The organism is Streptomyces sp. NPDC002734 (assembly GCF_040295685.1).
GTDB lineage: Bacteria > Actinomycetota > Actinomycetes > Streptomycetales > Streptomycetaceae > Streptomyces.
Genome location: NZ_JBEOVU010000046.1, coordinates 1 through 49,425 on the forward strand (window position 1 = coordinate 1; position 49,425 = coordinate 49,425).

Genomic DNA, 49,425 nt, shown 5'->3' on the forward strand with positions numbered 1-49,425 from the left:
GCGCCTGAGCGCGCGTCCCGTCGTGAGCGTGCCATGAGCGCTCCTGTGCGTGCGTCGTGAGCGCGAGAAACGCGCGAAGGCCCGGCCCCCGCGGCCGGGCCTTCGCGCGTCCGCGTACGCCCTGACCTCCGTCGCCCGCATGCCCTGACCGCCGTCGTCCGCGCGACCTGCCAGAATTGCCGCGCAACCTCGAGGCTTCAGAAGGCGGTACGGGATCGTGACGACACCCCTGGCAGCGTCCATCGAAGGCAGGATCGCCGAGGAACTCGGCGTACGGGAGCGGCAGGTCCAGGCCGCGGTGGATCTCCTGGACGGCGGGTCGACGGTGCCGTTCGTCGCCCGTTACCGCAAGGAGGCGACCGACGGGCTGGACGACGCCCAGCTGCGCACCCTGGAGGAGCGGCTGCGGTACCTGCGGGAGCTGGAGGAGCGCCGCACCGCCGTGCTTGAGTCGGTGCGCGAGCAGGGCAAGCTCACCGAGGAGCTGGAGGCCCGCATCCGGGAGGCCGAGACCAAGGCCCGCCTGGAGGACATCTACCTGCCGTTCAAGCCGAAGCGGCGGACCAAGGCGCAGATCGCCCGCGAGGCCGGGCTGGAGCCGCTGGCCGAGGGACTGCTCACCGACCCGTCGGTGGAGCCGCTCGCCGCCGCGGCCGCGTTCGTCGACGCGGACAAGGGCGTCGCCGATCCGCAGGCCGCGCTGGACGGCGCCCGGGCGATCCTCACCGAGCGGTTCTCCGAGGACGCCGACCTGATCGGCGAGCTGCGCGAGCGGATGTGGACGCGGGGCCGGCTGGTCTCGAAGGTGCGGGACGGCAAGGAGGAGGCCGGCGCGAAGTTCTCCGACTACTTCGACTTCGCCGAGCCGTTCGCCGAGCTGCCCTCGCACCGGGTGCTGGCGCTGCTGCGCGGCGAGAAGGAGGAGGTCCTCGACCTCGTCCTGGAGCCCGAGGAGCCGGTGGAGGGCCCTTCGTCCTTCGAGGGGATCGTCGCCCACCGCTTCGGCGTCGCCGACCGCGGCCGTCCGGGCGACAAGTGGCTGAAGGACACCGTGCGCTGGGCCTGGCGGACCCGGATCCTGGTGCACCTGGGCATCGACCTGCGGCTGCGGCTGCGCACCGGCGCCGAGGACGAGGCGGTGCGGGTGTTCGCCGCCAACCTGCGCGACCTGCTGCTGGCCGCGCCGGCCGGCACCCGCGCCACGCTCGGCCTGGACCCGGGGTTCCGCACCGGCGTCAAGGTGGCGGTGGTGGACTCCACGGGCAAGGTCGTCGCGACCGACGTGGTCCACCCGCACGTGCCCGCCAACCGGTGGGACGAGGCGATCGCCAAGCTGGCCCGGCTGGCGAAGCAGCACGCCGTCGAGCTGATCGCCATCGGCAACGGCACGGCGTCCCGGGAGACCGACAAGCTCGCCGGCGACCTGATCGCCCGGCACCCGGAGCTGAACCTGACCAAGGTGATGGTCTCGGAGGCGGGCGCCTCGGTGTACTCGGCCTCCGCCTTCGCCTCGCAGGAGCTGCCCGAGATGGACGTGTCGCTGCGCGGCGCGGTCTCCATCGCGCGGCGGCTGCAGGACCCGCTGGCCGAGCTGGTGAAGATCGACCCCCGGTCGATCGGCGTCGGCCAGTACCAGCACGACCTGTCCGAGGTGAAGCTGTCCCGTTCGCTGGACGCGGTGGTCGAGGACTGCGTGAACGGCGTCGGTGTGGACGTCAACACGGCTTCCACCCCGCTGCTCGCCCGGGTCTCGGGCATCTCCTCCTCGCTCGCGGACAACATCGTCCGCCACCGTGACGAGAACGGTCCGTTCCGTTCGCGCGCGGAGCTGAAGAAGGTGGCGCGGCTCGGGCCCAAGGCGTACGAGCAGTGCGCGGGCTTCCTGCGGATCCGCGGCGACGACCCGCTGGACGCCTCCAGCGTCCACCCGGAGGCGTACCCGGTGGTGCGCCGGATGGTGAAGGCGACGGGGCAGGAGGTGGCCTCGCTGGTCGGCAACACCTCGGTGCTGCGCTCGCTGCGCCCCGAGCAGTTCGTGGACGACACCTTCGGTCTGCCGACGGTGACCGACATCCTGAAGGAGCTGGAGAAGCCCGGTCGCGACCCGCGGCCCGCCTTCCGCACCGCCAGCTTCAAGGACGGCGTCGAGAAGATCTCCGACCTGGAGCCGGGGATGATCCTGGAGGGCGTGGTCACCAACGTGGCCGCCTTCGGCGCCTTCGTCGACGTCGGCGTGCACCAGGACGGCCTGGTGCACGTCTCGGCGATGTCGCGCACCTTCGTCAAGGACCCGAGGGACGTGGTGAAGCCGGGTGACATCGTCCGGGTGAAGGTGCTGGACGTCGACATCCCGCGCAAGCGGATCTCGCTGACGCTGCGTTTGGAGGACGAGAAGACCGCGGAGCATCCGGCCCGCGGCGAGCGGCAGCAGCAGCGCGGCGGGCAGCGTCCGCCGCAGCAGCGCCGGCCGATGGAGGGCCGGGGCGGCGGCGGGGACGGCCGCCGCGCCCAGCCGCCCGCCGACAGCGCGATGGCGGACGCCCTGCGCCGGGCCGGCCTGCTCTGACCCCACCGCCGGGTGACCCCCACCGCGCCCTCCAACGCCGCCGGGTGCGAGCGACGAGGCGGGGCGGCCCCGGCCGGGTGAGGCCGAGGGGCCGGGGCTGCGCTGTTTCCGCCCCGGCCCGGTGTCAGTGCGGGACGGCCGCGACGCGGACCTCGCCCGAGGTGCGGGCGACCAGGAAGGCGTCGCCCCGGACCACGCCGGGGTCCAGCGGGAGCCGGTGGCTGCCACGGGACAGCACGTCGTCGAAGGCGATGTGTTCGTGGGTGCGGCGGAGCCGGTCCATGCGGTAGACGGTGAGGCCCACACGGCAGTCGGAGCTGACCTCGACCACCGCCTCGCGCTCGGTCGCCCGCAGCGCGGCCAGCCGGCGCCGGTCCTCCGGGCGCCGGTCCAGGGCCTCCTCGGTCTGCGCCACCAGCAGCGGGATCACCGGGGCGAGGCCGTCGACGTACGCCACCTCGGCCCCCGCCCGCCGGAACGCGGCACGCACCTCGTGCCGCCGCTCCTCCCCCACCGCGCGTCCGAACGCCACCACCCCGTAGGCACGCAGTTCCTCCGGCGGCACCTCGGCCGGGTCGTCGCCGATGTCGGCCCCTATACCGATGGACCGCAGGGCGGCGGCGAGCTTGTTGAGCACGGCGGCCCGCGCGCCGATCAGCAGCACCCGGCGGCCCCGCGCCCCGGTGCCGCGGGCGGACTCCAGGAGGCCGGTGAGGGCCTCGCAGTACTCGGCCCCGCGGAAACGGAAGGGGCCGAGACCGTGGTAGCCGTTGAGCCGCAGGTCGGGGTGGTCGTCGCTCTGCCAGGCGAAGTCGCGCCACACGTAGTCCTCGCCGTCCCGCTCGATGACCGCGGTGACCGCCCCGCAGGCGAGGTCGGCGCACTCGGGGCAGCCGTAGACGAGGTACCGCCCGCCCGGCAGCGGGGCCGGCGCCTCCAGCAGCAGCGCGCGCACCTGCTCGGCGAAGATGACCGGCGGCACGTCGGCGGCGAGCGGGGAGACCGCGTCCAGGTCCGCGAGGCGGAAGAGCAGCGGACGCCCGTCGACGACGAAGTCGGTGAAGTCCCGGTGGGTGACGTGCGCCCCGCCGGCGAGGACCGCGCCCGCGCGGGTCGCGGGGGCGAGGGCGAAGGACGCGTGCGTCGCGTGCTCGGCAGCCATGGTCCGAGTATTCCCACAGTGCGGGCGCCCTGTTCCCGGTCCCTGGCATTCCGTTACGGTCCGCGGATGGAACGGGATCGACACGGTGAAGTGATCGTCGTCGGCGGCGGCGTCATCGGCCTGACCACGGCCGTGGTGCTGGCGGAGAGCGGCCGTCGGGTGAGGCTGTGGGACCGGGGCTCCGCGCTGCCGGCCGCCTCGGAGGTGGCGGGCGGCCTGTGGTGGCCGTACCGGATCGAGCCCGAGGAGCGGGTCGGCGACTGGTCGCTGGTCTCCTACGAGGTGTACGCCGCGCTGGCCGCCCGGCCGGAGGAGACCGGGGTGCGCATGGTGGCGGGCGTCCACGGCGGCGCCTTCCTCGGCGAGCTCGGCCCCTGGGCCGCGCGGGTTCCCGGGCTGCGGGAGGCGACGCCCGGGGAATGTCCCGGTGGCGGGCTGTGGGCGCGGGTGCCGCTGATCGACATGCGGGTCCATCTGCCCTGGCTGCGGGAACGTTTCCGCACAGCGGGCGGGGTGCTGGAGCGGCGCGAGGCGCGCTCACTGGACGAGCCGGCCGCCGAGGCGCCGGTGGTGGTGAACGCGACCGGGCTCGGGGCGCGGGAGCTGGTGCCGGACGGCTCGGTCCATCCCGTCCGGGGGCAGCTGGTCGTCGTGGAGAACCCGGGGGTGGACACCTGGCTGACCTCGGTCGCCGACGACCGGAAGGGCTCCACGTACTTCCTGCCGCAGCCCGGGCGGCTGCTGCTCGGGGGCACGGCGGAGGTGGGCGACTGGTCCACCGAGCCGGATCCGGCGACCGCCGAGGCGATCGTGGCGAGGTGCGCGGCGGTGCGGCCGGAGATAGCGGGGGCGCGGGTGCTGGAGCACCGGGTCGGGCTGCGGCCCGCGCGGCCATCGGTGCGCCTGGAGCGGGAGACCCGCGCCGGGGGGCGTGTGCTGGTGCACAACTACGGACACGGCGGCGCCGGTGTCACCGTCGCCTGGGGCTGCGCCCACGAGGCGGCGGCCCTGGCGGGGTGACGTGGCGTGGCGGGGGCCGGGACGGCCACCGCTCGCGGACCTCACGACTCCCCGGCGCCGGTTCCGGCGCCGGGGAGTCGTCCTCGGTGGCGGCGTGGGTCGTCCTCGGTGGCGGCGTGGTCGGGCAGGCGGGCGGCGGGCGGCGGGCGGCGGGCGGCGGGCGGGGTCAGCCTTCCAGCAGGGAGTGTCCGAGGGGCGTGAGGCTGTGCAGGACCGCCGTCCCGGTGCGGACGGTGTCGACCAGCCCCGCCGCCCGCAGGACCGCCGCGTGCCCACTGGCCGCCGCGAGCGAGACGCAGGCGCGCTCGGCGAGCGCCGTCGTGGTGGCCGGGGACCGCAGCAGCCCGAGCACGTGGGCCCGGGTGCGGCCGAGCAGCGCCGCGAGCGCCTCCGGCCGGCCGTCGTCGTCGGCGGCGATGCCGTCGGCCCCGTCGTGCAGGGGATAGACCAGGACGGTCGGCGCCTCGGGGCGGTACATCACCATCGGCCCGGTCGTGAACCACGACGGCAGGAGCAGCAGCCCTCGCCCGCAGAGGGGAACGTCGTACGTCGACGGCGAGGGCAGGTGCAGCGTCGGCGGCTGCCACCGCCAGGTCGTGCCCAGCGTCGTCAGCAGGGCGTCGACACCGCCGCGGAGCAGCATCTCCGACCGCAGCGCGCGGTCGGCGAGGGTGTCGCGACGGATCCGGGGCCAGAGCGGCTCGACGTGCGTCTCGAAGTAGCGGCGGGTGTCCTCGCGCAGGGCGCGGGTCGCCGCCGACGGGCCCTGCGCGAGCCGGCGCGCCCAGCGGCCGGGCCGGTCCGGACCGCTGTGCCGGCCGGAGGGGTCCGGGACACCGAGGTCGAGCGCCAGCCGCTCCGGGGGCGTCGACGCGGCCGCGTCCAGGCCCTCCGCGAAGTCGTGCGCCGCGGGCTGGAGCAGGAAGTCGGGTAGGAACCCGTCCTCGGCGACCAGTTCCGCGAGCACACCGGCCCGGGCGGCGGCGCCCGGACGCAGGGACCGGTGCCACTCCCGGGCGGCGGACCGCGGACGGTGCGCGGGCACGGGCCCTCGTCCCACGCCTCCCCGGGCCCCGAGGCGCAGGCTGAGCCGCACGCTCAGGGCGGTTTCGGACAGGGCGTTGGCGGCCGGGGCCAGCGTGATCCGGCGCAGGTCGTCGGCGGTGAAGTGAAGACGGATCATGCCGGCCGATTATCCGCCCGGCGGAGCCTTTCACCCAGGGGTGAAAGGCCGTGCGTTCCGCGCGCGAACCCCGCACGCTCCTCCCGTCCGGCTCCTTTCCCGCCGCCGGACCTGGTTCCGCTGCTCGCCCGCCACCGCGCGCCGAGCCGATGTCCCGTTCCCACCGCCACATCCCCGGAGGTCACGCCGATGCGCCGCGTCCCCGCCCGAACAGCCTGCCTCGCAGCCGCGCTCCTGATCGCGACCCTCGCCGGCGCGCCCGCCCCGGCCGTCGCACGGGACCTGCCGGACACCTACGTCGTCTCCCGGGAGGACGGCGTCCTGCCCGAGGGGATCACCGTCACCCCGAACGGCACGATGCTCGTCTCGTCCGACGGCCTGGGCACCCTGTACCGGGGCCGCGTCGGCGACCCGGACCTGAAGCCGTTCCCGGCGCGCGGACTGGAGGGACGCTCCAGCACCCTGGGCGTCCACACCGACCGGCGCGGCCGTGTCCTGTCCGTCGGGGGCGCGACCTTGACGGTCCACGACCGTCACGGACGGCTCCTCGCCAGCCGTACCGCACAGGCGGGACCGCTCGGCGCCCCCCGCCTCAACGACCTGGCCGTGACGAAGGACGCGGTGTACGTGACCGACTGGGACAACCCCGTCATCCACCGTGCGGAGATCCGGGGCTCCACGCTGGGCCCCCTCGAACCCTGGCTGGACATCCGCTCCGCGTTCCCGCAGTTCCCGGCCCGCTACTGGCTCCTGAACGGCATCGTGGCCGACGGGTCCGGCTCCACGCTCCTCGTGGCCTCGAACGGCACCGAGGCCGTGTGGCGGGTCGACACCGACGACAAGGAGGTCGCCCCGCTCGACCTCGGGGACCAGTCCTTCGGCGCCGACGGCATGGTGCTGCGCGGCCGGACGCTCTACGCCGTACTCAACTACGGCGCCCCGCACGGCGTCTACATCGCCCGCCTCGACGCCGAGCTGCGGACGGGCACGGTGACCCACCGCCTCACCGACGGGGCGCTCGACCTGCCCACCACACTCGCGGTGCACGGCTGCCGTCTCTACGTGGTGAACAGCCAGAACGACGAGCCGCCGGGCCACCCCCCGTACACCGTGACGGCCCTCGCCGACCCCACCTGCGGCGTGACCCCCTGACCCTGGGTCCTCGGTGACGGCCGGACGCCCGGGCCCCGCGCATCGCCGCGGGGCCCGGGCCGTGCGAGCGGTGTCAGATCGGGGAGTCGTCGGCCATCGTGGAGCCCGAGGCGGGGCCGTTGCCCTGGGCGGGTCGCACCTGCAGCTCGAAGTCGCCGTCGAACTTCCGGTAGCCGGTGACCACCGCGTCCTCGAGCGCCTCGCTGGCCGCCTCCTCCCGCAGCATCAGCGGGTCGCGCCGAAGGTCCCGCATCAGCGCCCAGCAGATCCCGATCATCACCAGCACGAAGGGGGCCGCGGCGAGGATGGTCAGGTTCTGCAGCCCTGTGAGCGCGTCCCCCTTGCCGCTGCCGACGAGCAGCATGATCGCGGCCACCGCGCCGGTGACCACGCCCCAGAAGACCACCAGCGGCTTCTGCGGCTCCAGCGCGCCGCGCTGCGACAACGTGCCCATCACGATCGAGGCGGCGTCCGCGCCGGAGACGAAGAAGATCGCGACCAGGATCATCACCAGCAGCGAGGTGGCCGTGGCGATCGGGTACTCCCGCAGCACCGCGAAGAGCCGCCCCTCGACCGTGGACGCGTCGCCGAGCATGTCACGGGACTGGAGCTGCATGGCGGAGCCGCCGAAGATGGCGAACCAGATCAGGCTGACCGTGCTGGGGACCAGGATGACGCCGCCGATGAACTGACGGATGGTGCGGCCGCGGCTGATGCGGGCGATGAACATGCCGACGAAGGGCGTCCAGGAGATCCACCACGCCCAGTAGAAGACCGTCCAGCTGGACAGCCACTCGTCGACGGTCGCTCCCCCGCTGATCTCGGTGCGCCCGGCCAGCTCCGGCAGGTCGCCCAGGTAGGCGAAGAGCGAGGTGGGCACCAGGTCGAGGATCACGATGGTGGGGCCGGCCACGAAGACGAAGACGGCGAGCACCAGCGCCAGCACCATGTTGGTGTTGGAGAGCCACTGGATGCCCCGTTCGACGCCGGAGACGGCGGACAGGACGAAGGCCAGGGTCAGCACGGCGATGATGGAGACGAGCAGCCCGGTGCCGGCCTTCTCCAGCCAGCCGACCTCCTGCATGCCGGAGCCGATCTGCAGGGTGCCGAGGCCGAGCGAGGCGGCGGAGCCGAACACCGTGGCGACGATGGCCAGGATGTCGATGACCCGGCCGACGGCCCCCTCGGCGTGCCGGCGTCCGATGAGCGGGGTGAAGACCGAGCTGATGGTCTGCCGGCGCTTCTTGCGGAAGGTGCTGTAGGCGATGCCGAGGCCCACCACCGCGTAGATGGCCCACGGGTGCAGGGTCCAGTGGAAGAGGGTGGTCGCCATGGCGGTCGACATGCGCTCGCCGACGCTGCCGGGCCGGGTGCCGGGCGGGGCGTCGACGAAGTGGGCCAGCGGTTCGCTGACGCCCCAGAACATCAGGCCGATGCCCATGCCGGCGCTGAACATCATGGCGATCCAGGAGACCGTGCGGAACTCCGGCTTCTCGTGCTCCGAGCCCAGGTGGATGCGCCCGTAGCGGCTGATCGCCAGCCAGAGGGCGAAGATCACGAAGCAGGAGGCGGCCAGCACGAAGGCCCAGCCGCAGTTGTGGATCAGCTCGCCGAGGAGCGTCCCGGAGACGTCCTCCAGGGAGTCCGTGCCGAACGCGCCCCACAGGACGAAGGAGAGGGTCAGCGCCGCGGTCACCCCGAAGACCACCCAGTCGGTGCCCTGGTGCTGAGGACCGGGCAGGCCGGCCTCGGTGCCGGGCAGGGAGCCCTTGTGGTGGTGTTGCGAGGGGTCGGGAACGTCTTGCGACACTGCGGCACCTTTCGCCGAGCGGATCTTGGTCTGGTTCCGCTACGCAGCTACCACGTATCCCGCGTTTCTCACCCGCGTAATCCTGGTGTCGCTCCCCGTGTGCGGCCGGGCGGGGCGTCCCGGCCGCACGCGGCGCGGGTCAGCCCCGCTTCGGGGCCGGCGCCCCGGCGTCCTCCGGACGGGTGACGCGGCGGCGGACGGCGAACCAGCCGGCCACCAGCGCGGCGGCGATGGCCGGGATCAGCAGCAGCGTCCTGCGCCCGACCTCGGGATCGCCCCACATCAGGGCGAGCACGGCGAGCAGGAAGGCGATGGTGACGATCTCCGTCACCGGGCTGCCCCACAGCCGGAAGGCGGGCCGGGTCAGCAGTCCGGCCCTGGCCCGGCGGACGAACACCAGGTGGCAGACCATGATGATCACCCAGGTGCTGATGATGCCCAGCGAGGCCACGTTGAGCACGATCTCGAAGGCCTGCCCCGGCATCAGGAAGTTGAGGCCCACGCCCAGCACGCAGACCGCACCGGTGAGCAGGATGCCGCCGTAGGGCACCTGGTTGCGGTTCATCACGCCGGTGAACCGCGGCGCGGAGCCGGCCGCCGCCATGGAGCGCAGGATGCGGCCGGTGGAGTACAGGCCCGAGTTCAGCGAGGACATCGCGGCGGTCAGCACCACCAGGTTCATCACGTCGCCGGCCGCGGGCACGCCGATGCGGGAGAGCACGGTGACGAACGGGCTCTCGTCGCCGGAGTAGGCCGAGCCGGGCAGCAGCAGCGCGAGCAGCACCACGGAGCCGACGTAGAAGAGGCCGACCCGCCACATGATCGAGTTCACCGCGCGCGGGACGACCTTGCGGGGCTCCGCCGTCTCGCCGGCGGCCGTCCCGACCAGTTCCAGGGAGGCGTAGGCGAAGACCACGCCCTGCATCACCAGGACGACGGGCAGGACGCCGTGCGGGAGTAGTCCGCCGTTGTCGGTGATCACCGAGAGGCCGGGGGTGGTACCGCCGACGTCGTGCCCGGCGACCAGCAGGAAGATGCCGACCAGCATGAACACGACCAGGGTCGCGACCTTGACGATGGCGAACCAGAACTCCATCTCGCCGAAGTACTTCACCGAGATCAGGTTCGCGGTGAGCACCACCGCGAGCGCGGCCAGGGCCAGCACCCACTGCGGGATGTCGGAGAACAGGCTCCAGTAGTGCGTGTAGAGCGCCACCGCGGTGATGTCGGCGATACCGGTCGTGGACCAGTTGACGAAGTACATCCAGCCGGCGACGTAGGCGCCCTTCTCGCCGAGGAACTCCCGCGCGTAGGAGACGAAGGAGCCCGAGGAGGGGCGGTAGACGACGAGTTCGCCGAGCGCCCGCACCACGAAGAAGGCGAAGACGCCGCAGACCAGGTAGGCCAGGGCGAGGGCGGGGCCGGCGCTCTCCAGGCGGCCGCCGGCGCCGAGGAAGAGACCGGTGCCGATCGCCCCGCCGATGGCGATCATGTTGATGTGCCGGGCCTTGAGGTCCTTGCTGTAACCGGCGTCCCCGGCGTCCGCGGGGGGTTCGGCGCCCGGGCCGGTGGCCGCCGGGCCGTCGAGGGGCTTCGTGACCGTGGCGGTCGCGACGTCCTTGCTCACGCGTGTTCCACTCTGTTGCTCCCCGGTGCGCTGGTGGCGCGGGGGTCGGACGGTACACGGCCCGCCACCGGCGCTTTTGGCGTCCTACGGGTGCGGGCCGGGAGTGAATCTCTCATTCCGCATGACGATGCGCAGTGGCGGAGTTCACATCGCGTCTTTCGCAGTGGTGGTGAGACAGCAATACTGTTGCGCATGAGGACCGACACCCAGGGGCCCACGCTCACGGTCGACGAGCTGGCCGCGCGCGCCGGCGTGACGGTCCGGACCGTGCGCTTCTACAGCACGCGCGGGCTGCTGCCGCCGCCCGAGATCGGCCCCCGGCGGGTCGGCCGGTACGGACCGGAGCATCTGGCGCGCCTGGCGCTGATCGAGGAGCTGCAGCGGCAGGGCATGACGCTGGCCGGCATCGAACGTCACCTGCGCGGGCTCCCGGACGACGTGACCGCCCACGACCTGGCCCTGGAGCGGGCCGTGGTGGCCTCCTGGGCCCCGGAGAACGCCGAGACACTGGACCGCGCGGGCCTGGAGCGCCTGGCCGGGCGCCCGCTGGACGACCAGGACCTCGAGCGGCTGGCCCAGCTGGACGTGGTGGACCGCCAGGGCGAGGACGCCTTCCGGGTGGACACCGGTCTGCTGCGCCTGTGCGTGGAGGTGCTGGACATGCCGTTCGCCCAGGAGACGCTGCTGGAGGCGCGCGCGGTGCTCACCGAGCACTCCCGGTCCGCCGCCCAGGCGCTGTCCGGGCTGCTGCGCGAGGCGTCGGCCGAGCAGGACGCCGAGTCGGTGCGGTCGCTGTCGGCGCACATGCAGCCGCTGGTGGTGCAGGCGCTGCTGACCGCCTTCCAGCGGTCGCTGCGCCAGGAACTGCTGAGCTGGCTCGGCGGCCGGCCCTGAGGGCGGGGCCGGCCGCCGGCACGGGGGTCAGCGGGCGTCGGTGAAGACCTCGCCCTTCTCCGCCTTCTCGACCAGCAGCGCGGGCGGCTGGAACCGGTCGCCGTACTTCTCCGCCAGCTCGCGGGCCCGGGCCACGAAGCCCGGCAGGCCGCCCGGGTAGCCGTTGACGTACTGGAGCACGCCGCCGGTCCAGGCCGGGAAGCCGATGCCCATGATGGAGCCGATGTTGGCGTCGGCCACCGAGGTGAGGACGCCCTCCTCGATCAGCTTCACGGTGTCCAGGGCCTCGGAGAACAGCATCCGCTCCTGCATGTCCTCGAACGGGATGCGGTGGCCCGGCTCGGTGAAGTGCTCGCGCAGGCCCGGCCACAGGCCGGCCCGCTTGCCGTCCACGTAGTCGTAGAAGCCGGCGCCGCCGCTGCGGCCGGTGCGGCCGAACTCGTCGACCATCCGGTCCACCACGGCCTCGGCCGGGTGGGAGACCCAGGTGCCGCCTGCCGCCTCGACCGCCTCCCTGGTCTCCTTGCGGATCTTGCGCGGCAGGGTGAGGGTCAGCTCGTCCATCAGGTTGAGCACCTTGGCGGGGTAGCCGGCCTGGGCGGCCGCCTGCTCCACGGAGGCGGGCTCGATGCCCTCGCCGACCATGGCGACGCCCTCGTTGATGAAGTGGCCGATGACGCGGGAGGTGAAGAAGCCGCGGGAGTCGTTGACCACGATCGGCGTCTTGCGGATCTGGCGGACCAGGTCGAAGGCCCGGGCGAGCGCCTCGTCGCCGGTGCGGGCGCCCTTGATGATCTCCACCAGCGGCATCTTGTCGACCGGGGAGAAGAAGTGCAGGCCGATGAAGTCGGTCTGGCGCTCGACGCCCTCGGCGAGCTCGGTGATGGGGAGGGTGGAGGTGTTGGAGCACAGCAGCGCGTCGGGGGCGACGACGTCCTGGATCTCCTGGAACACCTTGTGCTTGAGGCCGGTGTCCTCGAAGACCGCCTCGATCACCGCGTCGCAGCCGGCCAGGTCCTGGACGTCGGCGGTCGGGGTGATGCGGGCCAGCAGGGCGTCGGCCTTCTCCTGGGTGGTGCGGCCGCGGGAGACGGCCTTGGCGCACAGCGTCTCGGAGTAGGCCTTGCCCTTGGCGGCGGCCTCGGCGGAGACGTCCTTGAGGACGACCTCGATGCCGGCCATGGCACAGGAGTAGGCGATGCCGGCGCCCATCATGCCCGCGCCGAGCACGGCGACCTTGGTGACCTTGCGCGGCTCGATCCCCTGGGGGCGGTTGGCGCCGGAGTTGACGGCCTGAAGGTCGAAGAAGAACGCCTGCGTCATGTTCTTGGCGGTCTGTCCCGCGGCGAGCTCCGCGAAGTAGCGGGACTCGATCACCTGGGCGGTCTCGAAGTCGACCTGGGAGCCCTCGATCGCGGCGGCCAGGATGGCGCGCGGGGCCGGGTAGGGGGCGCCGTTGGTCTGCTTGCGCAGGTTGGCCGCGAAGGCCGGCAGGTTGGCGGCGAACTTCGGGTTCGACGGGGAACCGCCGGGGATGCGGTAGCCCGGCAGGTCCCAGGGCTGGGCGGACTCGGCGTGGGCGTCGATGAAGGCGCGGGCCCGGGCGGTCATCTCCTCCGGGGTGTCCACCACCTCGTCGACCAGGCCGTTGTCCAGGGCGCGGCGCGGGCTGTACTGGGTGCCCTGGAGCAGCACCTTGAGCAGGGCGTCGGTGATGCCGAGCTTGCGGACGGTGCGCACGACGCCGCCGCCGCCCGGCAGCAGGCCCAGGGTCACCTCGGGCAGGCCGATCTTGGAGCCGGGGGCGTCGAGGGCGACCCGGTGGTGGCAGGTGAGGGCGATCTCGTAGCCGCCGCCGAGGGCGGCGCCGTTGATCGCGGCGACGACCGGCTTGCCGAGGGTCTCGATGCGGCGCAGGTCGCGCTTCATCTCCAGGCCGCCCTCGAAGAGGTCGTGGGCGGTCTCCGGGGTGACCTTGATGAGCTCGCGCAGGTCGCCGCCGGCGAAGAAGGTCTTCTTGGCGGAGGTGACGACGACGCCGCGGATCGAGTCCTTCTCGGCCTCAAGGCGGTCGGCGACGGCGTGCAGCGCCTCGCGGAACGCCTGGTTCATGGTGTTGGCGGACTGGCCGGGGGTGTCCAGGACGAGCGTGACGACGCCGGTCTCGTCCTTCTCCCAGCGGATGGCGGTGCTGTCGGTCATGACGGGGGTCTCTCCGTTGGATTCGTGAGGTCTCGTGGTTCCGCCGGGCTGTGTCAGAGGCGTTCGACGACGGTGGCGATGCCCATGCCGCCGCCGACGCAGAGGGTGGCCAGGCCGTAGCGCTTGTCCTGCCGCTCCAGTTCGTCGATCAGGGTGCCGAGGATCATCGCGCCGGTCGCGCCGAGCGGGTGGCCGAGTGCGATGGCGCCGCCGTTGACGTTGACCTTGTCCAGGGAGAGCCCCATGTCCTTGACGTAGCGCAGGACGACGGCGGCGAAGGCCTCGTTGATCTCGACCAGGTCGATGTCGTCGATGGTCAGGCCGGCCTTGGCGAGCGCCTTGCGGGAGGCGGGGGCGGGGCCGGTGAGCATGATGGTGGGCTCGGAACCGGAGACGGCGACCGAGACGATGCGGGCACGCGGGGTGAGGCCGTAGCGCTCGCCGGTCTCCTTGTTGCCGACGGCGACCAGGGCGGCGCCGTCGACGATGCCGGAGGAGTTGCCCGCGTGGTGGACGTGGTCGATGGCCTCGACCCAGTGGTACTTCTGCAGGGCGACGGCGTCGAAGCCGCCCATGTCGCCGATCGCGGCGAAGGAGGGCTTCAGCTTCGCGAGGGAGTCGGCGGTGGTGCCGGGGCGCATGAACTCGTCGTGGTCCAGCACGGTGAAGCCGTTGCGGTCCTTGACCGGGACGACGGACCGCTTGAAGCGGCCCTCCTTCCAGGCGGTGGCGGCCCGCTCCTGGGAGAGCGCCGCGTACTCGTCGCACTCGCGGCGGGAGAAGCCCTCCAGGGTGGCGATCAGGTCGGCGCTGATGCCCTGGGGGACGAAGTCGGTCTCCAGGCTGGTCATCGGGTCCATCGCCCAGGCGCCGCCGTCCGAGCCCAGCGGGACGCGGGACATGGACTCCACGCCGCCCGCCAGGACCAGGTCCTCCCAGCCGGAGCGGACCTTCATGGCCGCCATGTTGACGGCCTCGAGACCGGAGGCGCAGAAGCGGTTCTCCTGCACGCCGGCGACGGTGTCGGGCAGGCCCGCGGCGATGGCGGCGGTGCGGGCGATGTCGGAGCCCTGGTCGCCGATGGGGCTGACCACGCCGAGCACGATGTCGTCGACGGCGGCCGGGTCGAGGTCGGGGAAACGGGCGCGGATCTCGTGAATCAGTCCGACCACGAGATCGATCGGCTTGGTGCCGTGCAGGGCCCCGTTGGCCTTGCCGCGCCCGCGGGGGGTGCGGATCGCGTCGTAGACGTACGCTTCGGTGCTCACTGGTCAGCCTTTCGCAGGGGTGCGGAGTGGTCGTCGTCGGGTGCGGCGGGGCGGTCGTGGTCGGGGGCGCGGCGGTCGTCGGCGCGGTCGCCCGCGGCGCGGTCCTCGGCGGCACCGGCGTCGGCGGCGCGGTCCTCGTCAGCGCCGGCGTCGGCGTGGTCGTCGCGGGAGCCGGCCAGAAGGGCGGGCAGGTCCCAGTCGCGGGCCACCTCCTCGGCGCCGGATCCGGCGCGCACTGGGCCTGTCCGCACGCTCCCCGGGGTGAGGGAGAAGCGCGGGGCGGGCGCCGGCTGGACGATGCCGGAGTGCTCGACGAAGGTCGACCGGGCGGCGAGGTGCGGGTGGTGCGGGGCCTCGCGCAGCGAGAGGACCGGGGCCACGCAGGCGTCGGACCCCTCGAAGACGGCCGCCCACTCGTCGCGGTCGCGGGTCGCGAAGCGCGCGGCGACGGCCTCCCGCAGGGCGGGCCAGCGGGACAGGTCGACGTGCGCGTCCCGGAACTCCGGCAGGCCCAGCAGGTCGAGGAACCGGGCGTAGAACTGCGGTTCCAGGGCGCCGACCGCGATGTGCCCCCCGTCCGCGCAGGCGTACACGCCGTAGTAGGGGCAGCCGCCGTCGAGCAGGTTGGCGCCGCGCCGGTCCTGCCACTGCCCGCCGGCGAGCATGCCGTGGATCAGCGCCGACAGGTGGGCCGCGCCGTCGACGATGGCGGCGTCGACCACCTGTCCGGCTCCGGTGGCGCGGGCGTGGTGCAGGGCCGCGAGCACGCCGGTGACCAGGTAGAGGGAGCCGCCGGCGAAGTCCCCGAGCAGGTTCACCGGGACGACCGGGGGCCGGCCGGCCTCGCCGATCATGCCGAGGACGCCGGTGGGGGCGAGGTAGGAGATGTCGTGGCCGGCCCGGTCGGCGAGCGGGCCGTCCTGCCCCCAGCCGGTCATCCGTCCGTACACCAGGCGCGGATTGCGGGCGTGGCACGCCTCGGGGCCCACTCCGAGGCGTTCGGCGACCCCGGGGCGGTAGCCCTCGATCAGGATGTCGGCGCGTTCGGCCAGATCGAGGACGCGCTCGGCGCCGTCGGGCGACTTGAGGTCGAGCACCACCGACCGCTTGTTGCGGTTCGTGACGTCGTACCGGGGGTCGGGGGCGACGGCGATGCCACCGGGCCGGTCGACCCGGACCACGTCGGCGCCGAGGTCGCCCAGCAACATGGCGGCGAACGGGCCGGGGCCGATGCCCGCCAGTTCCAGCACGCGCACACCGTCCAGCGGTCCTCGCGGACCGCCCGCCCCGGGGCCGTCTCCCGGGCTTCGTGGCGTGTTCGCCACCGTCATCGGAGCCCCCACTGTTCGCGGCGCGCGGTCCCGGTGCGACCCCGGCCTGCATGTGACACAACTGATGTAACACCGGTGATGCTACGAAGGTGGGGAGCACCGCACAAGAGCCTGGAAAGCAAGCGCTCAGTCGGATGCCGGTCGGCAGTGGTTCCTGGAGGCGGTCACGGCCGCGCCAGGGCCTCCTTGAGCGCCTCGCGGCACAGGGCGTCGGCGTGCCGGGTGGTCTCGGGCAGGCGGTAGCGGGGGGTCAGCGCCAGGGTGTGGGCGCAGGCGTTGTCCAGGGAGATCCGGTGGCCGGCCGAGACGAAGACCGGCTTCACGCCCGCGCGGGTGCGCAGCGCCCGGCCGACCTCCTCCCCGTCCTGGAGCAGCGGGGTGTGGTCGCCGCGGCCCGGGCCGGGCGGGTCTGCGGTGAGGACGAAGGGGTTCTTGGCGACGCCGACGGCGGGCAGTCCGGTGAGCACCCCCACGTGACAGGCGAGGCCGAAGCGCCGGGGGTGGGCGAGGCCGTAGCCGTCGCAGACCACCAGGCCGGGCGGGCCGGGGAGGGCTTCCAGGGCGGCCAGCACGGCGGGCACCTCGCGGAAGGCGAGCAGCCCGGGGACGTAGGGGAAGGCGACCGGCCCGACGGCGACGGCGCGGCCGGTCACCTCGAGGGTGGCCGCGTCCAGGGTGACCGCGGCGGCCGCGACCACCCCGCGCCCGTCGTCGTAGGCCACGTCGACGCCGGTGACGGGGCCGGTTCCCGGGGGTGGGCCCTCCTCGCCGAGGAGGAGCCGCGCGCGCAGCTCCTCCTGGACCGCCAGGGCGGCCTCCTCGGTGGTGGGCCAGCCCTCGGGAACTCGTGCGGTGGCCGCGGTGACGGCCTGGGTGTCGGTCACGGCCGAAGAGACTACGGCCCCTCGGCGGTCACTTGCCCAGGGCCTTGCGGAGCTGCTCCTTGTTCATGTCGGAGCGGCCCTGGACGTTCTTCTTCCGCGCCTCCTGGTAGAGCTGGTCGTACGTCGGGCCCTGCGAGCCGCTGCCGGAGCGCTGTCCGCCCCGTTTGCCGGACGACATGTCCTCGGTGGAGGTGCGGCTCGCGGTCCTCGACTCGCCGGAGCGGGCGCGTTCCTTGTTGACCGTGCGTGCGGCGATCTCCTCGGCGCGGTCGGTGGAGGCGCCGCGGGACTTCTCGCTCTCCTTGATGTGCTCGTACTGCCTCTCCCGCTTGGGGCTGGAACCACGGGGCATGGTCGCGCACTCCTTCATGTCGGCATGTCGGGAATCTTCGGAGACAGGTCGGATACCCATGTTCCGTACGGTCATGGAGGGGCGCCATGCGGCGGCGACCGGACGGCGCGACGGCGCAGGGCGCATGGGAACGCCGATGCGGGGGACGAGTCCTGGAGATGCCGTGGGGGAATGGTGGCGGGGGGAATGGCCTCGGTGACGCAGGTCACGTGGCGGGGGTGTACGGATTTCCGCCGTCCGGCCTCTGTTCCATTGCGCGGGTCCGACCAGCCCGGCGTCCGGTCAGTCGACTTCCAGGGGAGCAGCCGTCTTGTCCACCGTCATCGAGCACCCGGTACAGGCCCGTCTCGTCGCCGCGGTTCCGCGGATGACGGTGATCCCGTCGACGCTGCACTACGACACCGACGATCCGTTCGCGGTGCGGATGACCTTCCCCGGCCCGGCCACCCTGGAGGGCGTGGAGGTGTGCTGGACGTTCGCCCGGGAGCTGCTGACCGAGGGGCTGCGTGACGCGCACGGCCTGGGGGACGTGCGGGTGCTGCCCTACGCGGAGGGGCGTACGGCGCTGGAGTTCCACTCCCCCGAGGGCGCCGCGGTGGTGCACGTGGCGACCGACGAGCTGCGCCAGTTCCTCGCCGTCTCCGCCGCGGTGGTGCCGTTCGGCTGCGAGCACCTGCACCTGGACCTCGACGAGGACCTGGCCGAGCTGATGCGCGACGTGCTCTGAGGGGCCCGGCGGAAAACGACTCGCCCCGCGTCGGGCGGTGTGGTTACCCTGGTGGTGCTTCTGCTGCCGTCGATCGGAGAAGGACGTTGCTCGTCTGAGGTCTTGAGACACCGCGCCGCACCCCCGCGTACCCCGGGGCTGGTCGCGTCGCGTGTGCGACCTCGGACGTCATGAGCCGTCCTCCGCCTGCAGGGCCTTTTTCTTTCCCGGCCTCGGCACGGTGTCTCGATACGCGATCACCCGACCGCATCACACCACCGCGAGGCCACGTGTCGACCACCTCCGCACCTTCCGTCACCGCCGCGTCCCTGTCCTTCGCCTGGCCGGACGGCACCCCGGTCCTGGAGGAGCTGGACGTCTCCTTCACCGCCGGCCGCACAGGACTGGTCGGCGTCAACGGCGCCGGGAAGTCCACCCTGCTCAAGCTGATCGCCGGGGAACTCACCCCGACCGACGGGTTCCTCCGGGTGACCGGCGAGCTCGGCTACCTCCCGCAGAACGTCACGCTCGACACCTCGCTCCGCGTCGACCAGGCGCTGGGCATCGAGGCCAAGCGGGCCGCGCTGCACGCCATCGAGTCCGGCGACGTCTCCGAGGAGCACTTCGAGACCGTCGGCGACGACTGGGACGTCGAGGAGCGCGCCCTGGCCACCCTGGGCGAACTCGGCCTGGGTCACCTGGGCCTGGACCGTGCCGTCGGCGAGCTGTCCGGCGGCGAGTCGGTGCTGCTGCGGCTCACCGCGCTGCTGCTGCGCCGCCCCGACGTGCTGCTGCTGGACGAGCCCACCAACAACCTGGACGTCTTCGCGCGCCGCCGGCTCTACGACACCGTGGCGGGCTGGGGCGGCAGTTCCCGCGTCGTGGTCATGGTCAGTCACGACCGCGAACTGCTGGAGCTGGCCGACCGGATCGCCGATCTGCGCGCGGGCGAGGTCACCTGGTACGGCGGCAATCTCACCGACTACGAGGAGGCGCTGGCCGCCGAGCAGGAGGCCGCCCAGCGCACGGTGCGCGCCGCCGAGGCGGACGTGCGCCGCCAGAAGCGTGAACTGGTCGAGGCGCAGACCAAGTTGGCCAAGCGCAAGAAGTACGGCCAGAAGATGAACGAGCAGAAGCGCGAGCCCAAGATCGTGATGGGGCTGCGCAAGAACGCGGCCGAGCAGTCGGCCGGCAAGCACCGGGCGATGCACCAGGAACGCCTCGCCGGGGCCCGGGAGCGGCTGGACGAGGCGGAGCTCGCCCTGCGCGAGGACGACGAGATCCGCGTCGACCTTCCCGCCACGGCCGTCCCGCCGGGCCGGACCGTGTTCACCCTGGAGGACCTGCGGGTGGTCCACGGGGCGTCGCTGGACGGCGTGTTCGAGGTGCGGGGGCCCGAGCGCGTCGCCCTGGTCGGCCGCAACGGTTCCGGCAAGACCACGCTGTTGCGGACCCTGGCGGGCGAGCTGGCGCCGGTGGAGGGGGCGGCGGTCACGCACGTGCCGGCCCGCTTCCTGCCGCAGCGGCTCGACATCCTCGACGAGGAGCTGTCGGTCGCGGGCAACGTGGCGCGGTTCGCGCCCGGCGCCACCGTCAACGAGGTGCGGGCGCGGCTCGCCCGGTTCCTGTTCCGCGGGGCGCGGGCGGAGCAGCCGGCCGGGTCGCTGTCCGGCGGCGAGCGCTTCCGGGCGGCGCTGGCCGCGCTGATGCTGGCGGAGCCGGCGCCGCAGCTGCTGATGCTCGACGAGCCCACCAACAACCTGGACATGGCGAGCGTGCGGCAGCTGACCCGGGCGCTGGAGGGGTACCGGGGGGCGCTGCTGGTGGCCAGTCACGACCTGCCGTTCCTCGACTCGATCGGCGTCACCCGGTGGCTGATGGCCGACGGCGAGCTGACCGAGGTCACCCGGGAGGACCTGGAGCGGCCGTGACTCCACGGTCGGCGGGGGTGCGCGGTGCACACTCGGCGGTACCCGCGGCGCGCGCCGCGCGCCGCGCACCCCCGACGATCGTGAGGCAACGATGCTGACCACCGCCTTCGTCCCCGGCTCCCCCAACTGGGTCGATCTGGGGACGCCCGACATCAACGTGGCGATGACCTTCTACGGTGGCCTCTTCGGCTGGCAGTTCGGCTCGGCCGGCCCGGACGCCGGGGGCTACGGGTTCTTCACCTCGGGCGGCCGGACGGTGGCGGGCGGCATGGAGACCCGTGACGCCTCCGGCGCGTGGACGGTCTACTTCGGCTCCGACGACGTGGACGCCACCGCGCGGGCGGTCCGCGGGGCCAAGGGGTCCGTGCTGATGGAGCCGGACGACGTCATGGACAAGGGCCGGATGGCGATCTTCGCCGACCCGATGGGTGCGTCCTTCGGCGTGTGGCGCCCGGGGACGCTGACCGGGCTCGAGGTCACCGGCGAGGCCGGGGCCCTGTGCTGGGTGGAGCTGCACACAACGGACGTGGCGGGGGCCGCGGGCTTCTACCACTCGACGCTCGGCTGGGAGACCTCCTCCGTCTCCTTCCCGGGCGGCGTCTACACCGCGGTCAACCCGGCGGGCGCCGAGGAGGACGCGGCGTTCGGCGGCGTGGTCGGCTCGGCGGACGACCCGGCGGAGGGCGGCACGCACTGGCTGCCGTACTTCGCGGTGACGGACGTCGACGGGGTGACCGGCCGCGCCCGTGAACGGGGCGGCTCGGTGCACCTGGGCCCCGTCGACGTCGAGGGCGTCGGGCGGATGGCCCGCCTCGCCGACCCGCACGGCGCCCGCTTCGCGGTCCTGCGCCCGGAGCCGCCGCGGGGGTGAGCGGGGGCGCCTCGGCTCCGGCGCCGTCCGCCGACGACGCCTCGGCCGGGCGGCTGCCGCGCCTGCCATGCCTGCCGCGCCTGCGGGCGGCTGGGCCGCCAGGGGGCGGCACGGGCGGGCGCAGGGGCGGTGCCTCCGCGGCGAGCGGCTCGCCCCACCGTGCACCAGCCGACGGCCAGGTACCGCTGCCAGGTGCGGCCAGGGCAAAGGCAGCCGGGCCGGCAGCGAACGGGCAGGCAGCGAACGGCGGGCCCTCGGCGGCCGGCAGGCCCCGCTCAGGCCTTCCTGGCCCGGCTGGGCTGCACCCGCTTCGGCTCCCCGGGCATCTTCGGGTGGTCGGGCGGGTACGGCAGGTCGCCGAGCCCGTGCTCGGCCTCGTCGCGCCGCGCCAGTTCCAGCAGCGGCTCCAGGGAGAAGGCGTGGTCCTCCATGTCCGCGTGCACGTCGCCCACCTCGGCGAACCGGGCGGCCATGGTCCGGATGTCGAAGTCCTCGGGCCGGGCCTCGCCCACCTCCTCCCAGCGCAGCGGCGCCGAGACGGGGGCGTGCGGCCGGGGCCGGACGGAGTAGGCGGAGGCGATGGTCCGGTCGCGCGCGGTCTGGTTGTAGTCGACGAAGATCTTCTCGCCGCGCTCCTCCTTCCACCACCGGGTGGTGACCTGCTCCGGCATCCGCCGCTCCAGCTCCCGCCCGGCGGCGATCGCCGCGCGCCGCACCTCGGTGAAGGTCCACCGCGGCTCGATCGGCACGAACACGTGGATGCCGCGGCCTCCGGAGGTCTTGGGCCAGCCGCGCACCCCGTACTCCTCGAGGACCTGCCGCAGTTCGTGGGCCGCGGCGACCGCGTCGGCGTACCCGGTGCCGGGCTGCGGGTCGAGGTCCAGGCGCAGCTCGTCCGGCCGGTCGACGTCGGTCCTGCGGACCGGCCAGGGGTGGAAGGTCAGGGTGTTGAACTGCACGGCCCAGATCACCGCGGCGATCTCGGTGGGGCACATCTCGTCGGCGCTGCGGCCGCTGGGAAAGGTGATGTGGGCGGTGGGGATCCAGTCGGGGTGGTTCTTGGGGACGCGCTTCTGGAAGAACCACTCCCCCTCGACGCCGTCCGGGAAGCGCTGGAGGGTGGTGGGCCGCTCGCGCAGCGCCCGCACCACGCCCGGCCCGACGGCGAGGTAGTACTCGGCCACGTCCCGCTTGGTCCAGCCCCGCTCCGGGAAGAGCACCTTGTCCGGGTGGGACAGGCGCACCTTGCGTCCTCCGGCGTCCAGTTCCACGGCGTCGTCACCCATGTGTGCCACGGTAGGCGTGCCCCGGGCGGCCCGCACACGCAGAATCGCTGCATGGACCTGCCGGTGATGCCGCCCGTGAAGCCGATGCTCGCCAAGTCGGTGGCGAAGATCCCCGAGGGGATGCACTACGAGGCCAAGTGGGACGGCTTCCGCGCGATCGTGTTCCGCGACGGCGAGGAGGTGGAACTCGCCAGTCGCACCACCAAGCCGCTCACCCGCTACTTCCCGGAGCTGGTGACCGCGCTCCGGGAGCGGCTGCCCGAGCGGTGCGTGGTGGACGGGGAGATCGTGATCGCCCGCGGCGGGCGGCTGGACTTCGACGCGCTGACCGAGCGCATCCATCCGGCGGACTCCCGGGTCCGCACCCTGGCGGAGCGCACCCCGGCCTCGTTCGTCGCCTTCGACCTGTTGGCGCTGGACGACGAGTCCCTGACCGGCCGTCCCCTCACGGACCGCCGCGCCCTGCTGGAGCGGATGCTGCGCGATGTCTCCCCGCCGGTGCACCTGGCCCCCGCCACCGGGGACGTCGAGGTGGCACGGCGGTGGTTCGAGCAGTTCGAGGGGGCGGGTCTCGACGGGGTGGTGGCCAAGCCGCCGACGCTGCGCTACCTGCCGGACGAGCGCGCCATGTTCAAGATCAAGCACGAACGGACCGCGGACGTGGTGGTGGCCGGCTACCGGCTGCACAAGAGCGGTCCGGTGGTGGGCTCCCTGCTGCTCGGACTCCACGACGACCAGGGGGTGCTTCAGCACGTGGGGGTGTGCGCCGCGTTCACCATGAAGCGCCGGGCGGAGCTGGTGGAGGAGCTGGAGCCGCTGCGGCTGGACGACGTCTCCGGGCACCCCTGGGCGGCGTGGGGGGACGCGGCCGCGCACGAGAGCGCCCGGCTGCCGGGGGCGCCGAGCCGCTGGTCGGGCAAGAAGGACCTCTCGTGGGTGCCGCTGCGCCCCGATCTGGTCGTCGAGGTGGCCTACGACCACATGGAGAACGGGGCGCGGTTCCGGCACACCGCGCGTTTCCGCCGGTGGAGGCCGGACCGCACCCCGGAGAGCTGCACCTTCTCCCAGCTGGAGGAGCCGGTGCGCTACGACCTCGCGGAGGTGCTGGGCGTCAGGGGTTGATCACGACCTTGACGGCGCCGTCCCGCTTCTTCTGGAACATGTCGTACGCCTCCGGCACCGCGGAGAGCGGGACGTGGTGGGTGGCGAAGTCGTCGACGCCCAGCGGGTCCTCGTCGGTGAGCAGCGGCAGGATGTCGTCGGTCCAGCGCCGGACGTTGGCCTGGCCCATCCGCAGCTGGATCTGCTTGTCGAAGAGGGTGAGCATCGGCATCGGGTCGGCCATGCCGCCGTAGACGCCGGAGAGCGAGATGGTCCCGCCGCGCCGCACCAGTTCGATGGCGGTGTACAGGGCCGCGAGCCGGTCGATGCTGAAGCGTTCGGCGAGCGGGCCGCTGATCTTGTTGGGCAGCAGCGCGGTGGCGTTCTGCGCGAGGCGGGCGACGGCGCTGCCGTGTGCCTCGGTGCCCACCGCGTCCACCACCGAGTCGGGGCCGCGGCCTCCGGTGACGTCGCGGATCGCGGCGACCAGTTCCTTCTCGCTGTCGAAGTCGCGCAGGTCGAAGGTCTCCACCCCGCGCTCGCGGGCGCGGCGCAGGCGGTCGCCGACCAGGTCGACGCCGATGACGCGCTCCGCGCCCTGGTGCAGGGCGATGCGGCAGGCCATGTCGCCGATCGGTCCGAGGCCGAGGACGGCGAGGGTGCCGCCCTTGGGGACGGAGGCGTACTGGACGGCCTGCCAGGCGGTGGGCAGGACGTCGGAGAGGTAGAGGAACCGGTCGTCCGCCGGGCCCTCGGGCACCTTGATGGGTCCGAAGTGGGCCTGCGGCACGCGCAGGTACTCGGCCTGCGCGCCGGGGACGGCGCCGTAGAGGCGGGTGTAGCCGAAGAGCTGCGCGCCGATGCCCTCGCCGGTCACCTGCGTGGTCTCGCACTGGGTGTAGAGGCCCTGGCCGCACATCCAGCAGCTGCCGCAGGAGATCTGGAAGGGCACCACCACGCGGTCCCCCGGCATCAGGTTCGTGACCCCCGATCCGACCTCCTCGACGATGCCCATCGGCTCGTGGCCGAGGATGTCACCGGGGGTCATGAACGGGGTGAGGACCTCGTAGAGGTGGAGGTCGGAGCCGCACAGTCCGGACGAGGTGATCCGGATGATCGCGTCCGTGGGTTCCTCGATGCTCGGATCGGGGACGGTCTCCACCCGGACGTCCCGCTTGCCCTGCCAGGTCACTGCCTTCATCGCGTCGGACTCCCTGCTTCCGCATGCTCCTGTCCGTGCGACGGGTACCCGGACGGCCTACGCGAAACCGGCCGAACCGGCACGGTTCGTCCGCCGGAGGTGCGGTGGAGGGCGCGGAAGGGTAGGGCACCACGGACCGGTGCACCCTGAGAGACCGACGGATCGGCGGGCGGTAGGCAGTGGGCGTGGGACTGCGGAAGTGGCGGCGGCAGCAGGTGGGGGCACGGGTACGACCGCGGTCGGGGTCGCGATCGGGGCGGCGCGGCGGACCGGGTGGCCGCGCCGTCGGGGCGAGAGCGGTGCTCACGGCCGCGATCACCGCTCTCGCCCTGACGGGCGGATGCACCACCCCGGGCGGCCAGGACGACGCCGACCCCTCCCCCACTCCCAAAGCGGCCTCCGGCGTACTGGCCGTCAAGATCGACAACGTGCTCCCGGCGAGACCCCAGACCGGACTGGCGCAGGCCGACGTGATCTACACGGAGCAGGTCGAGGCAGGCCTCAGCCGGCTGATGGCCCTCTACTCCACCACCTTCCCCACGGCGGTGGGCCCGGTGCGCAGCGCCCGGGAGACCGATCTTCGGCTGCTGCGCGAGTTCGACGAGCCGGTGCTCGCCTACTCCGGCTCGCAGAGCCGGCTGCGGCCGCTCATCGAGGCCGCGCCGCTGCGGGCGGAGACCCCGGGGCGGCACCCGGAGGCCTGGTACCGGGGCGACGACCATCCCGCCCCGCACAACCTCTACCTGCGGCCCGGGCGCCTGGTGAAGTCGCCCGCCGGTGCGGCGGCGCTGGCCGCGGCGGGCTTCCACGAGGGCCCGGCCCCGGCGGGCGGCACGAGGGAGGAACGGCGGACGGTGCGCTTCCCTTCGGCCCGGTTCACCTTCACCTGGTCCGCGGACCGGCACGGCTGGCTGGTGGAGACCGACGGCCGTCCCACCACCGACGGAGGACGGCAACTGGCCCCGCCGACCGTGGTCGTCCAGTACGTGACGGTGCGCCAATCCGGTTTCCGGGACCGCGGGGGCAACACCACGCCGTTCAGCGAGACGGTGGGCTCCGGCAGCGCCGACCTGCTGCGGGACGGGAAGGTCTGGCCGGTGCGCTGGCAGCGGCCGACCGCGGCCGACGGCACCCGTTTCACCACCGAGGACGGCGCCGCGGTGCACACGGCGGACGGCCAGGTGTGGGTGGTGCTGGCCGAGCGGTGAGGGCCTGACTGGCGCGGCCGGGGCCGGGCGCGGCGGCCCGGCGGTGGGCCGACCCCGGGCCGCCGGCGGTGGCCACGACCGGCCGCCGGCGGCCCGGGGAGTTCACCGGGACGGGACGGGTCAGCGCAGCAGGCGGGTGGGCACCGCGTCCGCCATCGCCTTGTAGCCGGCCGGGTTGAGGTGCAGGTGGTCGCCGGTGTCGTAGGCGGGCAGCAGCTTGGTGGGCGCCTGCGGGTCGCGGACGGCGCGGTCGAGGTCGACCACCGCGTCGAACACGCCGCTGTGGCGGATCCATTCGTTGACGCGCTGCCTGGCCCGCTCGCGGTGGCCGTCCGGGTCGTCGTACGCCTCGTTGCCGCCGATGGGCGTGAGGGTGGCGCCGTACACGGCGATCCCCTTGGCGTGGGCGCGCTCGACGATCTGGCGGTACGCGGCGATCAGGTCGTCCGCGGTGGCGCGCTGGGCCGCCTCCGTGGCCTCCGCGGTGCCCAGGTCGTTGACGCCTTCGAAGACCAGCGCCCACTTCACCCCGGTGCGCGCCAGGAGGTCGCGGTCCAGGCGGGCGAGCACGTTGGGGCCGAGTCCGTCGTGCAGGACGCGGTTGCCGCCCGCCGCCTCGTTGAGGACGGCCACGTCGTCGGTGGCGGGGGAACGCAGCAGCCGCTTGTGGAGCTGGTCGGGCCAGCGGTCGTTGCCGTTGGTGGTGGAGCCGCGGCCGTCGCTGAGCGAGTCGCCGATCACCACGAGTCCGGCGGCGCGCGGCTCGTCGGTCCAGGTCTCCGCGCCGCTCAGGAAGTACCAGTGGTCGGTGCGGGTGGCGCCGGGCAGGTCGGCGTCGGTGGTGTGGTCGCCCTTGACGAGGTGCGAGGAGGTGCGGGAGCCCGGGTGGGAGGTCACCGACGAGGAGGCCTGTCCGTCGGCCAGGTACACCGTGACGGTCAGGTTGGTCCCGGCCGGCACCTTCATGTCCACGGGGTCGGAGACCGTCTGGGCGCCCATCGGCACCACGGTCGAGTTCCGTCCGCCGAAGGTGACCTGCCGGGAGGATCCGGGCTCGATCCCCGGGACGCCCGCGGCGCCGTCGGCCGGGAGGGCTACGGAGACTCGGGTCAGGGGGAGTTCGGCCCCGCCGAACGCGTTGGAGAAGCGCAGGCGGAGCTTGTCGCCGGCCACGGTCGTGCGGATGGTCTGGCGCAGGGTGCTGTCGTCCAGGACCGACTCGCCGTCCGTGAAGGGCGCGGGCGGCATGTTGTGCGGCTCGGTGAGCTGCGGCATGGACGCCCAGGTGTCCACCCAGTGGGCGCCGCCCGGGCCGATGCCGGGGGTGCGGCCGCCGGCCTGGCTCTCGCCGGGCGCGCCGGTGGCGGTGGCCGTGACGGTCACCACGACGGCGACGGATGCCACCACGGCGGTGCGCAGCAGGGACCCGGCGCGCTCGTGCACGCGCAGCCGGGAGACGGCCCGGCTGCGTCTGTCGCGGAAGGGGGTCGAGGACGACATGGGGGGCTCCCTCAGGATGCGCGACTGCGCGCCCCGCGCCCGGTGCCGGTGCGACGCGGGAACGCCTGGTTCGAAACTTTCGAGAATTACGCGAAAGTTTCCGCGAGGGAAGCTACGGAGCGCGGTGATGAGCGTCAACACCTGGGACGGAATTGGCCGTTGATGCGCGGGAGACATGTCCGGAACGCCCCGGTGGCCGCGTCGGACGCACCTTGGAGCACACGGCGTCGGCGGGCATCATGGCCGCATGACCGATCTTCCGGAGGACCGGCCCGGCCGGTCGCTGACCGCCGTCGACCCCGACGCCCTGCTGGCGCTGGCCGCAGGTCATCACTTCCGCGCGGTGCGCCCACTGGGCAGCCGTGCGGTCGCCGGGCACCTCGTGAAGCCCTATGCGATCGAGGCGCCGGGCCGGACCGTGACGTCCCACCACGCGGACGCCGCGCTGCGGGTCGCCTCCGATCACCTGGCGTCGGCCGGGCTGCGGGGTTCCCTCGGGCTCTGCGTCCTGCTCGTCCACGCCGGCGGCGACGGCGACTACGTCCTGGTGCACACCTGGATCGAGGGCTACATGTCCGACCTCGCGGTGTTCACCGGTCCGGCCGGCGACGCGACCCGGCTCCGGCCCGGCCGCACGGGCCTCGCCCCGTGCGTGTGGGAGGCGGCGGTCCTGGCCCACGAACGCGATGCCGTCACGCGGCACGTCCTGGACGGCCGCGGCACGGTCGAGGAGCGGCTCGCGGCCTGGGCCGACGACGTGCTGGAGGGCGACGTCCGGTGACCGGCACGGGCGTCCGGTGACCGGCACGGGCGTCCGGTGAGCGGCACAGCGGCGCGCCGCCTCGGCGCGCGGATCCCGTCGGCGGGGGGTTGCGGCCGGGACGTGGGCGACACCAGGATCGCCGCATGATCAAGGGCGTGATGTTCGACTTCTCCGGGACCCTCGCCTGTGGTTCCTCTCCTACGAATGCGGCGTGAAGAAGCCCGATTCCCGCATCTTCGCGATGGCGTGCGACGAGCCCGAAGTGGCGCCCGGCGATGCCCTCATGGTGGGGGACGAGCCGCACGCGGACACCGGGGCCGCCGCGCTGGGGTGCCGCGTCCATCTGGTCGACCCGCTGCCCGTCGACCGGCGCCCGGGCGCACTGGCCGAGGTGCTCCGACTGCTGTGACGTGACGGCCGGCCCGTGTCACGTGACGCGAGGGCGACCACCGGTCGCCGGCTAAGGTCGCGGCGGCCCCTGGACCGGCTGCCGGAGTTCCTCGGCAGCCTCCGAGACGCGGCGGATGAGGTCGACGAAGACGCCCTGTTCCTCGGAGCTCAGGGGGGCGAGGAGCACCTGGTTCATCCGGGCCGCGCGGAGCGTGAGCCGACGGTGGACACGCACGCCCTCCTCGGTCAGGCGCAGCAGGTAGCGGCGCCCGTCCTGGGGATCGCGGACCTTGTCCAGCAGCTCGCGCCGGATGAGCCGCCCGACCACCTCGGCGACCGTGGAGCGGTCCAGCGAGACCCGCTCCCCCACCGTGCGCTGGTCGAGGCCGGGCTCGGCCGTGACGGCGTTCATGACGGCGAACTGGGGTGAGGTTGTCTCCTCGGACACCATCGCGTTCCACAGCAGGGTGTGGGCCTGCTGCAGCCGCCGGGCGAGGTGCCCGGGATGGGTGGTGAGGTCCACCGCGGCCATACTCTCTCCCGAGGTACGAGGTGATCGGTACACGGAAGGATACCTGGCGATCCACTCTTCCGGCCTGCTGCGGACGGCCCCCGCCACGCCCCTGATTGTGCAGGTGGCAGGGTTGTCCCTTGACGCCTGGGCGGAGCTGATGAAAACGTGGAGCGGCCCCGAGGAATTAGTCAGTGCTCTGATTAATCGACCTCCCGGGGTCACGACTGCGGCGGGCGTGGTCCGAAGGGGAGTGCCGGCCTCTTCGGCCCGCGCCCCGCCCTCACGCAGGCCGGTCCACGAAGGCCCGCCCGACCGAAGGAGGTCGCCGCCACCATGGCCCTCACCCAGCACGACATCGACGCGGAGATCACCGCCGAGCGCGAGGCCTACGAGCAGCGCGTCGCCGGCGGGGCTCCGGTGGAGCACCACCCCGACCGCGGCTATGCCCCGTACCGCTCCTCGGTGCTGCGTCATCCCCGGCAGCCGCCGGTGAACATCGACGTCACCAAGGACCCCGAGCTGGTCGAGCTCTCCTCCCCCGCCTGGGGCGAGCGGGACATCACGGAGACCGACAACGACCTCACCCGTCAGCACCGCGGCGAGCCGATCGGTGAGCGCATCACCGTCGAGGGCCGTCTGCTCGACCGTGACGGCCGCCCGGTCCGCGGCCAGCTGGTCGAGATCTGGCAGGCCAACTCGGCCGGCCGCTACGCCCATCAGCGCGAGCAGCACGACGCCCCGCTGGACCCCCACTTCACCGGCGCCGGCCGCACCCTCACCGACGGCGACGGCTTCTACCGGTTCACGACGATCCAGCCGGGCCCCTACCCGTGGCGCAACCACACCAACGCCTGGCGCCCCGCGCACATCCACTTCTCGGTGTTCGGCCGGTCGTTCACCCAGCGCCTGGTCACCCAGATGTACTTCCCGAACGACCCGCTGTTCCCCTACGACCCGATCCTGCAGTCGGTCACCGACGACGCGGCGCGGCAGCGGCTGATCGCGACCTACGACCACGACCTGTCGGTGCCGGAGTTCTCCCTCGGCTACCGCTGGGACATCGTGCTCGACGGCCCGAGCGCCACCTGGATGGAAGAAGGACGCTGACCGCCATGACGACGATCGACCCCAGCCGCCCCGAGACGGTGCTGCCCACCCCGTCCCACACGGTCGGCCCGTTCTACGGCTACGCCCTGCCCTTCCCCGGCGGCCCCGAGGTCGCCCCGCTGGGCCACCCCGACACGGTCACCGTCCACGGCTACGTGTACGACGGCGAGGGCTCTCCGCTGCCGGACGCGCTCGTGGAGATCTGGGGCCCCGGCCCCGACGGCTCGGTGCCCGCGGCCACCGGCTCGATGCGCCGTGATCCGGCCTCGGGCGGCTTCGCCGGCCGCAACGGCCTGGAGTTCACCGGCTTCGGCCGCATCCAGACGGACGCCGACGGCCACTGGGTGGCCCGCACGCTGCGTCCCGGCGCGCGCGGCGGCAACGCGCCGTACATCGCCGTCTGCGTGTTCGCCCGCGGCCTGCTGATGCACCTGTTCACCCGGATCTACCTGCCGGGCGACGACGCCGCGCTGGCCGCCGACCAGGTGCTCCGGCAGGTGGCCGAGGACCGGCGCCGCACGCTGATCGCCACCGAGCAGTCGTCCGCGACGTACCGTTTCGACATCCACCTGCAGGGCGAGAACGAAACGGTCTTCCTGGAGTTCCAGTGACATCGCCGTCCCACCTCCCACAGTCCGAGGCCGGTCTGCTCTCCCCCGGGCGCGCCGGCTCCCCGGTGGCCGGGGCCACCGGCGACACCGCCTTCCTGGCGGCGCTGCTGGACGCCGAGGCCGCGCTGACCCGCGCCCAGGCCTCGCTGGGCCTGGCGCCCGCCGAGGCCGCCGCCGCGGTGACCGACGCCGCCGTCCCGGACCGCTTCGACCTGCTCTCGCTGGCCCGGCGGGCCGCGGCCGGCGGCAACCCGGTGATCCCCCTGGCGGCCGACCTCACGGCGGCCGTCGGCGCGGCGCACGGCCCGTACGTCCACCGGGGAGCCACCAGCCAGGACATCATGGACACCGCCACCATGCTGGTGGCCGCCCGCACCCTGGACCTGGTCCTGGCCGACCTGGACCGCACCGGGGGCGCGCTGGCCCGGCTGGCCGCCGCACACCGTGACACGCCGATGCCGGGGCGGACCCTGACCCAGCACGCGGTGCCCACCACCTTCGGACTGAAGGCCGCCGGGTGGCGCTGTCTGGTGCTGGACGCCCGGGACCGGCTGCGCGCCGTCCGTGGCGCACTGCCGGTCCAACTGGGCGGTGCGGCGGGCACCTTGGCGGCGTTCGGCGCCTACGGGGCGGACGACCCGCTGCCGCTGGTGGCCGCCTACGCCCGGGAGCTGGGGCTCGTGGAGCCGTCACTGCCCTGGCACACGCTGCGCACCCCGGTCGCCGATCTCGCCGGGGCGCTGGCGTTCACCGCCGGGGCCCTGGGCAAGCTGGCCGCCGACGTCCTGACGCTGGCCCGTACCGAGATCGCGGAGCTCGCCGAGGCGAGCGGCGGCGGGTCCTCCGCCATGCCGCACAAGGCGAACCCGGTCCGCTCCACCCTGATCGCCGCCGCGGCCCGCCGCGCCCCCCAGCTGGCGGCGACGCTGTTCGGCTCGATGGCCGCCGAGGACGAACGCCCGGCGGGCGCCTGGCACGCCGAGTGGGAGCCGCTGCGGGATCTGCTGCGGGCGGCGGGCTCGGCGGCCGAGCAGGCCGCCGAACTCACCGAGGGGCTGCGGGTGGACGCCGCGGCGATGCGCGCCCACCTGGGGGCGACCCACGGCCTGATCGTCTCCGAGCGGCTCTCCGTGGCACTCGCGCCGGTGCTGGGACGTGCCCGGGCCAAGGAACTGCTCACCGCCGCCGCACGCCGCGCCTACGCGGAAGGGCTGCCGCTGCTCGAGGCGCTGCGGGCGGAGCCGGACCTCGAAGGCGTCGACCTGGAGTCGCTCACCGACCCCACCGACTACACGGGCAGCGCCGCCGCCCTCACCGACCGCGCACTGGAGCGACGTTGACGAAGAAGACACTGAACCACCGCGCCGAGGGCCCCACTTCGGCCGATCCGCTGCTGCTGGGTCCCTCGCTGGGCACCTCGCTGGCCCTGTGGGACGCGCTCGCGCCCGAACTGGCCGTCAACCACCGGGTGATCCGCTTCGACCTGCCCGGGCACGGCGGCTCCCCGGCCGGGCTGATCGGCCCCGGAGCGACGGTGGGCGACATCGCCGGCCTGGTGCTGGAGCTCGCCGACGAGCTGGGCCTGGAGCGGTTCGCCTATGCCGGCGTGTCGTTGGGCGGCGCGGTCGGGCTGCATCTGGCGGTGCACCATCCGGAGCGCGTCTCCTCGCTGGCCGTGATCTGCTCCTCGGCGCACTTCAACGGGGCGCGGCCCTGGGAGGAACGCGCGGCGGCGGTCCGGGCGGGTGGTCCCGCCACGATGCGGGAACTGGCGGGCTCGGCCGACGCGCGCTGGTTCACTCCGGGCTTCACGGTGGAGCGGCTGGTGGACGACCACCGCGCGGCCGACCCGGACTCCTACGCGGCGTGCTGCGACGCGCTGGCCGCCTTCGACCTGCGCGGGCGTCTCGCCGAGGTCCGCACGCCCACGTTGCTGGTCGCGGGCCGTGAGGACCCGGCGACCCCGCCGGCCCATCTGCGGGAGATCGCGGACGCGGTCCCCGGGGCGTCGCTGACCGAGATCCCCGGCGCCTCGCACCTGCCGCCGGCACAGCGGCCCGAGGCCGTGCTGGCCGCGCTGCGGGGGCACTTCACGGGCTTCGCGGAGCGGGGTGTCGCGGTGCGCCGGGAGGTGCTGGGCGACGCCCACGTGGACCGGGCGCAGGCCCGGCAGACGCCGTTCACCGCGCGGTTCCAGGACTTCATATCCCGCTACGCCTGGGGCGAGATCTGGACCGATCCCACGCTGACTCGCCGCGAGCGGTCACTGGTGACGCTGACCGCCCTGGTGGCGCACGGTCACCTGGACGAGCTGGCGATGCACGTGCGGGCGGCCCGGCGCAACGGGCTGTCCGCCGACGAGATCGGCGCGGTCCTGCTCCAGGCCGGCGTGTACCTGGGCGTTCCGGCCGCCAACTCCGCCTTCGCGGTGGCCCAGCGGGTCCTGGCGGAGGACGGCGACATCTGACGGCCCGGGGTGCGGCGCGGCCCACCGCCGCCACGCCCCGGCGTCCGCCGCCCGGTTCCCGCGCCTCGAACGCCCGCGTGCCGACGCTCCGGCGGCCGCCGCCCGGGTGTCCGCGCTCCGCACGTCCGGGTGCCCGGGACCACGTACGCCCGGGTGCCGGTCCTCCGGCGTCCGCCGCCCGGGTGCCCACGCCTCATACGCCGGGGGCCGGTGCTCCGACGGCCGCCGCCCGGGTGCCCGCGCTCCGTACGTTCGGGTGCCCTGGACCCCGTACGCCCCGGGCTCGGACCGGGCCCGCGGGCGGGAGCCGCAGCGGGTCAGTCGGAGGCGCCCAGCCTGCGCAGGGCCCGGCGGGCCCGGTCCGCCACCGCGTCGGCGCCGCAGGCCTCCGCCAGGTCCAGGCCGCGGCGGAGTTCGGCGACGGACTCCGCCAGCTCCCCGTACTCCACGCGTGCCGCGGCGTGTTCGTACTGGCACGGGGAGTCCTCGAGCGTCTTGGCCGCCCGCCCTGCCAGTTCGAGGGCGCGGTGCCTGGGCGCGAGGGCGGCCTCGCAGCGCAGCGCCTCGCCGATCGCCGTCCAGGTGCCCGATCTCTCCGCGCCGGCTCGCACCGTCGCCGCCAGCTCGGCGGCCCGGGCGGGGTCCCGGTCTGCGAGTGCCCTGGCCAGGTCCGCCGCCCAGGGGGCGACCAGGTGGTTGCGGTGCCCGCGTTCGGCGGCCGTCCGGCCGGCCGCCTCCAGTTCCTCGATGCCCTCCTCGGTGCGGCCCACCGCGAGGAGCAGCCGGCCGCGGATCGAGCGGGCGTCGGGCAGCAGGATCGTCGAGGGGTAGGGCGCCCCGAACTCGTAGCGCTCGGCGACCTCCATCGCCTCCTCGGGGCGGCCACGGGCGATCAGGGTGTCGACCAGGTTGCAGAACGCGGTCCAGTGCAGCGGCAGCCGGCGTCCCACCCGGTCGGCGAGCCGCAGCGACTCGCGCAGGGTGGTCTCCGCCTCCCGCAGGCGGCCGCGGCGGCGCAGCGCGAGACCGAGGTATCCGTAGGAGAGCGAGACGTGGCCGCCGCTCCAGCCGGCCGTCTCGTACTCGCGGACCGCCTCGGCGAAGAGCGCCTCGGCGCGGTCGAGGCGGTCGGTGTAGGCGTAGATGGCGGCGATCATCAGCGGGAGCTCGAAGCCCCAGCCGCTGTCCGTCCAGCCGACCCCGGGGGCGAGCCGGCCGTTGACCAGGGCGCGGTCGCAGATGGCGACGACCTCGTCGGCGTCGCCGCCGCGCATCATGACGTCGAAGCCGTGCACGATCAGCAGGGCGCGCTCGGCGTTGTCCCGGCCGGTGCAGGCGGAGGCGAGTTCGGTCAGGTGCCGGGAGCGGTCGGGCGAGTCGGCCTCGGCGGCGTGGATGCCCTCCCACAGGAACTGGCAGGCCTTCAGCCGCAGCCTGGCCGGTCCGTGTTCGTGCCGTGCGGCCTCCGCGCGCACGGTGCGGATCGCCTCGCCGACCTGGTCGTTGTGGAGCAGCGCCTGGGAGAGCCGGACCACGGCGTCGACGCGGTCGCAGACGTCCAGCCCCGGCAGGGCGAGCGCGTCGCGCAGGTGGCCGATGGTGACGGCGGGCGCGGTGAGCAGAGTGGCGCAGCCCAGTTCGTAGAGCACCCGGGGGTGGGCCTCCGGGCGCGGCGGTTCCCTCAGGGCGCGTTCCAGGCAGGCCCGGGCGGCGGCCGGGGCGCCGACGGCGAGGTGCGCGCGGGCCGCCTCACGCAGCTGCTCGACGACCTCCTCGTCGTCGTCGGGGTGGACCTGCAGCAGGTGCCGGGAGGCGGCCGCGGCGCCGCGGCCGGAGTCGGTGACGACCCGGGCGGCGATGCCGTGCATGGCGGTGCGCAGGCTGTCGGGTATCGAGTTGTAGACGGCGGACTCGATGAGCGGGTGGGTGAACTCCAGCTCTCCGGCGGCGGGCTGCCGGCCGAGCGGGTCGGGGGCGGTGAGGATGCGGGCCTCGCACAGGATCCCGGCGCAGCGCACGGCCACCGCCGGGCGCAGCGTGGCGAGTTCGGCCACCAGGTCGACGGTGATGCCGGCGCCGAGGATGGCGGCGGCCCAGGCGAAGCGGGTGGCCTCGATGCCCAGTTTGTCCAGGCGGGAGACGAGACCGCCGCCGCGGGCGGCGCGGTTGAGGTCGCGCAGTTCGTGGGCGGAGGACTCGACGGGTTCCATCTCCGCGTCGCGGACCTTGGCGAGCAGCTCGACGGTCTCGTACGGGTTTCCCCCGGTGACCGCCCAGACCTCGCGGCAGAACGGGTCGTCGGCGTGCCGTCCGACGGTGTCGCGGGTGAGGCCGGCGGTGGCGTCGGGGGTGAGGGTGCGCAGGGAGGTGACCGCGCCCGCGGCGTCGACGACGCGCTGGAGGTACTCGGCGCGTTCCCCGCTGATCTCGCCGGGGCGGCTGGTCACCAGGACCAGGACGGAGGTGTCCTCCAGGCGCACGCACAGCTCGGCGAGCCACCGCAGGGTCTCCAGGTCGGCCCAGTGCGCGTCGTCGACGAGCAGGACCAGGGGGTACTCGCGGCGCGCGAGGCGGCGCACGACCCGTACCAGGCCGTCGCAGACGGAGCCGGGGTCCGGGTTGCGGCCGCCGGGCTCGATGATGCCGAGGGCGGGGCCCGCGATGTCGAACCAGTCGCCGAGGTACTCGCGGGCCTCCTCGGGGAGCAGGGCGAGCAGCGCGGGCTGAAGGAGCTGGCGCACCACGTTGTACGGGACCGAGCGGAGGGTCTCCCCGGCGCGCGCCGACCAGACGGTGCAGCCGCGGAGCTCGGCGATGCGGTGGGCCTCGCCCAGCAGGGCGGTCTTGCCGAGGCCCGCCTCGCCGCGCAGGACGAGGAAGCGGCCCGCGGGGGCGTGCCCGGTGCACAGGCTGTCGACGGCCCGCTCGATCGCGGCGACCTCTTCGTCACGTTCCCAGAGCAAGGCCGAACCGGGCCGTTCCTCGGTCACTTCCGTTCCCTCCCCAGGTCACCCGGACGACGTGCGCCTGGTGAGCCTAGCCCGCCGCGGGCCTGGGCACACGCTCCGCTCCGCGGGACGTGTCGCGGGACACGCCGCACGGCGGGCGACTTCAACCCCGTTGCACCGGGGCGGCGTTGGGAGCGCCAGTGGTTCTTCGGCGACCCTCCCGCGACACCTTCACCGTTGCCCCATACCTTTGACGCATGACGCAGGCTATTCCTCCCGGGTGGTACCCGGATCCCGGGCACACGACCGACGGCCCCAGCGGCGTGCGGTGGTGGGACGGCGGCGCGTGGACGCAGCACACGCTGCCGGCCGGCGCCCCCGTCCCGCCGGGCCCGCCCTCGGCCGGCTCCTCCGCGCAGGCGATCGCCGCGCATCCCACCCTGGCCGGGGGCGACCTCTCGGCGCCGGGGCAACCGGCGTTCCCCGCCTACCCGGCGTACCCGGCGTACGGCGTCCAGCCGCCGCCCCGGAAGCGGCGCGGGGCGCTGGTGGCCGGGATCGTGGCCGCGGTCGTGGTGGTGGCGGGCGGCGCGGTCGGGGGCGTCCTGCTGCTCGACCGCGGTGACGACCGGGCCGGACCGCAGCCGCGGGAGACGCGCGCGCAGGACGGCGCGCCGGGTGAGGAGGAGGCGCCCGGGAGCCCGGAGAAGATCACCGAGGGGCCGGTGCCGGACCCGGCGAACGGCATCAGCCTTCCGCTGCCGGACGGCTGGACGGGTTCGGCGCACGAGGCGGGCGCACAGGTGGGGGCCGACAAGACGTATCCCTGCCCGGGCACCCCGTCCAAGGACTGCACGCCGGGCGGCGCCTACTCGCTGCCCGCCGAGGGCCTGGGGTTGCAGGGCACCGCCGAGGCGGTGGCCCGCGCGGACATCGCCGCCAACATGGAGGACTCCTACGGCGGTGACACCTACGGGTCGATCACCTCGCACAAGGAGCTCGACGCCGGCCCGGTGACGGTCGCCGGGCAGAAGGGCTACCGGGTCCGCTGGTCGGCGGTGACCGAGGAGGGCGCGGACGGCGTCGTCGAGTCCCTGGCCTTCCCGTCCCCGGCGGACCCGGAGCGGATGGTCCTGGTGCGGTTCGGCATCGACGCGGGTCAGGACCTCTCGGTGATCGAGGAGATCACCGAGGGCATCGAGAAGTCCGAGCTGGGGGCCGCGCCGGGGTCCGGCGAGGAGGTCTGACAGCACTCCGGAAGGCCGGTTCCGCGCGCCCACGGCGGCGCCGAACCGGCCTTCCGGCATGCCCGGAGGCCACCGGACGGTGTCGAACCGGCCCGCGCCGCGGCCGTGTTCCCCGGTGGGACCGGGCGGCGGCCGAAGTGTCAACAATTCTGTCAGCCGGTCGATTGACCGGGGGCGGCCCGCGATCTACCGTCACGCAGCGAGCGCGCCCCACCGCGCGGCAGAACCCTGAATCGCACCCGCCTCCTCCCCTCTCCCCCGTCCTTGGAGTAGCCATGCGTCGCCTGCTCGCCGGTGTAGCCACCGGCGCCCTCCTGCTCACCGCGACGGCCTGCGGCTCGTCCGGCGACTCCTCGACGGACAAGGGCTCCTCGTCGGACAAGGGCTCCTCGGCCGGCGGCGTCACCACCGTCAAGGTCGGCATCATCCCGATCGTGGACGTCGCGCCCCTCTACCTGGGGCAGGAGAAGGGCATCTTCAAGAAGCACGGGCTCAAGCTCGAGTTGACGCCGGCGCAGGGCGGCGCGGCCATCGTGCCCGGCGTGGTCAGCGACCAGTTCCAGTTCGGCTTCTCCAACATGGCCTCGCTGATGATCGCCCAGTCCAACGGCGTCCCGGTGAAGGCCGTGGTCAACGGCGTCGCCACCACCGGCGTGAAGGGCAAGGACTTCGGCGCCCTGGTGGTGAAGGAGGACAGCGGCATCACGTCCGCCAAGGGGCTCGAGGGCAGGAAGGTCGCGGTCAACACCCTGAAGAACATCAACGACACCACCGTGCGCGAGTCGGTGCGTGAGGCGGGCGGCGACCCCTCCACGGTGAGGTTCGTCGAGATCGCCTTCGACCGGATGCCGGCCGCCCTGGACTCCGGGGAGATCGACGGCGCGATGGCCGTGGAGCCCGCGCTGAGCACGGCGAAGAGCCAGGGCGCCAAGGAGGTCTCCTCCTCCTACGTGGACGTGTCGGACAAGCTGACCGTCGCCATGTACTTCACCTCCGCGCAGTACGCGCAGCAGAACCCGAAGGTGGTGGAGAAGTTCACGGCGGCCACCAAGGAGGCGCTGGCCTACGCCGACGGCCACCCGGACGAGGTGCGCGACGTCCTGACCACGTACACGAAGATCCCGCCGAAGCTGCTGCCCGAGCTGACCCTGCCGAAGTGGCCGGCCGACGCCGACCGGGCCTCCATCGAGACCCTGCGCGACCTCGGTGAGAAGGACGAGCTGTACACGAAGACCCCGGACCTGGACGCGCTGCTGCCGTGAAGCACGTCGATCTCGTTCTCGGCGCGGCCGGGCTAGCGGCCTTCCTCGCCCTCGGCGAGGCGGTGCCTCGGCTCGGCATCGTCGAGGAACCCGCAGGGCGACTGAGGGCACGGGGTCCGGCGGGCCGGGTCAGTCGTCGGAGGCGGCGCTGTGGACCAGGGAGAGGTGTCCGCGCCCCCGCGGCGGGCGACGGGCCGCGACGGCGGCGGTCTCGCGCGCCGGGTCCGGTTCGGCCTCAGGATGGGGGCCGGGATCGGGGCCGGGCTCGGGCAGCACCAGCGTCATCCGCTCGTACCCCAGCTCCGACAGGGCGGCGGGCGTCTCGACCACCAGGCGGCACTCGCGCACCGTCCGTCCTGCCCCGGGACCCAGCAACGGGCGCAGCGAGCCGTCGTGTTCGCGCGCGGCGCGCTCACCCACCGCGTGCACCCAGTGCGGCAGCCCCTGCCGGTAGGCGGCCTCCATCAGCGGGTCCTCGGCGATCTCCCGGCGGACGGCCTGGAGCACCGGGTCGTCCGCGAAGCGCTCGACGAGGAAGGCGAACCGGGCCAGCGCCGGCAGGCACCACCGGACCTCCCGGTCGGCGAGCACCAGGGACGCGTCGGGGTGGAAGAGGACGAACCGCAGGAAGTTGTCGTGCGGCATCGCGGTGGGATGCGGCCCCACGGCGCGGAAGAGTTCGGTGAACGCCTCGTTGGCGAGCACCACGTCCCAGCGCCGGTCGAGCAGCACCGAGGGGAACGACACGCCCTCCAGGAGTGCGGCGTAGTCCCTCAGGTAGTCCTCGTCGGGCCCCGGCCGCGGTTGCGGGCGCCGGCCTCCTGCCCGAGCTGTCATCGGGAGGTTCCCCCTCTCGGCTCCGGCCCCATCGGCGGCCCCGATCCTCGCCGCCTCAAGGCACGCGTGTCAACCATTGTGGCATTTCAGGGGTGTTGGCGACGGGATCCGGCCACAGTTGTGGCGGAACCTGGAGGGTCGCACGGTCCCCCGCTAGTCTCACCGGGTCCGGACGGACAGGACGCGGGAGTGACTGCGGTGGCTGGTGACATGGAGAACCGGGGCGCCGGGCAGGCCGCCCCGCTGCGGGCCGTGGCCGCCCGGGTCTCCTCGCTGGCCGACCGGCTGGGCGTGCCGCGCGAGGAGGTCTTCGACGTCTCGCGGCTGTCGGCGGCCTCCGGTGTTCCCGAGGGCGCCGTCAAGGCCCTGCTGAACGGCCGGCCCGGCGGCGAGCGCGACGTGCAGACGCGGTTCCTTCAGCGGCTCGACCTGCTGCGCCGCACCCGGCTGAGGCCGGACGGCCGCCGCTACACCCAGCGGGAGATCGCCGACGGGGCCGGTATGTCGCGCCAGCAGGCCGGCGCCCTGCTCAACGGCGACCGGCGGCCCACCATGGAGCACTGCGACGCCCTGCAACGCTTCTTCGGCGTGCACGCCGGGTTCCTGACCGCGGAGGACCCGGAGGCGTTGACCGGTGCGCTGCAGCGCACCGAGCGCGAACTGCTGCGCCGGCTGGCCGACCGCGAGGCGCGGCCGCCCTCCCCGGACCCGGCGGCCGGCTCCGTCCCCGCCCGGTCGCACGCCGGGACGGACGTCGCCGAGGACGCGCTGGAGCGTCTGCTGCGCGACCACGGGGTGCGCGGCATCGCCTGGCGGGCGGCGCAGCTCCCGACCGACCAGCACCGGGACAAGGTCGCCGAATGGCTGGACATGCTGTTGGAGAGCGTCCGACGGCCGGAGTCGTGACCTTGGGCTTCGTCAGGGGAGGAACCGGCTGCGTCGGTCAGGCGCTGGCGCGGACTGCCGCGGGACGGCTCCGGGCGCTGCGCGTGCGCCGGGAGATGGCCCGGTTGTGCGAGGCGTTGCTGGCGGGGCTGTCCCTGCCGGCCGAGGCCGGGGCGGAGGAGACGCACCGGGCGCTGTGCTCGGTGATGAGCGGTCTGCGGGGCCGTCCGGTGCGCTTCCGCACCGCGGTCTTCCCGCCGGGCACGGCCAGCGGCCTGTGGCTGGCCTTCGACGACCAGGACGTCGTCGTGGTCGAGGAGCGCACCGCGCCCAACCACCAGCTGGTGATCCTCGGACACGAGCTGTGGCACATGGCGGCCGGCCACCGGGGCGGTCCGGTGGACGGGGTGCCGGTGGCGGCCCGGACCCGTTTCGACCGGTGGGAGGAGGCGGAGGCCGAGCGCTTCGGGCTGCTGCTGGCGAGCCGCTTCCGAGCCTGGACTCCGACCGTTCCCGCGGCGCCCTCCGCGGCCGCCCCGCCGGGGCGCGACCCGTCGTGGCCGGACGGCCTGGTGCGCCGGATCGAGGCGTCGCTCGGCGGCGACCGTCCGGCCTCCCGGCACGGGGCTGACGGTCCGTGAACGACGTCAGCTACTACGTCCCCGCCATGGCGATGGCGGTGCCGCTGGTGCTCAAGGGCCGCAGCACCGCGTCCTGGCGGGATCCGCTGCTGCGGTCGGTGTGCGCGCTGCTGCTGCTCACGGCACTGGCCTTCACCTTCGCCGCGCCGCCCAGCATCGCGGCGGTGAACCGCCTCACCGGCGTCCCGAACGCCTCGGCGCCCTTGGTCTACGCGCTGTTGACGGCGGTCTGCGCGGCCAGTCTGGTGCTGATCGTCAGCTGGCGCGGCGGCCCGCCCGGCACCACCCGCCGTCTGACGGTGCGGTGCACGGCGGGCTTCGGCGCGGTGATCGTGGTGATGTGCGCGCTGTTCGCGCTGGGCGACGCGCCGGTGGAGCGCCTGCGGGACTTCGACACCTACTACGCGACCACGCCGTACCTGCGCGAGATGGTGCTGCTGTACCTGCTCTCGCTGTTCGCCTCCGGTGTGGCGATGAACGTCCTGTGCCTGCGCTGGCTGGGCCGGGTGGGCAGCCGGCCGCTGCGCACCTCGCTGCTGCTGATCGCGCTGGGCTTCGGCTTCTGCGCGCTGTACGCGGTCGCCAAGCTCGTCGCGGTGGGGGCCCGCTGGGCGGGCGGCGACCTCGACGCGCTGAGCACCTCGGTGGCGCCGGCCCTGGCGGCCGGCGGCGGGGTGCTGAGCGCGGCCGGGTTCTCCCTGCCGCTGCTGTGGTCGGTGCCGGCCCGGCTGCTCGGCGACGCCTGGTCGGCGTGGCGCTCGTACCGCGCGCTGGCGCCGCTGTGGCGGGCGCTGCGGCCGGTGTCGGCGGCAGGCGACGAGGGGCGGGCGGCGGTGCGGGTCGGCTGGTGGTCGCCGCCGTCGCTGCGGGCGGTGCAGCGGCAGGCGGAGATCCACGACGCGCTGCTGGTCCTGTGCCCGCACTTCGACCCGTCGGTGCGCGAGCGGGCCCTGGCCGCCGCGGTGGCGGCGGGCGCGGCGACGGAGCGGGCGTACGCGCAGGCGGACGCGGTGATGGTCGTGGAGGCGGTGCGGGCCCACGGCAGGGCCGCGGACGCTGCGGCGGCCGACGCGGCGGCGGGGCCGCCCGCCGAGGGACCCGAGGACCTGGTCCGGCTCTCCCGGGCGTTGCGCGCCCTGCGCGTATGACGTCCTGTCAGTGGCACGCGGCACGCTGGGGGTGAGAGTTGCGCGACCGCCCGAGGAGTTGCCGAGGATGACCACCACCACCGTGCCCACCGACCGTGAGCGGCGCGCCGCGCAGGCGTACCTGCGGCTGCTGAACGCGGTACGGGCCGCGTTCGCCGAGGCGGGAGGCGGCCCCGTCGCGGTGCCCCCGGCGGTGCTCGCCGAGGCCGACCGCGCGCTGCGCGAGGCGGGCCTGACGGGCACCGAGGAGATCTTCCTGCGGCGGGTGGGCCGCCACGCCGCGTCGCCGAGGTAGCGCCGCCGGGCCCGCGCGGGCCCGCAGCTCAGCCCGCCCCGGCCGGTGCCTCCTCCTGGCTCGCGGGGGCGATGCCCCGCAGCCTGACCTCGAGGCGCCCGTCGACCACCCGTGTGTCGAACGCGGGCTGCGGCGCCGTGGCGGGTCCCCGCACGTTCCAGCCGTCCTCGAGCCGGAACACGCTCCCGTGCCAGGGGCACCGCACGCAGCCGTCGGAGATCTCCCCCTGCGAGAGCGGACCCGCCAGGTGGCTGCACTGGTCGGCGAGCACCCGGACGGTCTCCTCGTCGACCCGGACGACCATCACCGGGACGTCGTCCACCTGCCGCCGGACCGCCTGTCCGACCGGAAGGTCGGCCACGGGGCCGAGGCCGTGCCAGCCCGGCCGCACCAGGTGGGGCACCTGTTCGGCGTGGTTGGCTCCCGCGGCCTGACGGTAGGCGAGGTGGCCGCCGAGGGCGCCGCCGGCCGACACGGCCGCGAGCCCCGCCACCGCCAGTCCCCGGCCGAGCCCCTGACGCCCGCTCCGCCGCGCCGCGTAGGAGCCCGCGTACAGCCAGACGGCGGCGTTGTTGAGCGCCGCGTGCAGGAGCCCCACCCGCCGCTGCTGGCGTTGCAGGTCGGCCCAGTCCACCCAGCCGGCGACCGCCGCGGGCCCGGCCACGGCGAGGCCCACCCCGACGAGCCGTCGCGCCGCCCTCTCCTGTCCGGGCAGCAGGTCCAGGACCGCCGTGGACATCCACGCGCCGACGGGCAGCTGGACCAGCACGGGATGCAGCGGGTGGCCGATCGGCAGCCCGTGCAGGAGGTCCCGGCCGCGGCGTCCCAGGGGCGCCGCCCGCACCACCTTCTGCACCGCGTCCGCCAGCCGGTCGGCCCCGCCCCACCGCTCCAGGCCGTCCAGCAGCAAGGCGACCCGCCCGGGCCCGCGACTCTCCGTGCACATCTCGTCACGTTCGGTTGTCTGCATGCGGCGCGAGTAGCCCTCGCGCACGGAAGGAAACGTGGATCGGGCGGACTCCTCCACGCCGCCCGGAACGGGGCGACACGCGGGAGGAGAAGGCGACACGCGGGAGGAGAAGCCGTAACACGCCCGTAGCGGTACGCGTCCCGTGAAGCTCTATGATCGGCCCGACACCGTCGCACCGGGCCCCCGGCCCTCTCCTCGCGGCCCGGTGTCCCTACCCGCGTGTTCCCCGGCAGGGCCCGGCTGCCTCGCCGTGCCCGCACACCTGAAGGGCGGCCTGAATGATCTCTCGCGTACGCGTCTGGCTCAACCGCACGTACGCGGAGAACGTCTTCTTCGTGGAACAGCTGCGGAGAAATCCGCAGGACCGGGCGGTGGAGATCCACGCCACCCACGGCGACCCCGACTCGCCGGTGCTCGCCGCCGCGGACACCGCGGCGATGGAGCCCGAGGGTCTCTCCCCCGCCGCGTACGCCGAGTTCGCGCTGGACCAGTGCGTGCGGCGCGGCATCGACGTGTTCGTGCCGCGGCTGCACCAGGAGGCGGTCGTCGCCCACCGCGCGGAGTTCGAGGCCGTGGGCACGGCCCTGCTGGCACCGGCCGCGCGAGGGGTGGCGGCGTTCCAGGACAAGGCGACCGCCTACGAGCGGGTGGCAGAGCTGGGCGTGCCGGTCCCGCCGTGGTTCCGGGTGCGCACCGCGGACGAACTGCTCACCGCCGTCGAGAAGCTGGAGGCGGACGGGCACCAGGCCTGCTTCAAGCCGGCCGCCGGCGCGGGCGGCGTGGGCTACCGGGTCGTCACCCGCGAGCCGTTCTCGACGGACCAGCTCGACGGCTTCCCGAGCCCACGCGTGCCGCTGGCCATGGTGCTGGGCGCGCTGCGCGAGAGCGGCGAGGAGGTCGACTGGCTGGTGATGCCGAGGCTGGAGGAGCCGGAGGTGTCGGTGGACTGCCTCACCGGGACGGACGACCGGGTGCGGATGGCGGTGGGCCGCACCAAGAACGGCCGGCGCCGCGGGTTCACCCTGGACGAGCGGTGGCTCGCCCCGGCGCGCCTGGTCGCCGAGCGGTTCGGCCTGCACCACCTGTCGAACATCCAGTTCCGCGAGTTCGGTGAGGAACCGGTTCTCCTCGACGTCAACACGCGGCCGGCCGGCGGGCTGCACCAGCTGTCCCTGTGCGGCCTCAACGCGCCCTGGGCCGCCGTCCGGCTGGCCCTGGGCGAGGACCCGGGGAACCTGGAGCCGCCCTTCCTGGGCGCCGACTACGCCGTGGTGGCGGCCCCTCAGCGTCTGCGGGCGGCGGGGCCGGTCCGCGACGAGGACCCCGCGCCGGCCGCCGCGGTGACCGTCCCGGCGCAGGCGGCGCCACCCGCCGCCGGGGCCGTCGCGGCCTCCTCCTCGTCCACGACGGCGGTCGCGCCCGCCTGAGCCGGGCCCGGTCGAGGGCCTCGGAGGGACGCCGGCGGGGGCCGTACGGACGTCCGCGGAATTTTTTTCCGCGGGGGTGTATCAATCCGCGTGTCCGGCGCTCTTAACGGTGCGGGGGATGGGGCGGGTGGCCGCGCCCGGGGGGAGCGCGGCCGTCCGCCCCACCATGCGGGGGGAGCCGGAGCCGGGCCTCACTCGAAACGAGTGAGGCCCGGATGGGCTTCCTGGTAACCGTCCATCAGCCGCCGGGCGACGGCGACGGAGTCGATCAGCGGGTGCAGCGCGAAGGCCTTAACCGCGGCGGCCCGGGAGCCCGTCAGGGCCGCGGTGATCACTTCCCGGTCCACCGCCTTGACCGCGGACACCAGGGCTGCCGCGTGCTGCGGCAGGGGGGCGGCGGCCGGCGGGTGCGCTCCGTTCGCGTCCACCAGGCACGGGATCTCGACCACCGCGTCGTCGTCCTGCCCGGGCAGGGCGCCGCGGTTGCGGACGTTGAGGACCAGGGTGGCCCGCTCGTCCCGGGCGATGGCCCGCATCAGGGCGAGGGCCACCTTCTCGTAGCCGCCGGAGAGGTCCTCCTCCTCGCGCTCCCCGGCCCCCGCCGCGTCCCGGTTCTCCGCCATGTAGGTGGCCTCCCGCTCCGCGCGGGTGCGGTTCCACAGCTGGAGGGCGGGCGCTCCGGGCCGGCCGGCCTCGGCGTAGAAGCGGTCCTGCTGGTCGCGCAGGAAGACCCCGCGGGTGCGTTCGGCCCGCCGGTAGGCGTCGACGGTCTCCCGGTTGAAGTAGTAGTAGTGCAGGTACTCGTTGGGGATCGCGCCCAGCGCGCGCAGCCAGTCGGCGCCGAACAGCCGGCCCTCCTCGAACGATTCCAGCAGCGCGCGGTCGGCGAGCAGCCGGGGCAGCTGGTCGCGGCCGTCCACGCGCACGGCGCGGACCCAGCCGAGGTGGTTGAGGCCGGCGTAGTCGACGAAGGCGCGGGCCGGGTCGACGCCGAGGACCCGGGCGAGGCGGCGTCCGAGGCCCACCGGGGAGTCGCAGATGCCGATCACCCGGTCGCCGAGGGTGCGGGACATCGCCTCGGTGACCAGGCCGGCCGGGTTGGTGAAGTTGATGACCCAGGCGTCCGGGGCGAGGCGCCGCACCCGGCGGGCCAGGTCGACCGCCACGGGGACGGTGCGCAGGCCGAAGGCGATGCCGCCGGCCCCGACGGTCTCCTGGCCGAGGACGCCCTCGGCCAGGGCGACGCGCTCGTCCGCGGCCCGGCCCTCCGGGCCGCCGACCCGCATCGCCGAGAAGACGAAGTCCGCTCCGGTCAGCGCCTCGTCCAGGTCCGTGGTGGTGACCACCTCGGGCGCGTCGGGCACCTCCCGGGCCTGCTCGGCGAGCACCCGGCCGACGGCGGCCAGCCGCCCGGCGTCGACGTCGTGCAGCACCACGCGGGTGACGCGCCCGGGTGCCCGGTCGGCCAGCAGCGCTCCGTACACGAGCGGCACGCGGAAGCCGCCCCCACCAACGATCGTGAGCCTCATCCCGCCAACCTAACGCGGGGGCCTGTGGGAGGGACGCGTGGCCCGGCGCGGTGTGGGGCGGCGTCAGGACGGGAACCCCTTCCGGGGTGACCGGCGACCCCGTCCTGACCTGCCCGGATGGTGCGGGCGGGCACCGCGCCCGCATGGCCGCCCCAGGGCGCGGTACTCGGCCTCTACCCGTCCGACGAGAAAGTAGATGATCACATTGACCGAAGCGACCGGAACGGTGGGCGCCGCGCCGCGCGGGGCCGGCGGCCCTCTCCTGGGCCGGGTCAACCCGTTGCGCGATCCCCGCGACCGCCGGCTCCCCCGGATCGCGGGCCCGTCCGGACTCGTCATCTTCGGCGTCACGGGCGACCTGTCCCGCAAGAAGCTGATGCCCGCGGTGTACGACCTCGCCAACCGGGGGCTGCTGCCACCGGGCTTCTCGCTGGTCGGCTTCGCCCGGCGTGAGTGGGCCGACCAGGACTTCGCCCAGGTGGTGCACGACGCCGTGGAGCAGCACGCGCGCACCCCCTTCCGGGAGGAGGTCTGGCAGCAGCTGGCCCAGGGCATGCACTTCGTGCCGGGCGACTTCGACGACGACCACGCCTTCGAGCAGCTGCGCGAGGCCGTGGAGCAGCTGGACACCTCGCGCGGCACCAGCGGCAACTACGCCTTCTACCTGTCGGTGCCGCCCCGGTTCTTCCCCCGGGTGGTGCAGCAGCTGGAGAAGCACGGACTGGCCGAGGCTCCTGCGGGTTCCTGGCGGCGCGCGGTCATCGAGAAGCCGTTCGGCCACGGCCTGGCCAGCGCCCGCGCCCTGAACGCGCTGGTGCACGAGGTCTTCGCCCCCGACCAGGTGTTCCGGATCGACCACTACCTCGGCAAGGAGACCGTCCAGAACATCCTGGCGCTCCGCTTCGCCAACCAGATGTTCGAACCTGTCTGGAGCCGGTCGTACGTGGACCACGTGCAGATCACGATGGCCGAGGACATCGGCATCGGCGGCCGGGCCGGCTACTACGACGGCATCGGCTCGGCCCGGGACGTGATCCAGAACCACCTGCTGCAGCTGCTGGCGCTGACCGCGATGGAGGAGCCCGCCGCCTTCGACGCCGAGTCGCTGCTCACCGAGAAGCTCAAGATCCTCAAGGCGGTCCAGCTTCCGCAGGACCTGGGCGAGCACACGGTGCGCGGCCAGTACACGGGGAGCTGGCAGGGCGGCGAGCGGGTGCTGGGCTATCTGGAGGAGGACGGCATCGACCCGTCCTCCATGACCGACACCTACGCCGCGATCAAGCTGGAGATCGACAACCGGCGGTGGGCGGGCGTCCCGTTCTACCTGCGCACCGGCAAGCGTCTGGGGCGCCGGGTCACCGAGATCGCGGTGGTCTTCCAGCGCGCCCCGTACTCGCCGTTCGACTCGACGGCGACCGAGGAGCTCGGTTCCAACGCGATCGTGATCCGGGTCCAGCCGGACGAGGGCATGACGGTACGGTTCGGTTCCAAGGTGCCGGGCACCTCCATGGAGATCCGGGACGTCTCGATGGACTTCGCCTACGGCGAGTCCTTCACCGAGTCCAGCCCGGAGGCCTACGAACGGCTCATCCTGGACGTGCTGCTGGGCGACGCCAACCTGTTCCCGCGCACCGAGGAGGTCGAGGAGTCCTGGCGGATCCTGGACCCGATCGAGGAGTACTGGGCCACCCACGGTGTGCCCGCCAAGTACCCGGCGGGCAGCTGGGGTCCCCCGGAGGCCGACGAGATGCTCGCACGAGACGGACGGAGCTGGCGCAGGCCATGAAATTGGACCTCAACGACACCACGGCCGGAAACGTCAACAAGGCGCTGCTCCAGGCCCGCAGGGCCTCGGGCACGCCTGCCGTCGGCATGGTGCTGACCATGGTGGTCGTGATCGACGAGGAGTACGCCTACGACGCCATGAGGGCGGCGCAGCAGGCCTCGCAGGAACACCCCTCGCGCACCGTGGTGGTGATCCGCCGTCATCCGCGCAGCCCGCGCGACCGTACCCACTCGCGGCTGGACGCGGAGGTACGGCTGGCGGCCGACGCCGGGCCGGGCGAGACGGTGGTGCTGCGGCTCTACGGCGAGGTGCGCGACCACGCCCAGTCGGTGGTGCTGCCCCTGCTGCTGCCGGACGCGCCGGTGGTGGTGTGGTGGCCGGTGGACGCTCCCGACAACCCGTCGGAGAACCCGCTGGGCGCGCTGGCCCAGCGCCGGATCACCGACATGGACGCGTGCCCGGACCCGCTGGCGGAGCTGGAGAAGCGGGCCGCCGCGTACGCGCCGGGCGACACGGACCTGGCGTGGACCCGGCTGACGCTGTGGCGTTCGGCGCTCGCCGCCGCGCTGGACCAGGAGCACGCGCCGGTGCGCGCGGTGGCCGTCGAGGCGGAGCCGGGCAATCCGAGCGCGGAACTGCTGGTGCGCTGGCTGCGCGCCCGGCTGGGGGTTCCCGGCGAGGTGGGGCCGTCGGCGGGTCCGGCGATCACGGCGGTGCGGCTGGACACCGAAGGCGGCGAGGTGTCCGTGGTCCGTGGGGACGGCCCGCTCGCCACGCTCACCCTGCCCGGCCAGCCGCCGCGCAGCCTGGCGCTGAAGATCCGGCCCACCTCGGAGCTGATCGCCGAGGAACTGCGGCGCCTGGACGCCGACGACATGTACGAGATCGCCCTGCGCGACGCCGGGGAGACGTCCGGTTCCGCCGGCTCTCCCGCGGAGTCGCGAGCCGTCTGACGGCAGGCGAACCCCCGAACCACAGGAAGAAGTGAACGACATGCAGCTCGGACTCATCGGTCTCGGCAAGATGGGCGGCAACATGCGCGAGCGCATCCGCCGGGCGGGTCACGAGGTCATCGGGTACGACCGCGACCCGGATCTCTCCGACGTGGCGAGCCTGGCCGAACTGGCCGACTCGCTGACCGCGCCGCGCGTGGTGTGGGTGATGGTCCCGGCCGGCCCGCCGACCCAGTCCGTGATCGACGAGCTCTCCGGTCTGCTCGACGCCGGTGACGTGGTGGTCGACGGCGGCAACTCGCGCTGGACGGACGACGAGAAGCACGCCGCGGAGCTGGCCGAGAAGGGCATCGGCTTCGTGGACTGCGGTGTCTCCGGCGGTGTGCACGG

At 74.0% G+C, this 49,425-nt stretch carries 42 protein-coding genes; 25 read left to right on the forward strand and 17 right to left on the reverse strand.

Going from position 1 to position 49,425, the window contains the following annotated elements:
- Nucleotides 1–217: 217 nt before the first annotated feature.
- Nucleotides 218–2,566, forward strand: a complete 2,349-nt coding sequence (locus ABT026_RS29430) for a Tex family protein (protein ID WP_351118230.1) — start codon at nt 218–220, stop codon at nt 2,564–2,566.
- Between the two features lie 124 nt (nt 2,567–2,690).
- On the opposite strand, the gene ABT026_RS29435 is transcribed toward ABT026_RS29430, so the two are convergent.
- Nucleotides 2,691–3,728, reverse strand: coding sequence for an oxidoreductase (locus ABT026_RS29435; RefSeq protein ID WP_351118231.1), 1,038 nt, complete (start codon nt 3,726–3,728; stop codon nt 2,691–2,693).
- A gap of 66 nt (nt 3,729–3,794) precedes the next feature.
- On the opposite strand from ABT026_RS29435, the gene ABT026_RS29440 reads away from it, so the two are divergent.
- Nucleotides 3,795–4,748: an FAD-dependent oxidoreductase gene (locus tag ABT026_RS29440; protein WP_351118232.1), complete on the forward strand. Its 954-nt coding sequence runs from the start codon at nt 3,795–3,797 to the stop codon at nt 4,746–4,748.
- Between the two features lie 166 nt (nt 4,749–4,914).
- On the opposite strand, the gene ABT026_RS29445 is transcribed toward ABT026_RS29440, so the two are convergent.
- Nucleotides 4,915–5,931, reverse strand: a complete 1,017-nt coding sequence (locus ABT026_RS29445) for an ArsR/SmtB family transcription factor (protein WP_351118233.1) — start codon at nt 5,929–5,931, stop codon at nt 4,915–4,917.
- Between the two features lie 189 nt (nt 5,932–6,120).
- Between ABT026_RS29445 and ABT026_RS29450 the strand changes: the two genes are divergently transcribed.
- Nucleotides 6,121–7,083, forward strand: a complete 963-nt coding sequence (locus ABT026_RS29450) for an SMP-30/gluconolactonase/LRE family protein (RefSeq protein WP_351118234.1) — start codon at nt 6,121–6,123, stop codon at nt 7,081–7,083.
- A 73-nt stretch (nt 7,084–7,156) separates the two neighbouring features.
- Here the strand turns inward: ABT026_RS29450 and ABT026_RS29455 are convergent, their stop codons facing one another.
- Together ABT026_RS29455 and ABT026_RS29460 are read right to left on the reverse strand one after the other, a co-directional pair.
- On the reverse strand, nt 7,157–8,893 hold the full coding sequence (locus tag ABT026_RS29455) for a BCCT family transporter (protein WP_351118235.1): 1,737 nt from the start codon (nt 8,891–8,893) through the stop codon (nt 7,157–7,159).
- Nucleotides 8,894–9,032: 139 nt separating this feature from the next.
- Complete coding sequence (locus tag ABT026_RS29460; protein ID WP_351118236.1) at nt 9,033–10,520, reverse strand: amino acid permease; 1,488 nt, start codon at nt 10,518–10,520, stop codon at nt 9,033–9,035.
- A gap of 192 nt (nt 10,521–10,712) precedes the next feature.
- Between ABT026_RS29460 and ABT026_RS29465 the strand changes: the two genes are divergently transcribed.
- Nucleotides 10,713–11,414, forward strand: a complete 702-nt coding sequence (locus ABT026_RS29465) for a MerR family transcriptional regulator (RefSeq protein ID WP_351118237.1) — start codon at nt 10,713–10,715, stop codon at nt 11,412–11,414.
- Nucleotides 11,415–11,441: 27 nt separating this feature from the next.
- On the opposite strand, the gene ABT026_RS29470 is transcribed toward ABT026_RS29465, so the two are convergent.
- The 5 genes from ABT026_RS29470 to ABT026_RS29490 all read right to left on the reverse strand — a co-directional run bounded on the left by ABT026_RS29470 (nt 11,442) and on the right by ABT026_RS29490 (nt 17,451).
- The gene (locus ABT026_RS29470) at nt 11,442–13,616 is read right to left on the reverse strand and encodes a 3-hydroxyacyl-CoA dehydrogenase NAD-binding domain-containing protein (RefSeq protein ID WP_351118238.1); all 2,175 of its coding nucleotides are present in this window, start codon (nt 13,614–13,616) and stop codon (nt 11,442–11,444) included.
- Between the two features lie 53 nt (nt 13,617–13,669).
- The gene (locus ABT026_RS29475) at nt 13,670–14,884 is read right to left on the reverse strand and encodes an acetyl-CoA C-acetyltransferase (protein ID WP_351118239.1); all 1,215 of its coding nucleotides are present in this window, start codon (nt 14,882–14,884) and stop codon (nt 13,670–13,672) included.
- A complete protein-coding gene (locus ABT026_RS29480; protein WP_351118240.1) occupies nt 14,881–16,215 on the reverse strand; it encodes a CaiB/BaiF CoA transferase family protein in 1,335 nt (444 codons plus the stop codon). Before ABT026_RS29480 ends, ABT026_RS29475 begins: the two co-directional genes overlap by 4 nt.
- A gap of 164 nt (nt 16,216–16,379) precedes the next feature.
- Nucleotides 16,380–17,099, reverse strand: coding sequence for an endonuclease V (locus tag ABT026_RS29485; protein ID WP_351118241.1), 720 nt, complete (start codon nt 17,097–17,099; stop codon nt 16,380–16,382).
- Between the two features lie 28 nt (nt 17,100–17,127).
- Nucleotides 17,128–17,451, reverse strand: a complete 324-nt coding sequence (locus ABT026_RS29490) for a plasmid stabilization protein (RefSeq protein WP_351118242.1) — start codon at nt 17,449–17,451, stop codon at nt 17,128–17,130.
- 310 nt (nt 17,452–17,761) lie between these two features.
- On the opposite strand from ABT026_RS29490, the gene ssgD reads away from it, so the two are divergent.
- From ssgD to ABT026_RS29505, 3 genes are all read left to right on the forward strand, one after another.
- Nucleotides 17,762–18,178 (forward strand): spore wall synthesis regulator SsgD, encoded by a 417-nt coding sequence (ssgD, locus tag ABT026_RS29495; RefSeq protein ID WP_351118243.1) that lies wholly within the window; start codon nt 17,762–17,764, stop codon nt 18,176–18,178.
- Between the two features lie 269 nt (nt 18,179–18,447).
- Nucleotides 18,448–20,088, forward strand: coding sequence for an ABC-F family ATP-binding cassette domain-containing protein (locus tag ABT026_RS29500; RefSeq protein WP_351118244.1), 1,641 nt, complete (start codon nt 18,448–18,450; stop codon nt 20,086–20,088).
- Nucleotides 20,089–20,179: 91 nt separating this feature from the next.
- Nucleotides 20,180–20,959 (forward strand): VOC family protein, encoded by a 780-nt coding sequence (locus tag ABT026_RS29505; RefSeq protein ID WP_351118245.1) that lies wholly within the window; start codon nt 20,180–20,182, stop codon nt 20,957–20,959.
- A gap of 275 nt (nt 20,960–21,234) precedes the next feature.
- Here ABT026_RS29505 and ligD read toward each other — a convergent pair whose 3' ends face one another.
- Entirely contained in the window at nt 21,235–22,245 is a 1,011-nt protein-coding gene (ligD, locus tag ABT026_RS29510) for a non-homologous end-joining DNA ligase (RefSeq protein WP_351118246.1), read from the reverse strand.
- A 51-nt stretch (nt 22,246–22,296) separates the two neighbouring features.
- On the opposite strand from ligD, the gene ABT026_RS29515 reads away from it, so the two are divergent.
- The gene (locus tag ABT026_RS29515; protein WP_351118247.1) at nt 22,297–23,367 is read left to right on the forward strand and encodes an ATP-dependent DNA ligase; all 1,071 of its coding nucleotides are present in this window, start codon (nt 22,297–22,299) and stop codon (nt 23,365–23,367) included.
- Here the strand turns inward: ABT026_RS29515 and ABT026_RS29520 are convergent.
- Entirely contained in the window at nt 23,357–24,547 is a 1,191-nt protein-coding gene (locus tag ABT026_RS29520) for a zinc-dependent alcohol dehydrogenase (protein WP_351118248.1), read from the reverse strand. The two genes, ABT026_RS29515 and ABT026_RS29520, sit on opposite strands and share 11 nt — an antisense overlap.
- Nucleotides 24,548–24,846: 299 nt before the next feature.
- On the opposite strand from ABT026_RS29520, the gene ABT026_RS29525 reads away from it, so the two are divergent.
- On the forward strand, nt 24,847–25,755 hold the full coding sequence (locus ABT026_RS29525; protein ID WP_351118249.1) for a DUF3048 domain-containing protein: 909 nt from the start codon (nt 24,847–24,849) through the stop codon (nt 25,753–25,755).
- A 120-nt stretch (nt 25,756–25,875) separates the two neighbouring features.
- On the opposite strand, the gene ABT026_RS29530 is transcribed toward ABT026_RS29525, so the two are convergent.
- Nucleotides 25,876–27,255: an SGNH/GDSL hydrolase family protein gene (locus ABT026_RS29530; protein ID WP_351118250.1), complete on the reverse strand. Its 1,380-nt coding sequence runs from the start codon at nt 27,253–27,255 to the stop codon at nt 25,876–25,878.
- A 247-nt stretch (nt 27,256–27,502) separates the two neighbouring features.
- On the opposite strand from ABT026_RS29530, the gene ABT026_RS29535 reads away from it, so the two are divergent.
- Together ABT026_RS29535 and ABT026_RS29540 are read left to right on the forward strand one after the other, a co-directional pair.
- Complete coding sequence (locus ABT026_RS29535) at nt 27,503–28,036, forward strand: hypothetical protein (RefSeq protein WP_351118251.1); 534 nt, start codon at nt 27,503–27,505, stop codon at nt 28,034–28,036.
- 193 nt (nt 28,037–28,229) lie between these two features.
- On the forward strand, nt 28,230–28,427 hold the full coding sequence (locus ABT026_RS29540) for an HAD hydrolase-like protein (protein ID WP_502968076.1): 198 nt from the start codon (nt 28,230–28,232) through the stop codon (nt 28,425–28,427).
- Between the two features lie 51 nt (nt 28,428–28,478).
- Here the strand turns inward: ABT026_RS29540 and ABT026_RS29545 are convergent, their stop codons facing one another.
- Nucleotides 28,479–28,940 (reverse strand): MarR family winged helix-turn-helix transcriptional regulator, encoded by a 462-nt coding sequence (locus ABT026_RS29545; RefSeq protein ID WP_351118252.1) that lies wholly within the window; start codon nt 28,938–28,940, stop codon nt 28,479–28,481.
- Nucleotides 28,941–29,255: 315 nt separating this feature from the next.
- Here ABT026_RS29545 and pcaH point away from each other — a divergent pair, with 315 nt between their 5' ends.
- The 4 genes from pcaH to pcaDC are packed head-to-tail and all read left to right on the forward strand — an operon-like array spanning nt 29,256 to nt 33,107.
- Nucleotides 29,256–30,029, forward strand: coding sequence for a protocatechuate 3,4-dioxygenase subunit beta (gene pcaH, locus ABT026_RS29550; RefSeq protein WP_351118253.1), 774 nt, complete (start codon nt 29,256–29,258; stop codon nt 30,027–30,029).
- A gap of 5 nt (nt 30,030–30,034) precedes the next feature.
- Nucleotides 30,035–30,640 carry a protocatechuate 3,4-dioxygenase subunit alpha gene (gene pcaG, locus ABT026_RS29555; RefSeq protein ID WP_351118254.1) on the forward strand — a complete coding sequence of 202 codons (606 nt, stop codon included), beginning with the start codon at nt 30,035–30,037 and terminating at the stop codon, nt 30,638–30,640.
- Nucleotides 30,637–31,980 (forward strand): 3-carboxy-cis,cis-muconate cycloisomerase, encoded by a 1,344-nt coding sequence (gene pcaB, locus ABT026_RS29560; RefSeq protein WP_351118255.1) that lies wholly within the window; start codon nt 30,637–30,639, stop codon nt 31,978–31,980. Before pcaG ends, pcaB begins: the two co-directional genes overlap by 4 nt.
- The gene (gene pcaDC, locus ABT026_RS29565; protein WP_351118256.1) at nt 31,977–33,107 is read left to right on the forward strand and encodes a bifunctional 3-oxoadipate enol-lactonase/4-carboxymuconolactone decarboxylase PcaDC; all 1,131 of its coding nucleotides are present in this window, start codon (nt 31,977–31,979) and stop codon (nt 33,105–33,107) included. Before pcaB ends, pcaDC begins: the two co-directional genes overlap by 4 nt.
- A 317-nt stretch (nt 33,108–33,424) precedes the next feature.
- On the opposite strand, the gene ABT026_RS29570 is transcribed toward pcaDC, so the two are convergent.
- Nucleotides 33,425–36,097, reverse strand: coding sequence for an ATP-binding protein (locus tag ABT026_RS29570; RefSeq protein WP_351118257.1), 2,673 nt, complete (start codon nt 36,095–36,097; stop codon nt 33,425–33,427).
- Nucleotides 36,098–36,312: 215 nt separating this feature from the next.
- On the opposite strand from ABT026_RS29570, the gene ABT026_RS29575 reads away from it, so the two are divergent.
- Nucleotides 36,313–37,302, forward strand: a complete 990-nt coding sequence (locus ABT026_RS29575) for a DUF2510 domain-containing protein (protein WP_351118258.1) — start codon at nt 36,313–36,315, stop codon at nt 37,300–37,302.
- Nucleotides 37,303–37,577: 275 nt separating this feature from the next.
- A complete protein-coding gene (locus ABT026_RS29580) occupies nt 37,578–38,564 on the forward strand; it encodes an ABC transporter substrate-binding protein (protein WP_351118259.1) in 987 nt (328 codons plus the stop codon).
- Between the two features lie 129 nt (nt 38,565–38,693).
- Here ABT026_RS29580 and ABT026_RS29585 read toward each other — a convergent pair whose 3' ends face one another.
- Nucleotides 38,694–39,401, reverse strand: a complete 708-nt coding sequence (locus tag ABT026_RS29585) for an MmyB family transcriptional regulator (protein WP_351118260.1) — start codon at nt 39,399–39,401, stop codon at nt 38,694–38,696.
- 210 nt (nt 39,402–39,611) lie between these two features.
- Between ABT026_RS29585 and ABT026_RS29590 the strand changes: the two genes are divergently transcribed.
- The 4 genes from ABT026_RS29590 to ABT026_RS29605 all read left to right on the forward strand — a co-directional run bounded on the left by ABT026_RS29590 (nt 39,612) and on the right by ABT026_RS29605 (nt 42,370).
- Nucleotides 39,612–40,307, forward strand: coding sequence for a helix-turn-helix domain-containing protein (locus tag ABT026_RS29590; protein ID WP_351118269.1), 696 nt, complete (start codon nt 39,612–39,614; stop codon nt 40,305–40,307).
- 95 nt (nt 40,308–40,402) lie between these two features.
- Nucleotides 40,403–40,927, forward strand: a complete 525-nt coding sequence (locus ABT026_RS29595) for a toxin-antitoxin system, toxin component (protein ID WP_351118270.1) — start codon at nt 40,403–40,405, stop codon at nt 40,925–40,927.
- Entirely contained in the window at nt 40,924–42,075 is a 1,152-nt protein-coding gene (locus ABT026_RS29600) for an MAB_1171c family putative transporter (protein WP_351118261.1), read from the forward strand. The genes ABT026_RS29595 and ABT026_RS29600 overlap by 4 nt, the downstream gene beginning before the upstream one ends.
- Nucleotides 42,076–42,142: 67 nt before the next feature.
- A complete protein-coding gene (locus ABT026_RS29605) occupies nt 42,143–42,370 on the forward strand; it encodes a hypothetical protein (protein WP_351118262.1) in 228 nt (75 codons plus the stop codon).
- 28 nt (nt 42,371–42,398) lie between these two features.
- Here ABT026_RS29605 and ABT026_RS29610 read toward each other — a convergent pair whose 3' ends face one another.
- Entirely contained in the window at nt 42,399–43,340 is a 942-nt protein-coding gene (locus ABT026_RS29610) for a Rieske (2Fe-2S) protein (RefSeq protein ID WP_351118263.1), read from the reverse strand.
- Between the two features lie 278 nt (nt 43,341–43,618).
- On the opposite strand from ABT026_RS29610, the gene ABT026_RS29615 reads away from it, so the two are divergent.
- Nucleotides 43,619–44,767, forward strand: coding sequence for an ATP-grasp domain-containing protein (locus ABT026_RS29615; RefSeq protein WP_351118264.1), 1,149 nt, complete (start codon nt 43,619–43,621; stop codon nt 44,765–44,767).
- A gap of 191 nt (nt 44,768–44,958) precedes the next feature.
- Here ABT026_RS29615 and ABT026_RS29620 read toward each other — a convergent pair whose 3' ends face one another.
- Complete coding sequence (locus ABT026_RS29620; protein ID WP_351118265.1) at nt 44,959–46,296, reverse strand: 6-phospho-beta-glucosidase; 1,338 nt, start codon at nt 46,294–46,296, stop codon at nt 44,959–44,961.
- A 196-nt stretch (nt 46,297–46,492) separates the two neighbouring features.
- Here ABT026_RS29620 and zwf point away from each other — a divergent pair, with 196 nt between their 5' ends.
- The 3 genes from zwf to ABT026_RS29635 form a co-directional block, all read left to right on the forward strand.
- Nucleotides 46,493–48,082, forward strand: a complete 1,590-nt coding sequence (gene zwf, locus ABT026_RS29625) for a glucose-6-phosphate dehydrogenase (RefSeq protein WP_351118266.1) — start codon at nt 46,493–46,495, stop codon at nt 48,080–48,082.
- Nucleotides 48,079–49,035, forward strand: coding sequence for a glucose-6-phosphate dehydrogenase assembly protein OpcA (gene opcA, locus ABT026_RS29630; protein WP_351118267.1), 957 nt, complete (start codon nt 48,079–48,081; stop codon nt 49,033–49,035). The genes zwf and opcA overlap by 4 nt, the downstream gene beginning before the upstream one ends.
- Nucleotides 49,036–49,075: 40 nt before the next feature.
- Nucleotides 49,076–49,425 (forward strand): NAD(P)-binding domain-containing protein (locus ABT026_RS29635; RefSeq protein WP_351118268.1); only part of this gene is annotated, 350 nt, incomplete at its 3' end.

Bases quoted from the DNA above. Each gene is read 5' to 3' on its own strand.
- ABT026_RS29435 (WP_351118231.1), bottom strand. From the start codon at position 3,728: ATGGCTGCCGAGCACGCGACGCACGCGTCCTTCGCCCTCGCCCCCGCG.
- ABT026_RS29440 (WP_351118232.1), top strand. From the start codon at position 3,795: ATGGAACGGGATCGACACGGTGAAGTGATCGTCGTCGGCGGCGGCGTC.
- ABT026_RS29445 (WP_351118233.1), bottom strand. From the start codon at position 5,931: ATGATCCGTCTTCACTTCACCGCCGACGACCTGCGCCGGATCACGCTG.
- ABT026_RS29450 (WP_351118234.1), top strand. From the start codon at position 6,121: ATGCGCCGCGTCCCCGCCCGAACAGCCTGCCTCGCAGCCGCGCTCCTG.
- ABT026_RS29465 (WP_351118237.1), top strand. From the start codon at position 10,713: ATGAGGACCGACACCCAGGGGCCCACGCTCACGGTCGACGAGCTGGCC.
- ABT026_RS29470 (WP_351118238.1), bottom strand. From the start codon at position 13,616: ATGACCGACAGCACCGCCATCCGCTGGGAGAAGGACGAGACCGGCGTC.
- ABT026_RS29480 (WP_351118240.1), bottom strand. From the start codon at position 16,215: ATGACGGTGGCGAACACGCCACGAAGCCCGGGAGACGGCCCCGGGGCG.
- ABT026_RS29490 (WP_351118242.1), bottom strand. From the start codon at position 17,451: ATGCCCCGTGGTTCCAGCCCCAAGCGGGAGAGGCAGTACGAGCACATC.
- ABT026_RS29505 (WP_351118245.1), top strand. From the start codon at position 20,180: ATGCTGACCACCGCCTTCGTCCCCGGCTCCCCCAACTGGGTCGATCTG.
- ligD (WP_351118246.1), bottom strand. From the start codon at position 22,245: ATGGGTGACGACGCCGTGGAACTGGACGCCGGAGGACGCAAGGTGCGC.
- ABT026_RS29515 (WP_351118247.1), top strand. From the start codon at position 22,297: ATGGACCTGCCGGTGATGCCGCCCGTGAAGCCGATGCTCGCCAAGTCG.
- ABT026_RS29520 (WP_351118248.1), bottom strand. From the start codon at position 24,547: ATGAAGGCAGTGACCTGGCAGGGCAAGCGGGACGTCCGGGTGGAGACC.
- ABT026_RS29530 (WP_351118250.1), bottom strand. From the start codon at position 27,255: ATGTCGTCCTCGACCCCCTTCCGCGACAGACGCAGCCGGGCCGTCTCC.
- ABT026_RS29535 (WP_351118251.1), top strand. From the start codon at position 27,503: ATGACCGATCTTCCGGAGGACCGGCCCGGCCGGTCGCTGACCGCCGTC.
- ABT026_RS29545 (WP_351118252.1), bottom strand. From the start codon at position 28,940: ATGGCCGCGGTGGACCTCACCACCCATCCCGGGCACCTCGCCCGGCGG.
- pcaH (WP_351118253.1), top strand. From the start codon at position 29,256: ATGGCCCTCACCCAGCACGACATCGACGCGGAGATCACCGCCGAGCGC.
- pcaG (WP_351118254.1), top strand. From the start codon at position 30,035: ATGACGACGATCGACCCCAGCCGCCCCGAGACGGTGCTGCCCACCCCG.
- ABT026_RS29575 (WP_351118258.1), top strand. From the start codon at position 36,313: ATGACGCAGGCTATTCCTCCCGGGTGGTACCCGGATCCCGGGCACACG.
- ABT026_RS29580 (WP_351118259.1), top strand. From the start codon at position 37,578: ATGCGTCGCCTGCTCGCCGGTGTAGCCACCGGCGCCCTCCTGCTCACC.
- ABT026_RS29585 (WP_351118260.1), bottom strand. From the start codon at position 39,401: ATGACAGCTCGGGCAGGAGGCCGGCGCCCGCAACCGCGGCCGGGGCCC.
- ABT026_RS29590 (WP_351118269.1), top strand. From the start codon at position 39,612: ATGGAGAACCGGGGCGCCGGGCAGGCCGCCCCGCTGCGGGCCGTGGCC.
- ABT026_RS29595 (WP_351118270.1), top strand. From the start codon at position 40,403: ATGGCCCGGTTGTGCGAGGCGTTGCTGGCGGGGCTGTCCCTGCCGGCC.
- ABT026_RS29605 (WP_351118262.1), top strand. From the start codon at position 42,143: ATGACCACCACCACCGTGCCCACCGACCGTGAGCGGCGCGCCGCGCAG.
- ABT026_RS29610 (WP_351118263.1), bottom strand. From the start codon at position 43,340: ATGCAGACAACCGAACGTGACGAGATGTGCACGGAGAGTCGCGGGCCC.
- ABT026_RS29615 (WP_351118264.1), top strand. From the start codon at position 43,619: ATGATCTCTCGCGTACGCGTCTGGCTCAACCGCACGTACGCGGAGAAC.
- ABT026_RS29620 (WP_351118265.1), bottom strand. From the start codon at position 46,296: ATGAGGCTCACGATCGTTGGTGGGGGCGGCTTCCGCGTGCCGCTCGTG.
- zwf (WP_351118266.1), top strand. From the start codon at position 46,493: ATGATCACATTGACCGAAGCGACCGGAACGGTGGGCGCCGCGCCGCGC.
- opcA (WP_351118267.1), top strand. From the start codon at position 48,079: ATGAAATTGGACCTCAACGACACCACGGCCGGAAACGTCAACAAGGCG.